Source organism: Sphingomonas sp. Leaf33, assembly GCF_001421785.1.
GTDB lineage: Bacteria > Pseudomonadota > Alphaproteobacteria > Sphingomonadales > Sphingomonadaceae > Sphingomonas.
This window is the reverse complement of sequence record NZ_LMLB01000001.1, coordinates 325,022-380,001: the sequence shown is the minus strand read 5'-3', so window position 1 is coordinate 380,001 and position 54,980 is coordinate 325,022. Positions and strand designations below refer to the sequence as shown.

At 67.3% G+C, this 54,980-nt stretch carries 59 protein-coding genes, 1 tRNA gene and 1 riboswitch (2 of these 61 running past the window's edge); of the genes, 34 read left to right on the top strand and 26 right to left on the bottom strand.

What is annotated here, in order from left to right; all coding sequences use genetic code 11:
• The 4 genes from ASE86_RS01945 to recQ form a co-directional block, all read right to left on the bottom strand.
• On the bottom strand, positions 1-385 hold the 5' end (the start) of the coding sequence (locus ASE86_RS01945) for a sterol desaturase family protein (protein ID WP_082441818.1). Its footprint begins 515 nt before the window's first position; the window shows 385 of its 900 coding nt (coding positions 1-385); the start codon lies at positions 383-385; the stop codon falls past the left edge of the window.
• A 160-nt stretch (positions 386-545) separates the two neighbouring features.
• The gene (locus ASE86_RS01940) at positions 546-953 is read right to left on the bottom strand and encodes a hypothetical protein (RefSeq protein WP_056421821.1); all 408 of its coding nucleotides are present in this window, start codon (positions 951-953) and stop codon (positions 546-548) included.
• A 4-nt stretch (positions 954-957) separates the two neighbouring features.
• Positions 958-1,389 carry a TIGR01244 family sulfur transferase gene (locus tag ASE86_RS01935; RefSeq protein WP_056421820.1) on the bottom strand — a complete coding sequence of 144 codons (432 nt, stop codon included), beginning with the start codon at positions 1,387-1,389 and terminating at the stop codon, positions 958-960.
• Positions 1,386-3,155 (bottom strand): DNA helicase RecQ, encoded by a 1,770-nt coding sequence (recQ, locus tag ASE86_RS01930; protein WP_056421819.1) that lies wholly within the window; start codon positions 3,153-3,155, stop codon positions 1,386-1,388. The genes ASE86_RS01935 and recQ overlap by 4 nt, the downstream gene beginning before the upstream one ends.
• A 109-nt stretch (positions 3,156-3,264) precedes the next feature.
• Here recQ and ASE86_RS01925 point away from each other — a divergent pair, with 109 nt between their 5' ends.
• Both ASE86_RS01925 and ASE86_RS01920 read left to right on the top strand, forming a co-directional pair.
• Positions 3,265-4,188, top strand: a complete 924-nt coding sequence (locus ASE86_RS01925; protein ID WP_056421818.1) for a hypothetical protein — start codon at positions 3,265-3,267, stop codon at positions 4,186-4,188.
• A 25-nt stretch (positions 4,189-4,213) separates the two neighbouring features.
• Positions 4,214-5,110, top strand: a complete 897-nt coding sequence (locus ASE86_RS01920; RefSeq protein WP_156347000.1) for a hypothetical protein — start codon at positions 4,214-4,216, stop codon at positions 5,108-5,110.
• 78 nt (positions 5,111-5,188) lie between these two features.
• Here the strand turns inward: ASE86_RS01920 and ASE86_RS01915 are convergent, their stop codons facing one another.
• Positions 5,189-7,000 carry an ABCB family ABC transporter ATP-binding protein/permease gene (locus ASE86_RS01915; protein WP_056421816.1) on the bottom strand — a complete coding sequence of 604 codons (1,812 nt, stop codon included), beginning with the start codon at positions 6,998-7,000 and terminating at the stop codon, positions 5,189-5,191.
• A gap of 108 nt (positions 7,001-7,108) precedes the next feature.
• Between ASE86_RS01915 and ASE86_RS01910 the strand changes: the two genes are divergently transcribed.
• Together ASE86_RS01910 and ASE86_RS01905 are read left to right on the top strand one after the other, a co-directional pair.
• Entirely contained in the window at positions 7,109-7,336 is a 228-nt protein-coding gene (locus ASE86_RS01910) for a hypothetical protein (RefSeq protein ID WP_056421815.1), read from the top strand.
• 49 nt (positions 7,337-7,385) lie between these two features.
• Positions 7,386-7,778: a hypothetical protein gene (locus ASE86_RS01905; RefSeq protein ID WP_056421814.1), complete on the top strand. Its 393-nt coding sequence runs from the start codon at positions 7,386-7,388 to the stop codon at positions 7,776-7,778.
• Between the two features lie 95 nt (positions 7,779-7,873).
• Here the strand turns inward: ASE86_RS01905 and ASE86_RS01900 are convergent, their stop codons facing one another.
• The 7 genes from ASE86_RS01900 to paoA all read right to left on the bottom strand — a co-directional run bounded on the left by ASE86_RS01900 (position 7,874) and on the right by paoA (position 16,156).
• On the bottom strand, positions 7,874-8,821 hold the full coding sequence (locus ASE86_RS01900; RefSeq protein WP_056421813.1) for a phytoene/squalene synthase family protein: 948 nt from the start codon (positions 8,819-8,821) through the stop codon (positions 7,874-7,876).
• Positions 8,822-8,912: 91 nt separating this feature from the next.
• On the bottom strand, positions 8,913-9,494 hold the full coding sequence (locus tag ASE86_RS01895; protein ID WP_056421812.1) for a TIGR00730 family Rossman fold protein: 582 nt from the start codon (positions 9,492-9,494) through the stop codon (positions 8,913-8,915).
• Positions 9,495-9,547: 53 nt separating this feature from the next.
• Entirely contained in the window at positions 9,548-11,020 is a 1,473-nt protein-coding gene (locus ASE86_RS01890) for a phytoene desaturase (protein WP_056421811.1), read from the bottom strand.
• Positions 11,017-12,180 carry a lycopene beta-cyclase CrtY gene (gene crtY, locus ASE86_RS01885; RefSeq protein ID WP_056421810.1) on the bottom strand — a complete coding sequence of 388 codons (1,164 nt, stop codon included), beginning with the start codon at positions 12,178-12,180 and terminating at the stop codon, positions 11,017-11,019. Before crtY ends, ASE86_RS01890 begins: the two co-directional genes overlap by 4 nt.
• A 192-nt stretch (positions 12,181-12,372) precedes the next feature.
• Positions 12,373-14,571, bottom strand: coding sequence for an aldehyde oxidoreductase molybdenum-binding subunit PaoC (gene paoC / locus ASE86_RS01880; protein WP_056421809.1), 2,199 nt, complete (start codon positions 14,569-14,571; stop codon positions 12,373-12,375).
• Positions 14,568-15,515: an FAD binding domain-containing protein gene (locus ASE86_RS01875; protein WP_056421808.1), complete on the bottom strand. Its 948-nt coding sequence runs from the start codon at positions 15,513-15,515 to the stop codon at positions 14,568-14,570. The genes paoC and ASE86_RS01875 overlap by 4 nt, the downstream gene beginning before the upstream one ends.
• Positions 15,512-16,156: an aldehyde dehydrogenase iron-sulfur subunit PaoA gene (gene paoA / locus ASE86_RS01870; RefSeq protein ID WP_056426459.1), complete on the bottom strand. Its 645-nt coding sequence runs from the start codon at positions 16,154-16,156 to the stop codon at positions 15,512-15,514. Before paoA ends, ASE86_RS01875 begins: the two co-directional genes overlap by 4 nt.
• 200 nt (positions 16,157-16,356) lie before the next feature.
• On the opposite strand from paoA, the gene ASE86_RS01865 reads away from it, so the two are divergent.
• Complete coding sequence (locus tag ASE86_RS01865) at positions 16,357-17,502, top strand: aspartyl protease family protein (RefSeq protein WP_056421807.1); 1,146 nt, start codon at positions 16,357-16,359, stop codon at positions 17,500-17,502.
• A 38-nt stretch (positions 17,503-17,540) separates the two neighbouring features.
• On the opposite strand, the gene ASE86_RS01860 is transcribed toward ASE86_RS01865, so the two are convergent.
• Positions 17,541-18,119, bottom strand: a complete 579-nt coding sequence (locus ASE86_RS01860; RefSeq protein ID WP_056421806.1) for a DUF4142 domain-containing protein — start codon at positions 18,117-18,119, stop codon at positions 17,541-17,543.
• Between the two features lie 149 nt (positions 18,120-18,268).
• Between ASE86_RS01860 and ASE86_RS01855 the strand changes: the two genes are divergently transcribed.
• From ASE86_RS01855 to ASE86_RS01825, 9 genes are all read left to right on the top strand, one after another.
• On the top strand, positions 18,269-18,682 hold the full coding sequence (locus ASE86_RS01855; protein WP_056421805.1) for a DUF3597 family protein: 414 nt from the start codon (positions 18,269-18,271) through the stop codon (positions 18,680-18,682).
• A gap of 47 nt (positions 18,683-18,729) precedes the next feature.
• Complete coding sequence (locus tag ASE86_RS01850) at positions 18,730-19,515, top strand: sterol desaturase family protein (RefSeq protein WP_056421804.1); 786 nt, start codon at positions 18,730-18,732, stop codon at positions 19,513-19,515.
• Entirely contained in the window at positions 19,433-19,870 is a 438-nt protein-coding gene (locus ASE86_RS01845; protein ID WP_235523957.1) for a DUF2141 domain-containing protein, read from the top strand. The genes ASE86_RS01850 and ASE86_RS01845 overlap by 83 nt, the downstream gene beginning before the upstream one ends.
• 65 nt (positions 19,871-19,935) lie before the next feature.
• Entirely contained in the window at positions 19,936-20,799 is an 864-nt protein-coding gene (locus tag ASE86_RS01840; protein WP_056421803.1) for a MipA/OmpV family protein, read from the top strand.
• Positions 20,800-20,993: 194 nt separating this feature from the next.
• A riboswitch (TPP riboswitch) is annotated at positions 20,994-21,084 on the top strand.
• Positions 21,085-21,134: 50 nt separating this feature from the next.
• Positions 21,135-23,030 (top strand): phosphomethylpyrimidine synthase ThiC, encoded by a 1,896-nt coding sequence (gene thiC / locus ASE86_RS01835; RefSeq protein ID WP_056421802.1) that lies wholly within the window; start codon positions 21,135-21,137, stop codon positions 23,028-23,030.
• Between the two features lie 173 nt (positions 23,031-23,203).
• On the top strand, positions 23,204-23,458 hold the full coding sequence (locus ASE86_RS01830) for a hypothetical protein (RefSeq protein ID WP_056421801.1): 255 nt from the start codon (positions 23,204-23,206) through the stop codon (positions 23,456-23,458).
• Positions 23,459-23,794: 336 nt separating this feature from the next.
• Positions 23,795-24,394: a hypothetical protein gene (locus ASE86_RS15860; RefSeq protein ID WP_156346998.1), complete on the top strand. Its 600-nt coding sequence runs from the start codon at positions 23,795-23,797 to the stop codon at positions 24,392-24,394.
• A complete protein-coding gene (locus ASE86_RS15855; RefSeq protein WP_156346997.1) occupies positions 24,366-25,175 on the top strand; it encodes a hypothetical protein in 810 nt (269 codons plus the stop codon). The genes ASE86_RS15860 and ASE86_RS15855 overlap by 29 nt, the downstream gene beginning before the upstream one ends.
• A 15-nt stretch (positions 25,176-25,190) precedes the next feature.
• Positions 25,191-25,595: a VOC family protein gene (locus ASE86_RS01825; RefSeq protein ID WP_056421800.1), complete on the top strand. Its 405-nt coding sequence runs from the start codon at positions 25,191-25,193 to the stop codon at positions 25,593-25,595.
• A 2-nt stretch (positions 25,596-25,597) separates the two neighbouring features.
• On the opposite strand, the gene ASE86_RS01820 is transcribed toward ASE86_RS01825, so the two are convergent.
• Complete coding sequence (locus tag ASE86_RS01820; RefSeq protein ID WP_156346996.1) at positions 25,598-25,837, bottom strand: hypothetical protein; 240 nt, start codon at positions 25,835-25,837, stop codon at positions 25,598-25,600.
• A 111-nt stretch (positions 25,838-25,948) separates the two neighbouring features.
• On the opposite strand from ASE86_RS01820, the gene ASE86_RS01815 reads away from it, so the two are divergent.
• Positions 25,949-26,767 (top strand): hypothetical protein, encoded by an 819-nt coding sequence (locus tag ASE86_RS01815; protein WP_056421798.1) that lies wholly within the window; start codon positions 25,949-25,951, stop codon positions 26,765-26,767.
• 37 nt (positions 26,768-26,804) lie between these two features.
• Here the strand turns inward: ASE86_RS01815 and ASE86_RS01810 are convergent, their stop codons facing one another.
• The 6 genes from ASE86_RS01810 to ASE86_RS01785 all read right to left on the bottom strand — a co-directional run bounded on the left by ASE86_RS01810 (position 26,805) and on the right by ASE86_RS01785 (position 29,183).
• Positions 26,805-27,044, bottom strand: coding sequence for a DUF3253 domain-containing protein (locus tag ASE86_RS01810; protein ID WP_056421797.1), 240 nt, complete (start codon positions 27,042-27,044; stop codon positions 26,805-26,807).
• Between the two features lie 27 nt (positions 27,045-27,071).
• Positions 27,072-27,536: a MarR family transcriptional regulator gene (locus ASE86_RS01805; protein WP_056421796.1), complete on the bottom strand. Its 465-nt coding sequence runs from the start codon at positions 27,534-27,536 to the stop codon at positions 27,072-27,074.
• 1 nt (position 27,537) lies between these two features.
• Positions 27,538-27,990 (bottom strand): hypothetical protein, encoded by a 453-nt coding sequence (locus tag ASE86_RS01800; RefSeq protein WP_056421795.1) that lies wholly within the window; start codon positions 27,988-27,990, stop codon positions 27,538-27,540.
• A 45-nt stretch (positions 27,991-28,035) separates the two neighbouring features.
• Positions 28,036-28,383 carry a hypothetical protein gene (locus ASE86_RS01795; RefSeq protein WP_056421794.1) on the bottom strand — a complete coding sequence of 116 codons (348 nt, stop codon included), beginning with the start codon at positions 28,381-28,383 and terminating at the stop codon, positions 28,036-28,038.
• A gap of 62 nt (positions 28,384-28,445) precedes the next feature.
• On the bottom strand, positions 28,446-28,958 hold the full coding sequence (locus ASE86_RS01790; RefSeq protein WP_056421793.1) for a helix-turn-helix domain-containing protein: 513 nt from the start codon (positions 28,956-28,958) through the stop codon (positions 28,446-28,448).
• 151 nt (positions 28,959-29,109) lie between these two features.
• Positions 29,110-29,183, bottom strand: a tRNA-Gln gene (locus ASE86_RS01785).
• A 158-nt stretch (positions 29,184-29,341) separates the two neighbouring features.
• Between ASE86_RS01785 and ASE86_RS01780 the strand changes: the two genes are divergently transcribed.
• Entirely contained in the window at positions 29,342-30,358 is a 1,017-nt protein-coding gene (locus ASE86_RS01780; RefSeq protein ID WP_235523956.1) for a Ppx/GppA phosphatase family protein, read from the top strand.
• Positions 30,359-30,368: 10 nt separating this feature from the next.
• Positions 30,369-31,040 (top strand): RlmE family RNA methyltransferase, encoded by a 672-nt coding sequence (locus tag ASE86_RS01775; RefSeq protein ID WP_056421792.1) that lies wholly within the window; start codon positions 30,369-30,371, stop codon positions 31,038-31,040.
• Between the two features lie 316 nt (positions 31,041-31,356).
• Here the strand turns inward: ASE86_RS01775 and ASE86_RS01770 are convergent, their stop codons facing one another.
• Positions 31,357-32,505 carry a PQQ-dependent sugar dehydrogenase gene (locus ASE86_RS01770; protein ID WP_056421791.1) on the bottom strand — a complete coding sequence of 383 codons (1,149 nt, stop codon included), beginning with the start codon at positions 32,503-32,505 and terminating at the stop codon, positions 31,357-31,359.
• Between the two features lie 137 nt (positions 32,506-32,642).
• Between ASE86_RS01770 and ASE86_RS01765 the strand changes: the two genes are divergently transcribed.
• From ASE86_RS01765 to ASE86_RS01690, 16 genes are all read left to right on the top strand, one after another.
• Positions 32,643-33,650 (top strand): glycosyltransferase family 2 protein, encoded by a 1,008-nt coding sequence (locus ASE86_RS01765; protein ID WP_082441602.1) that lies wholly within the window; start codon positions 32,643-32,645, stop codon positions 33,648-33,650.
• Between the two features lie 124 nt (positions 33,651-33,774).
• Positions 33,775-34,317, top strand: a complete 543-nt coding sequence (gene rimP, locus ASE86_RS01760) for a ribosome maturation protein RimP (RefSeq protein ID WP_056426447.1) — start codon at positions 33,775-33,777, stop codon at positions 34,315-34,317.
• A gap of 4 nt (positions 34,318-34,321) precedes the next feature.
• Complete coding sequence (gene nusA / locus ASE86_RS01755; protein WP_056421790.1) at positions 34,322-35,971, top strand: transcription termination factor NusA; 1,650 nt, start codon at positions 34,322-34,324, stop codon at positions 35,969-35,971.
• Positions 35,952-36,689, top strand: coding sequence for a DUF448 domain-containing protein (locus ASE86_RS01750; RefSeq protein ID WP_200911472.1), 738 nt, complete (start codon positions 35,952-35,954; stop codon positions 36,687-36,689). The genes nusA and ASE86_RS01750 overlap by 20 nt, the downstream gene beginning before the upstream one ends.
• An 8-nt stretch (positions 36,690-36,697) precedes the next feature.
• On the top strand, positions 36,698-39,448 hold the full coding sequence (gene infB / locus ASE86_RS01745; RefSeq protein ID WP_056421789.1) for a translation initiation factor IF-2: 2,751 nt from the start codon (positions 36,698-36,700) through the stop codon (positions 39,446-39,448).
• A gap of 51 nt (positions 39,449-39,499) precedes the next feature.
• On the top strand, positions 39,500-39,892 hold the full coding sequence (rbfA, locus tag ASE86_RS01740) for a 30S ribosome-binding factor RbfA (RefSeq protein ID WP_056421788.1): 393 nt from the start codon (positions 39,500-39,502) through the stop codon (positions 39,890-39,892).
• Positions 39,893-39,913: 21 nt separating this feature from the next.
• The gene (locus ASE86_RS01735) at positions 39,914-40,192 is read left to right on the top strand and encodes an AbrB/MazE/SpoVT family DNA-binding domain-containing protein (RefSeq protein WP_056421787.1); all 279 of its coding nucleotides are present in this window, start codon (positions 39,914-39,916) and stop codon (positions 40,190-40,192) included.
• Positions 40,189-40,581, top strand: coding sequence for a type II toxin-antitoxin system VapC family toxin (locus ASE86_RS01730; RefSeq protein WP_056421786.1), 393 nt, complete (start codon positions 40,189-40,191; stop codon positions 40,579-40,581). The genes ASE86_RS01735 and ASE86_RS01730 overlap by 4 nt, the downstream gene beginning before the upstream one ends.
• Complete coding sequence (locus tag ASE86_RS01725) at positions 40,581-41,186, top strand: thymidine kinase (RefSeq protein WP_056421785.1); 606 nt, start codon at positions 40,581-40,583, stop codon at positions 41,184-41,186. Before ASE86_RS01730 ends, ASE86_RS01725 begins: the two co-directional genes overlap by 1 nt.
• The gene (locus ASE86_RS01720; RefSeq protein WP_056421784.1) at positions 41,183-41,863 is read left to right on the top strand and encodes a site-2 protease family protein; all 681 of its coding nucleotides are present in this window, start codon (positions 41,183-41,185) and stop codon (positions 41,861-41,863) included. Before ASE86_RS01725 ends, ASE86_RS01720 begins: the two co-directional genes overlap by 4 nt.
• A 6-nt stretch (positions 41,864-41,869) precedes the next feature.
• Positions 41,870-42,862, top strand: a complete 993-nt coding sequence (truB, locus tag ASE86_RS01715; RefSeq protein ID WP_056421783.1) for a tRNA pseudouridine(55) synthase TruB — start codon at positions 41,870-41,872, stop codon at positions 42,860-42,862.
• 22 nt (positions 42,863-42,884) lie between these two features.
• Positions 42,885-43,154 (top strand): 30S ribosomal protein S15, encoded by a 270-nt coding sequence (rpsO, locus tag ASE86_RS01710; RefSeq protein WP_056421782.1) that lies wholly within the window; start codon positions 42,885-42,887, stop codon positions 43,152-43,154.
• A 250-nt stretch (positions 43,155-43,404) separates the two neighbouring features.
• Complete coding sequence (gene pnp / locus ASE86_RS01705; protein ID WP_056421781.1) at positions 43,405-45,780, top strand: polyribonucleotide nucleotidyltransferase; 2,376 nt, start codon at positions 43,405-43,407, stop codon at positions 45,778-45,780.
• 155 nt (positions 45,781-45,935) lie between these two features.
• Positions 45,936-47,003 carry a serine hydrolase gene (locus ASE86_RS01700; protein ID WP_056421780.1) on the top strand — a complete coding sequence of 356 codons (1,068 nt, stop codon included), beginning with the start codon at positions 45,936-45,938 and terminating at the stop codon, positions 47,001-47,003.
• Positions 47,004-47,005: 2 nt separating this feature from the next.
• The gene (locus ASE86_RS01695; protein ID WP_056426441.1) at positions 47,006-48,148 is read left to right on the top strand and encodes a serine hydrolase domain-containing protein; all 1,143 of its coding nucleotides are present in this window, start codon (positions 47,006-47,008) and stop codon (positions 48,146-48,148) included.
• Between the two features lie 6 nt (positions 48,149-48,154).
• Positions 48,155-48,421 carry a UvrB/UvrC motif-containing protein gene (locus tag ASE86_RS01690; RefSeq protein WP_056421779.1) on the top strand — a complete coding sequence of 89 codons (267 nt, stop codon included), beginning with the start codon at positions 48,155-48,157 and terminating at the stop codon, positions 48,419-48,421.
• A 17-nt stretch (positions 48,422-48,438) separates the two neighbouring features.
• Here ASE86_RS01690 and ASE86_RS01685 read toward each other — a convergent pair whose 3' ends face one another.
• Entirely contained in the window at positions 48,439-49,221 is a 783-nt protein-coding gene (locus ASE86_RS01685) for a class II aldolase/adducin family protein (RefSeq protein WP_056421778.1), read from the bottom strand.
• A gap of 119 nt (positions 49,222-49,340) precedes the next feature.
• Here ASE86_RS01685 and ASE86_RS01680 point away from each other — a divergent pair, with 119 nt between their 5' ends.
• Entirely contained in the window at positions 49,341-49,703 is a 363-nt protein-coding gene (locus ASE86_RS01680; protein WP_056421777.1) for a DUF4440 domain-containing protein, read from the top strand.
• A gap of 23 nt (positions 49,704-49,726) precedes the next feature.
• Here the strand turns inward: ASE86_RS01680 and ASE86_RS01675 are convergent, their stop codons facing one another.
• The 4 genes from ASE86_RS01675 to ASE86_RS01660 all read right to left on the bottom strand — a co-directional run.
• Positions 49,727-50,290, bottom strand: coding sequence for an alpha/beta hydrolase (locus ASE86_RS01675; RefSeq protein ID WP_056421776.1), 564 nt, complete (start codon positions 50,288-50,290; stop codon positions 49,727-49,729).
• 111 nt (positions 50,291-50,401) lie between these two features.
• A complete protein-coding gene (locus ASE86_RS01670) occupies positions 50,402-51,898 on the bottom strand; it encodes an MFS transporter (RefSeq protein WP_056426437.1) in 1,497 nt (498 codons plus the stop codon).
• A complete protein-coding gene (locus ASE86_RS01665; RefSeq protein WP_056421775.1) occupies positions 51,898-53,388 on the bottom strand; it encodes a tryptophan halogenase family protein in 1,491 nt (496 codons plus the stop codon). The genes ASE86_RS01670 and ASE86_RS01665 overlap by 1 nt, the downstream gene beginning before the upstream one ends.
• A gap of 108 nt (positions 53,389-53,496) precedes the next feature.
• Positions 53,497-54,980 carry the 3' portion of a glycoside hydrolase family 97 protein gene (locus ASE86_RS01660; RefSeq protein ID WP_414881273.1) on the bottom strand. 553 nt of this gene lie beyond the right edge of the window, so the window shows 1,484 of its 2,037 coding nt (coding positions 554-2,037); the start codon falls outside the window, past its right edge; the stop codon is at positions 53,497-53,499.

The following is a 54,980-nucleotide window of genomic DNA, read 5'->3' as shown; positions in this document are numbered from 1 at the left end:
ACGTCTGCCTGAGCGCGGTCGACAGGTTGTAGTGCTGGCTGGAATGGTGGACGACATGGCTCGCCCAGAACCAGCGCACGCGGTGCGCGGTGCGGTGGAACCAGTAATAGGCCAGGTCATCGAGGACGAAGGCGACCACGAACGCCCACCACGCATAGCCGATGTCGAACAGCCGGAATTGCCAGACCCAGGTCGCGAGCGCGAAGACGAGGCCGGCGGAGAGCACGCCCGCGACCGTACTGCCCAGCCCCAGCAGCATCGAGGTGCGCGTGTCGTCGGGGCAGTAACGGCTGCGATCCCGGAACCGCGCGACGACCATTTCCGCCAGCACCAGCAGGACGAAGCCGGGGATTGCCAGGGTTACGGGATTGGGCAGGTCGGGCACGGCCATGTGTTAACACGCGGGTCCGCCGACGAAAATCCTCCCCTGCAAGGGGAGGTGGCAGGCCGCAGGCCTGACGGAGGGGTGTCCAGTTATCCGGAGAGGGTTTTACCTCTCCGTCGCGCTGACGCGCGCCACCTCCCCTTGCAGGGGAGGATTTTGCTCAGTGCAGCGTCACCACCGTCGTCCGCCCGGCCTCCGCCTCCAGCGCGCGGACTTCGATCTCGGTCACGCCGAACAGCGTCACCGCACCGAACAGCCGCTCGCCCGTCTCGACCGTCACGCCTTCCACGGACACGCGCAGATGCAGCGGCGGGATCAGTCGGCGCACCGCGACCTTCGCGCCGTGGCGCTTCACGACGGCAATGCCCGTATCGCCCGCGACCAGCGCCGCGGCGCCATCGGTACCGACCACCGCGCGCCCGGCGCGAAAGCCGGCCAGCGAACTTTCCGCGAACTCCGCCGCGGTCGTCGGGTCGGTGATCCTGCTCTCGCCCAGCCGCAGCCAGCGCGCGATCCACGCCAGCACCAGCACGGCGACCAGCGATCCGCCGAGCTGGGTCAGCGTCATCGGCTCAGCGTGCCTCGGCCGCGAGCGTGTCGAGCATCGCGCGCAGGCCTGAGATATCGTAGCCCGCGTCCGCCGCCTTTGCGACCAGCATCGCCGGCTCGTCGCCCATCCTCGCGCGCGCCAGCGCCCACAGATGCGTCGATCGCGTGCCCGATCGGCAGAACGCCAGCACCGGGCCGGCAGCAGCCGTCAGCGCCTGCGCCATCGCCTCGACCTGGTTGCTCGACATGCCGGCGTGGCCGACCGGTATCGCGCGGTACGCAATGCCGGCCTCGCGCGCGGCGGCGGCGATCGCTGCACCCGAGGGCTGGCCGCCCTCCTCGTCATCGGGGCGGTTGTTGACGATTTCGGTAAAACCCGCCGCGGCGATCGCATCGACTTCGGCCGGGGTGATCTGGGGGGCAACGCTGACGTGGTCGTCAATCTGGCGGATCATTCATACTCTCGTATCGTCGACAGGAACGCCTCTCCATACGCATCGAGCTTGCGCGCGCCAACGCCGGAGATTCGCGACAGCGCATCCAGCGTCCCCGGCCGGACGCTCGCCATCTCGCGCAGCACCGAATCGTGGAAGATGACATAGGGCGGCACCCCGCCTTCCTTGGCCAGCGCGCGGCGGCGTTCGCGAAGCGCCTCGAACAACGGATCGCCGACCGGATTGGCCTCGGCGGCCCCTCCACGTTCGTTGCGCCGCCGCTCGCGCTTGGGCGGCAGGACCAACGTCACATCGACCTCGCCCTTCAGGATCGCTTTCGCCGCGGGACCGAATTCGAGCCCACCGTGCGGGTTGGCGCGCAACGCGTCACGCGCCTGGAGCGCGCGCGCGACCGGGCGGATCAGCGCCGCCTCCTCGCCCTCGACGATACCGAACACGCTCAGCTTCTCGTGCCCGTTCATCAGGCTCCGCTCGCTCGACTTGCCGAGAAGGATATCCTCGACATAGCCGACGCCGAACATCTGTCCGGTGCGAAACACCGCCGACAGGAACTTGCGCGCGATCTCGGTCGCCGGCGTGCCGACCGGCGGGTTCAGGCAATTGTCGCAATTGCCGCAAGCCTCGGCCGGCTGTTCGCCGAAGTGGCGCAGCAGCACCGCGCGGCGGCACCCGGTCGTCTCGACGAGGCCGGCGAGCGCCGTCAGCCGCTGGCGTTCGCCCGCCTGCCGCGCGGGCTCGACTTCGCCGACGCGTTGGCGCGCCTTGGCGAAATCCTCCGCGCCCCAGAACAGATGCGCGACCGACGGGTCGCCGTCGCGGCCCGCGCGGCCGGTTTCCTGATAATAGGCCTCGATCGATTTCGGCAGGCCGGCGTGGGCGACGAACCGCACGTCGGGCTTGTCGATCCCCATCCCGAACGCGACCGTCGCGCAGATCACCATGTCCTCGGACGCGACGAAATCGGCCTGGTTGCGCGCGCGGACTTCGGGATCGAGCCCGGCGTGATAGGCCCGCGTCGGTCGTCCGGTCTTGGCCAGCGCCTCGGCCAGCTTCTCGGTCCCGGCCCGCGTCTGGGCATAGACGATGCCGGGGCCCGGCGTCTCGGCGATCAGGTCGGCGATCTGCCGCGTGGTGTTGTCGCGCGGGGAAATCGCATAGCGGATATTCGGCCGGTCGAACCCGGCGACGATCAGCCCGTCCTGCGGAATGCCGAGCTGGTCGAGGATGTCGGCCCGCGTATGCGCGTCGGCGGTCGCGGTCAGCGCGAGACGCGGCACATCCGGATAGCGATCGAGCAGCGGCCGCAGCAGGCGGTAGTCGGGGCGGAAATCATGTCCCCATTCCGAAACGCAGTGGGCTTCGTCGATCGCGAACAGCGCGACCCGCCCACGCTCCAGCAGATCGCGGAAATCGCTCGTGGAGGCGCGCTCGGGCGCGATGTACAGCAGGTCGAGCTCGCCATCCAGGAACCGCCCGCGCGTCTCCGCCCGGTTCTGGTCGACGGATGTCAGCGTGGCGGCGCGGATGCCGACCGCCTCGGCTGCGCGCAACTGGTCGTGCATCAGCGCGATCAGCGGCGACACGACGACGCACGTGCCCTCCAGCATTGTGGCCGGCAGCTGGTACGTCAGCGACTTGCCCGCGCCGGTCGGCATGACGGCGAGTGTCGACCGGCCCGCCAGCACGCGATCCACGACGCGCCCCTGCACCCCGCGGAAATCGTTGAAACCAAAGATACGATGCAGGGTGTCGAGCGCGGCAGTCACTGGCGGGCACTTAGGGCGCGCCGGCTGACGCGGCAACCGGCCGCAATCGCGCCATCATCGTGCGCCAGCGTATAGGCCACTGCCGATACGGATCGTAAGGGACCAGACCATGACGACAATCGGATCGAGGATCGCGCCGTTGGCCGCGATCATGGCGACGCTGACCGGTGCGGCCGACGATCGCAACACGCTGACCATTCGCGGCGACGGCACGATGACCATGCAGGTGAACGGCGTCGACGGGCGCATCCGCGTCGATCCGTCGGGGTTGCCGCGCATGATCTGCAACCCCGACTTCGCGGTAAAGGCACAGATCATCGCGCAGGGCCGCGCCGTCCTGCTGACCGACCCGGCCGAGGCCTATGGGTCGTTCGGCGCGGTGACGCTGCGCCTGGCCGGACGCACGCAGCAGGTCCGCGCGAACTGGCTTAGCAGCCGCTATGTCGAGGGCGCGGACTGCGTGATCGCGCCCGGCATGATCGGCGTCGATGCCGCACGCTTCGTCCTGCGGTCGTCGGTGCGGGCTGAGCGGACGGTCGCGATGCCGCTCAATCCCGGTGGTGAATCCTCGCCCGACTGGAACGGCGCCGCCGCCACCGCGGTGCGGATCGGCGACCGCGACGTCAGCGTCGGCTTTACCCTGGCCCAGCCGAACACCCTCGTCACTGCACGCACCGCGCTGCGTATCTCGGGGGCGTACGGCGGGCGCTATGCCGGCGAGGCGGTGCGGACCGAAGCGGCGTCGGGTCGCGAACGGCTGCTGCGCCGCATGGTGCTCGCCAAGCCGATGCCGATCGGCCCGGTGAGCATCAGCGAGATGCAGGTGCGCGTCACCGACTGGGGATCGGCCCGGCAGATCAAGCGGGTCGGCGATGTCGAGGCGCCCGCCGATCCGAACGAGGTCAACGTGACCGCCCGCGCCGAGCATGAGGATACGTTCGAGCGGCTGATGATCGGCACGGACGCGCTCAGGCGCTGCTCGGCGATCGTCGTCGATTTCCGCGCGCAGGAAATCCGCCTGACCTGCGCCTGATCCCGTTCCCCATCAGAGGATGCCGATGACCCCGACCCTGCTTCCCGTGCTCGCCCTGCCACTAGCCGTCGCGCTTGCCGCCCCCGCCGACCGCGTCGTTACCGATACCACACTCGTGACCAAGGCGAACGAGGCGGCGGTCCGCCTGCTGGTCGACCCCGGCGCACCGGCGATGCCGATCCTGACGGAAGAGGCTGCGGCGCGGGCAGGGTTGAAGGCCGGGCCGTTCGGCATCGGCTACCGCGTCGGCCCGGTGATGGTCGCCGGGCGCAGCGCGGTCGGGCGGATCGGCCTGGGCGATGCGCCGGCCAAGCGGCGGATCGGCTGGACCGCCAACCCCTATGCGCCGGGCTATGACGGCGTGGTCGGCCCCGGCGGCCTGCCCGACCCGGTCGTGCGCTTCCAGCTGCGCGCCGCCCGGCCGGACGAGCGGACGATCGACATCCCGATGGCCGACGACGGCGGGCTGTTCGGCAACTGGGGCGCCAGCAACGGCGTGCTGACCATCGACGGCCAGCCGCTCCAAGTCCGCTTCAGCTTGCAGCAGGACGCGACGATCGCGACGGCGGGCGCCGCGCTGACGCTGGCCAAGGCGTTCGGCGGCACGCTGGACGACGACCGGGCGGAGGCCGAGATCGTGTTCGGCGTGAAGCGCCCGGTCCGCACGCTGCGCCTCGCCCGGCCGTTCACGATCGGCCCGATCGCGCTGACCACGCTGCTGGCGCGCACCACGGACTTCGGCAACGCCGACGGCATCGCGGCATCCGGCACGACGCCCGACCCGGACGAAGTCGTAGTGACCGCCAAGGGCAAACGCGACCACAAGCGCGACCGCGTGATACTCGGTCGCAGCGCACTCAGCGGCTGTTCGAGCGTCGCGTTCGACAAGCCGGCAAAGCTGATCCGCCTGACCTGCCTGTAACACGCTCACGGCGCGGCAAAGCGGCGCCGTCGGTCGTCGCGTATGCGACGCCGGCCGAGCAGCGGTTCGAGGCGCGGATCAGCTCTGCTGTTCCGCTAACCGCTGCTGTGCTTGGCGCGCCCACATCTCGGCGTACAGACCGCCTGCCGTCAGCAGGTCGCCGTGCGTGCCCTGTTCGGCGACCCGCCCGCCGTCCAGCACGACGATGCGGTCGGCGTGGACGATCGTCGACAGGCGGTGCGCGATGACGATGGTGGTGCGGCCCTGTTCGATCGCCTCCAGCGTGGCGAGAATTTCGGCTTCCGTCCGGCTGTCGAGCGCGCTGGTCGCTTCGTCCAGGATCAGGATCGGCGGGTCCTTCACCAATGTGCGCGCGATCGCGACGCGCTGTTTCTCGCCGCCGCTCAGCTTCAGCCCGCGTTCGCCGACGCGCGTGTCGAACCGGTCGGGCAGGCGGTCGATGAACGGCATGATCGCCGCCCCGCGCGCCGCGCGCTCGATATCGTCCGGCCCTGCGCCTTCGCGGCCATAGGCGATGTTGTAGCCGATCGTGTCGTTGAACAACACGGTGTCCTGCGGCACGATGCCGATCGCGGCGCGCAGGCTCGTTTGCTTCACCTGCGCGATATCCTGCCCGTCGATCGTGATCCGCCCGGCGGTCACGTCCCAGAAGCGATAGAGCAGCCGCGCCAGCGTCGATTTGCCCGCGCCCGACGGGCCTACCACCGCGACCGTCGCGCCGGCGGGAATATCGAGATCGAGACCCTGCAGAATCTCGCGCCCGTCACCATAGCCGAAGCGGACATCCTCGAACCGCACCGCGCCCCGCGCGATGCTGAGCGGCGGCGCGCCCGCCACGTCCTTCACGCTCGCTTCGGTATCGATCAGGTCGAACATCGCGCCCATGTCGATCACGCCCTGCCGCACGGTGCGATAGACCATGCCCAGCAGGTCGAGCGGGCGGAACAGCTGCGCCAGCAGCGTCGACACCAGCACGACATCGCCGGGGCTGAACCGCCCGCTCGCCCAGCCGACCGCGACCAGCGCCATGCCGCCGGCCATCATCATGTTCGTGATGACCGACTGGCCGATGTTGAGCCAGGCGAGCGAATTTTCCGACTTCACCGCGGCATCGGCATAGCTCGCGACCGCGTCCGCATAGCGCTTCGCCTCGCGCTCCTCGGCGTTGAAATATTTGACCGTCTCGAAATTCAGCAGCGAATCGACCGCATGCGCGACCGCGCCGGTGTCCAGGTCGTTCATCCGCACCCGCAGCGCCGCGCGCCAGTCGGTGATCCAGCGGGTGAAGATGATATAGAGGACCACCATCACCACGGTGCCCGCGACCAGCAGCCCGCCGAACCGCGTCCAGAAAATGCCGAGCACCAGGCCCAGTTCCAGCACCGTCGGGGCGATGTTGAAGAGGAGGAAGTACAGCATCGTGTCGATGCTCTTCGTCCCCCGCTCGACGACCTTGGTTACGGCGCCGGTCCGGCGCTCCAGGTGGAAGCTCAGTGACAGGTCGTGGAGGTGCCGAAACACCGTGGCGGCCAGCCGCTGCGTCGCATCCTGCCCGACGCGTTCGAATACGGTGTTGCGCAGATTGTCGAAGACGACCGTCGCCAGCCGCGCCGTGGCATAGCCGATGACCAACAGCACCACGAGCGTCGCGAGGCTGCGATCCCCGCTCGCCATCCGGTCGACCGCGCCCTGCAACGCAAAGGGCGCGCCATAGACCTGCACCAGCTTGGACGCGACGACCAGCGTCATCGCCGCCACGATCCGCACCTTCAGCGCAGGCGCGTCATGGGGCCAGAGATAGGGCAGGAACCGGCGCAGCGTCGCGACCAGCGGACGGTCGGCGCCCGGTGTCGAGGACATGGGGGGCATGGGGGCTCAGATAGGCGCGGGGGGGACGATCGCCAAGCGCGCATCGGGCACGCCTAGCCTGGAACCGATTCGCCGCGCTTTTGTTGAGCCTGGAGAAGGGGATAGCTGATGCAGTCGCTCTATTATGTCATGGCGATCCTGGGTTGCGGCGACGACGGCACAGCCTGTCAGCAGGTGCGGACGGAAACCGTTCGCTACGAATCCGTCGCGGCGTGTCAAGCGGCGATGGCGGGCGCGCTTCAGCGCAGCACCGACGTGTCCTTCCCGGTCGTCCAGGCCGCGTGCCAGCGCAGCGGCGTAATGACTGCCGACAGCACGCCCCGTCGCCGAGGCTGATTTCGCTATCGAAACGGTCTAGTATCGCGCCCGGATGAGGGAGAGGGCGATGCGCAAGCTGATCGGTGTTCTGACGGGGGCGGTCGTCGCGATGATGACGGTCGCGATCGCCGAGATGATCGGCCACCGTCTGTACCCGCCCCCCGCCGGCCTCGACATGCGTAGTCCCGCCGGCATCGCCAGCTACATCACCGCTGCCCCGACCGGCGCGCTTGTCGCGGTGGCCGTCGCGTGGTTGCTGGGCGCGGGGCTGGGCGGTTGGACCGCCGCACGGATCGGTCGCTGGCCGGCAGCGGCATGGATCGTCGCTGCGCTGATCGCTATCGGCGGGGTGTACAATGCGACGCGAATCCCCGCGCCGCTCTGGATGCAGATCGCGACGGTGCTGGCGCCTGCACTCGGCGGGCTGATCGCGCACACGCTGGAACGGCGCCGCACCTAATCCCTCGTCCCCGCGACAGCGGGGACCCATCTCCCGGACGTGCCAGGAGGTAAACGCGGGAGATGGATTCCCGCCTTCTCGGGAATGACGGTCGCCTATCCCCGCGGACGCGTCCACAATTCCGCATCGCGCGCCGCCGGCGGATAGAGCTTCACCCGGCCCGCCGCCTGCGCGCCCGCCCGCGCGATCGCCGCCAGTTTCTCGGCCTTCGTCGTCGTCACGCGGTGGTCCCATGCATGATCGCCGGCCGCCGCGACCTTGCGCGCGATGCCGCCGTAGATGTCGGCCGCCGCCAGCACCGCCCAGGCCGATCGATAGCTGAGCGCCGGCGTGCCCAGCCGCGCGCTCGCTTCATAGCCCTCCGCCATGTCCGCCAGCCGCCGCGACAGGACGGTCAGCCGCTTGCGGAACGGCGGCTTCATGTGCTGCCCGGGCGGAAAGTCCATCTCGACCAGCCATTCCTCGGGCAGGTAGCAGCGGCCCGAGCGGTCGTCCTCCTCGATATCGCGCGCGATATTGGCGAGCTGGAAAGCAAGCCCCAGGTCGCACGCGCGGTCGAGCGTCGCGTCGTCCTGCGGCGGCACGCCCATCACCACCGCCATCATGCAGCCAACGACGCCCGCGACATGGTAGCAATATCGCAGCAGGTCGTTTTCCGACCGCGGCCGCCATTCGTCGGCGTCGAGCGCGAAGCCCGCGATATGATCGTCGATGAACCGCCGCGGCATGGCCGTCTCCGCAACGACGACCGCCAGCCCGTCGAACGCCGCATCGCCGGTCGGCTTGCCGGCGAGCGCCATCGCGGTATTGTCGCGAATGCGCGCGATGCGGGCCTGCGGATCGGTTACCTTCTGTTGGTCGTGGCCGAGGTCCTGCGCATCGGCGATATCGTCGCACGCGCGGCACCAGGCATAGAGCAGCCAGGCCCGCTCGCGCGTCTCACGGTCGAACAGCTTGCTGGCGGCGGCGAAGCTTTTGGAGCCGCGCGCGATCGTCGCGCCGGCGGCAGCGACGAGGGCGGCGCGATCCTGCACGATCTCCATTACCGTTCGCCCTGAGCTTGTCGAAGGGCTACCCTTCTTCTGCGCAGAAGAACGGGCAGGGCTTCGACACGCTCAGGGCGAACGGCGGGAGTCATAAATCCTTCGCGCCGATCTGGCCGACCGTCGTCGCCGGCGTGAACGCCGCCATCTTCGCCAGCAGCCCATCCAGCGTATCGTCGACGATCAGCAGTCCCTGGTGCTGCGGGCGCAGGAAGCCGACATCGCCCATCGTCTTCACGAAGTTGATGAGGCCATCGTAGAAGCCTGCGACGTTCAGCAGCCCGACGGGCTTGGCGTGATAGCCGATCTGCGCCCAGCTCATCGCTTCCCACAATTCGTCCATCGTGCCTGTGCCGCCGGGCAGCGTGACGAAGCCGTCGCTGAGATCAGTGAACGCCTGCTTGCGCTGGTGCATGGTGTCGACGACGTGCAGTTCGGTGCAACCGCGGTGCGCCACCTCGGCATCGACCAGCGCCTGCGGAATGACGCCGATCACCTCGCCCCCCGCCTCGAGCGCCGCATCGGCGATCGCCCCCATCAGCCCCAGCCGCCCGCCGCCATAGACGACACCGATGCCCCGTTCGGCGAGCGTTCGGCCGACGTGGCGGGCATTATCAACATAGATGGGATCGCTCGGGGTGGCCGAGCCGCAATAGATGGCGAGACGTTTCATGGCCGGGCTCGTATCGCGAATTGCGCGAAAGAAGAAGGGGGGCGGAACGCCCCTTATCCCTCCAGCATCAGCTTGGCCGTCGCCTTGGCACTCCCGACCACGCCCGGAATCCCCGCCCCCGGATGCGTCCCCGCACCGACGAAATACAGATTCGGGATCGCATCGTCGCGGTTGTGCGCGCGGAAGTAGGCGCTCTGCGTCAGCACCGGCTCTAGGCTGAACGCGCTGCCCAGATGCGCCGACAGGTCGCGGCCGAAGTCGCTGGGTGCATAGCTGAACTTGGTCACGATCCGTTCGTGGATGTCGGGGATCAGCCGCTTGCCGACTTCGTCCAGGATGCGCTTTTCGATCACCGGCTTCAGCGCGTCCCAGTCGCCGACGAACTTGCCCATGTGCGGCACGGGCGCCAGCGCATAGAAGGTCGAATGCCCCTCCGGCGCCATCGTCGGGTCGGTGACCGTCGGGTGGTGCAGGTACAGCGAGAAGTCCTCGCTCAGCATCCCCGTGTCATAGATATCGCTCAGCAGGCCCTTATAGCGCGGACCGAACAGGATCATGTGGTGCGGGATGCCCGGCCACGTGCCCTTGATGCCGAAATGCACGACGAACAGCGACGGCGAGAAACGCTTGCGCTCCAGCCGCGCGGCGGTGCGCTTGGCCGACCGCGAGGTGCGCAGCAGTTCACGGTAGGTGTGCATCAGGTCGCCGTTCGACGCGACCATGTCCGCCGCCAGCGTCTCGCCGCTCTTCAGCGTGACACCCGTCGCGCGGTCGCCCAGCGTGTCGATCGTGTCGACCGGCGCGTTCAACCGCACGGTGCCGCCCAGCCGCTCGAAATGGCGCACCATCCCTGCGACCAGCCGGTTGGTCCCGCCTTGCGCGAACCACACGCCGCCGTCGCGCTCCAGCTTGTGGATCAGGGCGTAGATGGCGCTGGTCGTCATCGGGTTGCCGCCGACCAGCAACGTGTGGAAGCTCAGCGCCTCGCGCAGCTTCTCGTTCTTCACGAAGCTGGAGACCATCGAATACACCGATCGCCAGGCCTGGTACTTCGCCAGCGCCGGCGCCGCCGTCAGCATCGACTTGAAGTCGAGGAAGGCGACGTGCCCCAGCTTCTCATAACCTTCGCGGTACACGCCGGCCGAATATTCGAGGAAGCGGCCGTACCCTTCGATATCGCCGGGATCGAGCTTGGCGATCTCGGCCTTCAGCACGGTGTCGTCGTTGGTGTAGTCGAAATTCGTCCCGTCCGGCCAGTTCAGGCGGTAGAACGGATTGACCGGCAGCAGCGTCACATCCTCGGCCATGTCGCGGCCCGACAGCGCCCACAGTTCCTGCAACGTGTCGGGCGCGGTGATGACGGTCGGGCCGGCGTCAAAGGTGAAGCCGTCCTTTTCCCAGACGTAGGCACGCCCGCCGGGCTTGTCGCGCGCCTCGACGATGGTGGTCGTAACGCCCGCCGACTGCAGGCGGATGGCCAGCGCCAGCCCGCCGAAGCCTGCGCCGATGACGATCGCGGTCCTCATGCACGGCCTCCCAGGATGGCGCGGACGGCGCGGCCGACCGGCACCGGCGGCTTGCCCGACAGCACGCGCGCCTTGTCGGCGAACGTCGACCGCGCGGAATAGAAACGCGCGATGAGCGCGGGGTTCAGCCCATAGAAGCGTTCGAGCACGCGGTAGCGTTCACTCGGCTCGGCGGCACGAAACAGCATGGCATCCAGCATCCGGTAAAAGCCGCGGCCCTTCCAGGCGGCGCGGGCATGGTCATGGGTCAGCGTCGCAAGGTGCCCACCCGTCAGGTCGCGCGATGCGGCGATCCGGCTGGCGAGGCGTACCGCGTCGGGCAGCGAATAGCCGGTGGTCGGCTGGCACAGCCCGGCGCGCACGCCCGCCTTCGCCACGTCCTTGCCGGTGCTCGCCCAATAGCGTTCGAAATCGCCGCCGATGATGACGGGCAACGCGCCGCCCTCCTCGCGCACGACCGACTTCGCTTTCCAGCCCTTGGCCAGCGCATAGGTGTCGATCCGCGCGGCGAGTGCGGCGCGGTCGATGTCGGGGGTGTCGCTGTAATAGGTGTCCTCGATGAACATCCGGTCGTCGGCGAACGGCAGCGTGTAGACGAAGCGGTAACCGTCGATCTGCTCGACGGTCGCGTCCATCACCATCGGGCGCGCGGCGCCGTGCGGGCGCTTCAGCACGAATTCGCGGCCGATGAACTTCTGCCAGCCCGCATCCAGCGTCGACAGGTCGCCGACCCCGCGACAGTCGATGACGCCGCCCGCCTCGATCCGCGTGCCGTCGGCCAGCACCACCGCGGTCGCGCTGACCCCCAGCACCTTGCGATCGGTCAGGATATGCTCGGCCGGCACCACGGCGCGGACCGCGGCGTCGAGCTTTTCCGATGTCGTCGAATAATAATTGACCGGCAGCGTGCGGCGACGCGCCGGGAAGGCGACGTCATAGCCCTGCCAGACATGCGCGATCAGCGGGATCACCAAGTCGCGGGCGGCGGTCGCGACATCGGGGCCGAAGAACGACCAGATGTGGTTGCCGCCCAGCGTCATGCCGCGTTCGACGATGACGACGCGCGCCTCCGGATGGCTGCGCGCCAATGCCAGCGCGATCAACCCGCCCGAAAGCCCGCCGCCGACGATCGCGACGTCGCATGTGATGGTGTCTGACACGTGGGTTTGCCTAGACGATGCGGCGGGGGCGGGGAAGCGGGGGATTGGTACCACGCCGCGCCCAACTGAGCGTCATCCCCGCGAAGGCGGGAATCAATAGTCGCTGAGGTTCGTGGGTCTCACGTCGATCAGCCAGAATTGATTCCCGCCTGCGCGGGGATGACGGAATTGAGGTGCGCGCCCCAAATCCCCTCACGCCACCGCCGGCAGCTTGTCGATCAGCTTGTCGAGCGTGATCGGATACTCGCGCACCCGGACGCCCGTCGCATTATAGACCGCGTTCGCCACCGCCGCGCCGACGCCGCAGATGCCGAGCTCACCCACGCCCTTCGCCTTCATCGGCGTCGAATACGGGTCCTGCGTGTCGAGGAAGATGACCTCCTGGTGCGGGATGTCGGCGTGGACCGGCACTTCATAGCCCGCCAGATCGTGGTTGACGAAGAAGCCGAAGCGCGTGTCGACCGCCAGTTCCTCCATCAGCGCCGATCCGACCGCCATCGTCATGCCGCCGATCACCTGGCTGCGCGCCGATTTGGGGTTGAGGATGCGGCCCGCGTCGCAGCAGGCGAGCATCCGCCGCACGCGGATCTCGCCGGTATAGGCATCGACGCCGACCTCGACGAAATGGCCCGCGAACGTCGACTGGACGACACGTTCGCCGATGTCGCCGTACTCGATGCCGTCCTCGGCGCTAAGACTCCCGGCATCGGTCAGCGCGACGCTGCGGTTGCCGGCGATGACGCGGCCGTCGGCAAAGGTCGCGGTCGCCGGGTCGAGCCCGAGCTTGGTCGCCACAGCCTCGCGCAGCTTGACGCAGGCGGCATAGACGCCCGCGGTCGAATTCGCCGCACCCCATTGTCCGCCCGAGCCCGCCGACGACGGAAAGTCCGAATCGCCGAGCTTCACCGTCACCTGGTCGAGCGGCAGGCCCAGCATCTCGGCCGCGGTCTGGCCGATGATCGTGTAGGTGCCGGTGCCGATGTCGGTCATGTCGGTTTCGACCGTGGCGCGCCCGCCGTCGAGCTTCACGCGCGCGGCCGATTTCATCAGCATGTTGTTGCGGAAGCCGCCCGCCACGCCCATCCCGACCAGCCACTTGCCGTCGCGCATCTGGCCCGGCTTGGCATTGCGCCGCGACCAGCCGAACTTCTCGGCCCCGGTGCGCAGGCACTGGACATAGTTGCGGTCCGAATATTTGCGCTCGGGCTTTTCCGGATCGACCTGGGTGTCGTTCACGATGCGGAACTCGACCGGGTCCATGCCCAGCTTTTCCGCCATCTCGTCCATCGCCACTTCCAGCGCCATCAGGCCCGGACCCTCGCCTGGCGCGCGCATCGCGTTCCCTTCGGGCAGGTCGAGTACCGCGAGCTTCATGAACGTCTCGCGATTGGGCGCGGCATAGAACAGCTTGGTCTGCGCGATCGCGGTTTCGGGATCGCCGCCCTTCAGATTGCCGCTGGTGCTGTTGTGCGCGATCGCGGTCAGCTTGCCGTCGCGCGTCGCCGCCAGCCGCAGCCGCTGGATCGTCGCGGGGCGGTGGGTCGTGTTGTTGGCCATCATCGGCCGCGTCAGCGCGACCTTGACCGGACGCCCCGCCGCCTTCGCGCCGATCGCCGCCAGCACGACGTCCGAGCGCAGGAACAGCTTGCCGCCGAAGCCGCCGCCGACATACGGCGAATCGACCCGCACCTTGTCGGCCGGGATCTCCAGCGTCTTGGCCAGTTCCTTCTTGGCCCAGGTGATCATCTGGTTCGATGTCCACACGGTCAGCTTGTCGCCGTCCCACGCCGCGATCGTCGCGTGCGGCTCCATCATGGAATGGCTTTCGTTCGCGGTGGTGAAGGCCGAATCGATCTTTACCGGCGCATCGGCATAGGCCTTGGCGAAGTCACCGACGCGCTTGACCGGCGCCTTGTCGGGCCCGTCACCGGGAACGTAGTCGGCACCTCCGGCCTCGGCGGCCAGGTCGTACTTGCCCGGGGTACGGTCGTAGGTCATGCGAACCAGCGCGGCCGCCGCGCGCGCCTGTTCGAACGTCTCGGCGACGACGATGCCGATCGCCTGGTGGTAATGCTCGATCTCCGGCCCGCCGAACAGGCGCGCGGTGTTCATCGGACCGGGCTTCAGCGGCTTGTGCTCGGTCGCGAGCACGATCTTGATGACGCCCGGCGCCCGCCGCGCCTCGTCGGCGTCCATCGCGGTGATCCGCCCCTTGGCGATGCCGGCACCCAGGATATAGCCGTAAGCCTGGTTCGCCACCACGTCGTGGCGTTCATAGGCATAGGGCGCGGTGCCGGTGGTCTTCAGCGGACCGTCGATGCGATCCGTGGCGCGGCCGATGACCTTGCCGTTGTCGATCGGGTTCTGCCCGGCGGGTTCGTTGAATTTCATGCCCGCGCCTCCGCAATCACCGCGGCCAGCGTTCGCTCGGCCAACGGTACCTTGAATTCATTGTCCTTGGTCGGTCGGGCGTCTGCGAAGACCTGAGCGGTGACCGCCTTCGCGCCCTGCCGCATCGCACCTTCGGCCGCCTCGACCCGCCAGGGCCTCGGCGCCACGCCGCCGAACGCCGCGCGGCCCGACCCGTCCTTGCCGATCACCGCCGCGACGCTGACCAGCGCATAGGCATAGGACGCACGGTCGCGGACCTTGCGATAGATGTGCGTGCCGGGGATGGGCTTGGGCAAAGTCACTGCGGTGATCAGCTCGCCGGGCTCCAGCGCCGTTTCGATGTGCGGCGTATCACCCCACAGCCGGTGGAAATCGGCGAACGGGATCGTCCGCGTCGCGCCATCGGCCTTGACCGTCTCGACGCTGGCGTCGAGCACGCGCATCGCCACCGCCATGTCGCCGGGATAGGTGGCGATGCAGTGGTCCGACGTGCCGATGATGCCCAGCTGGCGCGAATAGCCGCCGATCGCCGCGCAGCCCGATCCCGGCGTGCGCTTGTTGCACGCCTGGTTGGTGTCGTAGAAATAGGGACAGCGCGTCCGCTGGAGCAGGTTGCCCGCGGTCGTCGCCTTGTTGCGCAGCTGGCCGCTGGCGCCCGCGACGATCGCGCGGGTCAGCACGCCGTAATCCTTGCGGATGCGGGCATCGGCGGCGAGCGCGGTGTTGGTGACCAGTGCACCGATGCGCACCCCGTCGCCCGCCTTCTCGATCCGGTCGAGCTTCAGGTCCTGCACGTCGACCAGATGCGTCGGCGTCTCGATCTGCAGCTTCATCAGGTCGAGCAGGTTCGTGCCGCCGGCGATGAACTTCGCGCCCGGCGTGCGGGCGACAGCCGCCGCCGCCTCGGCCGGAGTCTTCGCACGTTCGTAGGTAAAGGCCTTCATGCCCGCTTGCTCCCCGCCACGTCGGCCATGGCCTCGGCGATGTTCGAATAGGCGCCGCAGCGGCAGATGTTGCCGCTCATCCGCTCGCGCATTTCCATCTCGGTCACGCCGGGCTTGCCCGCGACATCGCGCGAAACATGGCTCGGGATACCGCGCTTGATCTCGTCGAGCACGCCGACCGCCGAACAGATTTGGCCGGGCGTGCAGTATCCGCACTGGTACCCGTCATGCTTGATGAAGGCCGCCTGCATCGGGTGGAGCTTGTCCGGCGTCCCCAGCCCCTCGATCGTCGTCACCTTGTCGCCGGCGTGCTGGACCGCCAGGCTCAGGCAGCTGTTGATCCGCTCCCCGTTCACCAGCACGGTGCATGCACCGCACTGGCCATGGTCGCAGCCCTTCTTGGTGCCGGTCAGCTGCAGGTTCTCGCGCAGCAGGTCGAGCAGCGTGGTACGCGTGTCGACCTGAAGCTCACGCGGCTTGCCGTTCACCTCGATCGACAGCGGCATCGTCGCCGGCCGCTCGGACACGGCAGCGGACGAACCTTCCGCACTAGCGGGCACCGCGGTCAGCGCGGCGGAAGCAGCGGTCCCGGCCATCAGGCCACGCCGCGACAGGGGAAAGGAAGGAATTTGGTCAAGCATGTAGACTCCGGCGCACGGGTGCATCCCGGTAACGCGCGGTTCCGGGATGCGTTGCATGATGCAACGGGGAAGAATCGCAACGCCCGGCCGTTCGCGACAACCGGTTCGTCGTCCCGCGGTTCCACCGGTCGCGGTTACGGTCTTTCGACCCACGCCGTTTGTGATTACGCACGGCAGACCGTTTCGACGCGAGGACCATCATGCTCGATCGCCGCACGTTGCTCGGCGCTGCTCTCGCCGCACCGCTCCTGCCGGCCGCGGTGACGGCGCAGACACGCCGCAAGCTGGTCAATTCCATCGCGGTCGAGGATTCGCGGGTCTGGATCGCGGCGCAGATCGGCAGCGATCCCAAGCCGCGCTATTTCGTGATCGATACCGGCGCCAACGTCAGCCTGATCGACGATGCGCTGGCCAAGCGGCTGGCGATGAAGGTGATCGGCCAGTCCGACCTGCTGGGCGTCGGCGGGGTCAGTCGGTTTCCCTATTACGGCGGCGGGAAACTGACCTTCGCCAGCGGCCTGCGCGTGCCGAACATGCTGTTCGCCGGGACCGACGCCCGGCTGGGCCGCGATGCCGCTGGGGCGCTGTCGGCCGGACTGTTCACCAGCTACGACAGCGATCTCGATTTCGTGAAGGGTGAATGGCGCGCCTATCCCGATGGCCGCGGCGACTTCACCGGGCTGAACCGCATCCCGTCGCGCTTCATCAGCGACCGCATGTACGGCGTCCGCATCCTGGCCGACGCGGTCCTGGGCGGCATGTCGGGCGAATTCCTGCTGGACACCGGCGCCCCCGGACAGGTCGTGGTCGAAGGGCGCGCGGCACTGCGCAGCGGGCTGTGGTCGGCCGACCGTCCCTATGCCCCGGCGCAGGGCAGCGGGATCGGCCGTGCGCGGGTCAAGCGGCGGATCGTGCGCGGCGGTCCGCTGGTGATCGGCGATGTCACCTTTCCGCGCCCGCTGGTCGCGGTATCGGCCCCCGGCACGCCCGGCCACGACGGCGACGGCTTCATCGGCCTCGGCATCCTCGAACGGCTGCACCTGACGACGCAGATCAAGCCCGGCACGCTGTGGATCGCGGCCAACACCCGACCGGCGCCTGCCGAACGCTACAGCTTCTCCGGCCTGTGGTTCGACCGCGAAGGCGACGACATCGTCGTCGGCGACGTCGGCACGGGCAGCCCGGCGGCGGCGGCCGGGATCGAGGTCGGCGACCGGGTGAGCAGCATCCTCTGGGAAGAACTGCTCCGCCGCAACGGCCAGGCCGCCGGCAGCGATATGGCGCTGCGCATCGTCAGCGGCGGCAAGGGCCGCGACGTGACGCTGAAACTGACGCCCTATCTGTAAGGGCGCCGCTGCCCGACGCCATCGCCGCTGCCCGGCACCTAGACCTTCAGGGCGTTCGCCATGTTCAGGTGCGCCGCGACCTTCGGCGACAGATCGGTCGCAAAGGCCTTCAGGCTCGCCACGTCGCCCGATGCGGCATAGGCGCGCAGTGCCGCCAGCGCGTCGGTGTGCGCCGCCTTCTGCGCCTCGACATACAGGCGGTCGAAGTCGGCCCCCGTCGCCGTCCGCATCGCCGCCAGCTTCGCCTGCTGGTCCGCGGTCATCGTCGCGACCGGTGTGATCGCCGGCGACGCCGCAGCGGCGGCCGTCTTCAGCTGCGCGGTCGATTCCTCATGCGCGGCGATCATCTTGCCGGCATAGGTCTTGATCCCCGTCGAGGCCGCATTCTGTTGCGCCAGGCGCGAGCTTTCGATCTCGAACGCGTCGCTTGTCGCGACGGTATCGGCAAACGCCTGGCCCGCGCTCTTCGCCGGTGCGACGCTGACATCCGCGGTCGTGTTCGCGATCGTCGTATCGGTGACGGCCGCATTGGTCGCGGCCGTCTCGTCGCTACGGCCGCAGCCGCCCAGTGCAAGTGCGGCGACGGCCGCCGCGGTAGTCAGGATATGCCGGGTCATCGCTGTCTCCCATGCGCCGCGCGTCTCGCGTGGCGGTCCGGCGCATAAACCGATCAGCACGGCCTTTTGTGCCACGGCCCACCCGGACCTTTTGCCCGCCCGCTCCGTTTCGCGCTGTTCGGGATCAATCATCGTCAGGAGACACGGGCGTGGGTATCTTCAGCAGCATTCGGGACAAGATCTTCGGTCACAAGCCAGCCGCCGCGGCCCCCGCCCCGACACCACAGGCGACCGCGCCGGCCGCAACACCGGCCCCCGCCCCCGCTCCGGCAGCTCCCCAGGCACCGGCGCCTGCGCCGACCGCCCAGGTCGACGTCGGCGCGGTCCTCACCGAAATGGCGGAGATGAAGGGCGGCGGCGGCAATTACCGCAGCTCGATCGTCGACCTGCTGAAACTGCTCGACCTCGATTCGAGCCTGTCGGCGCGCAAGGAACTGGCGCAGGAACTGGGCGTCCACGCCGGCGACGACGGCACAGCCGAACAGAATATCGCGCTCCACAAGGCGGTCATGGCGAAGCTCGCCGAAAATGGCGGGATCGTGCCGGACAGCCTGCGCGACTGACACGCGGGCATTTCCCTCAACCGCTCAAACCGTTAGGGAGGGCGGCGATGACCGCCGCCCTCGCCATTATCCTCTCCGCGCTCGCGATGTCGGTCATCGTCGCCGTCCGCTATCTGATCGCCAGCGGCGGCTTTGCGCTGGTGACGCGGGTGAAGCATCCGGGGCACTACCGCGGGCTCGATGCGCAGATCCGGCGGGAGATCGGCTGGAGCCTTGCCTCCGCCGTCGTCTACGGCGCGCCGGCGGGCATCGTCGCCTGGGGGTGGCAGAACCGCGGGTGGACGCGGATCTACGACGACTGGCACGCCTATCCCCTGTGGTGGCTGCCGGTGTCGGTGCTGCTCTACCTGATCGTGCAGGACACCTGGTTCTACTGGACGCACCGCTGGATGCATCGCCCGGCGGTGTTCAAGCGGGTCCATGCCGTCCACCACGCCAGCCGTCCGCCGACCGCCTGGGCGGCGATGGCGTTCCACCCGTTCGAGGCGGTGACGCTGGCTGTGGTAATTCCGCTACTGGTCTTCGTCATTCCCATCCATGTCGCGATGCTGGGATTGGTCCTGACCGTGATGACGGTTATGGGGGTGACCAATCATATGGGTTGGGAGATGTTCCCGCGGTTCCTGTGGGGGGGGCGTGTGGGGGCGTGGCTGATCACCGCTAGCCATCATCAGCGGCACCACGACGCGTACAGGTGTAACTATGGACTCTATTTCCGTTTCTGGGACCGACTCTGTGGCACGGACCAGGGTGTGGGCGGTTTCCGTCCGGCTCGCGCTCGCAGCGGCGGCGTGGACGCTGCTGGGGGGGGCGAGCCCCGTCGCGCGGCTTGATATCGACATCGAGAAGCTGCGATCGACCAAGGGCGTTGTCCTGCTGTGCCTGACGTCGGACCCGGTCAACTTCCCTAATTGCGTCGATGACGCCCGCGCGGTGCGCCGCACGGTGCCCGCGACGACGACCGACATCCGCTTCGACGCGCTGCCGGTCGGGACCTATGCCGCAGCGGTCATCCACGACGAGAATGCGAACGCAAAGCTCGACACGATGATGGGCATCCCGCGCGAAGGGTTCGGCTTCTCGCGCAACCCGGCGATCGGCTTCGGCCCGCCCAAGTTCGGCGCGGCGCGCTTCGCGCTTGATGCAGCGGGGACACAGCAGGACATCCGAATGCGCTACCTGCTCTGATACAAAGGAACCCGGCGGCAGCTTCCCCGTTTCGCGGCTGCAACAAAATCGAAAGACTGCCGCCCGTGAAGTTCCTGCTCCCACTCGTCGCCGCCGCTGCCGGCCTGACCCTGTCCGCACCCGCGCTGGCACAGGATGCGTCGCCAGCCCCCGATCCCGCGACCATCGAGACGGGCGGCGATTCGATCACCGTCGGCGGCGGGCTGGCGTATCTGCCCGATTACGAAGGTTCGGACGATTACCGCTTCGTCCCCGCGCCCGGCGCGATCGGCCAGTACAAGGGCTTTGCCTTTCTGCTCGCGGGCAACCGCCTGTCGGTCGACCTGATCCCGAACCGCCCGGGTCCTGTCTGGGACGTGCAGGCCGGACCGATCGGCGTCGTCAACTTCAACCGCAATTCGCTGAAAAGCATCGACGACCCGCGTATCCGGGCGCTCGGCGAACTCGACACCGCGATCGAGCTCGGCGGCTATGTCGGCATCGGCAAGACCGGCGTCGTCACCAGCCCGTACGACAAGTTGAGCGTCTCTCTCAGCTACCGCAAGGACGTGGCGGGCGCGCACAAGGCGGGCATCCTGCAACCGACGATCAACTACCTGACCCCGCTCAGCCTGAAGGCCGCGGTAGGCCTGTTCGCCAGCGCCGAGCGCGCGGAAGCGGGCTATGCCACCTATTATTACTCGATCAGCCCGACCCAGCGGCTGGCGAGCGGCCTGCCGACCTACACCGCGCGCGGCGGGTGGAAGAACTACAGCCTGGGCGCGCTCGGCACCTACGCGATCACCGGCGACCTGCTGAAGGGCTTCAAGGCGGTCGGCGGCATCAACTATCGCCGGATGCTGAACGACTTCGGCGAATCCCCCGTGACGCGGATCGCTGGGAGCCGCAACCAGTGGCTGGCGGCGCTTGGGGTCGCGTATACTTTCTAACCGCTTGAAGGCGCGCACTTCCTTATTTCCGTTCGTGCTGAGCCTGTCGAAGCACCGTTCTTCGTGCCGCAAGGGTCTTGCTCGCGTGTAAAAGAGCGGTGCTTCGACAAGCTCAGCACGAACGGATGGAGGGCAGGCGCGCCACCACCGGATTCAGTAGACCTCCCCCCCACAACGCCCTACAACCGCCGCCATCCCCGGGGGAGCGCCGACCCGCGCTTGAGAGGAGGGCAGGAGCCTTCGACCCGCTGAACCTGATCCGGCTGACACCGGCGTAGGGAGGGAAGCGGTCGCCCCATAAGCCCCGTTCCCTCCAAACTAGGAGCGAACGACCCATGGCCGATATCCCCGCCCGCACCGAACTGAAGGTGACCACCGGCCCGATCCGCGGCAGCCGCAAGATCCACGTCGGTCCCCTCAACGTCGCGATGCGCGCGATCGACCTGGAGCCGTCGTCCGGCGAACCCCCGCTCAACGTCTACGACACGTCGGGGCCCTATTCCGATCCCAACGCCCGCATCGACATCATGACCGGCCTGCCGCAACTGCGCCGCGACTGGATCCTGGCTCGCGGCGATGTCGAGAGCTACGACGCGCGCGAAGTCCGCCCCGAGGACAACGGCCAGCTCGGCCCCGATCGCTCGGGCGGCGTGCCGCAATTCCCCAACGTCGTCCGCCGCCCCCTCCGAGCCAAGCCCGGCGCCAACGTCAGCCAGATGCATTACGCCCGCCGCGGCATCATCACGCCCGAGATGGAATATGTCGCCACCCGCGAGAATCTCGGCCGCGAGATGCTGCGTGAATACGTCCGCGACGGCGAGAGCTTCGGCGCCGCCATTCCCGACTATGTCACCCCCGAGTTCGTCCGCGACGAAGTCGCCCGCGGCCGCGCGATCATCCCCAACAACATCAACCACCCCGAAACCGAACCGATGGCGATCGGCCGCAACTTCCTGGTCAAGATCAACGCCAACATCGGCAACAGCGCGGTCGCCAGCAACGTCGCGACGGAGGTCGACAAGCTCGTCTGGTCGATCCGCTGGGGCGCCGACACGGTCATGGACCTGTCGACGGGGCGCAACATCCACGACACGCGCGAATGGATCATCCGCAACAGCCCCGTGCCGATCGGCACCGTCCCCATCTATCAGGCGCTGGAAAAGGTCGGCGGCATCGCCGAGGAACTGACGTGGGAGATCTTCCGCGACACGCTGATCGAACAGGCCGAACAGGGCGTCGATTACTTCACGATTCACGCCGGCGTCCGCCTGCCCTACGTCCCGCTGACCGCCAAGCGCGTCACCGGCATCGTCAGCCGCGGCGGCAGCATCATGGCGAAATGGTGCCTGGCGCATCACAAGGAATCGTTCCTCTACGAACGCTTCGACGAGATCACCGAGATCATGAAGGCGTACGACATCGCCTATTCGCTGGGTGACGGCCTGCGCCCCGGCAGCATCGCCGACGCCAACGACGAAGCGCAGTTCGCCGAGCTCTACACATTGGGCGAGCTCACCCACCGCGCCTGGGCGCAGGACGTCCAGGTGATGATCGAGGGCCCCGGCCACGTGCCGATGCACAAGATCAAGGAGAACATGGACAAGCAGCTGCAGGTTTGCGGCGAGGCGCCCTTCTACACTCTCGGGCCGCTGACCACCGACATCGCACCCGGCTACGACCACATCACCAGCGGCATCGGTGCCGCGATGATCGGGTGGTACGGCACCGCGATGCTCTGTTACGTCACGCCCAAGGAGCATCTGGGCCTGCCCGACCGTGACGACGTGAAGGTCGGCGTGGTGACCTACAAGCTCGCCGCCCACGCCGCCGACCTGGCCAAGGGCCACCCGGCGGCCAAGATGCGCGACGACGCGCTGAGCCGCGCCCGCTTCGAATTCCGCTGGCGCGACCAGTTCAACCTCAGTCTCGATCCCGAGACAGCCGAGCAATACCACGACCAGACGCTCCCCGCGGAAGGCGCCAAGACCGCGCACTTCTGCTCGATGTGCGGGCCGAAATTCTGCTCGATGAAGATCACCGCCGAAGTCCGCGAATTCGCCGCCAAGCAAAACCAGGGCGCCGAAGGCTTCCTCGCCGCCGGTCCGAGCGCCCAGGAAACCGCCGAGGCCAGCAAGGCAGCGGCCCTCAAGGGCATGGAAGAGATGAGCGCGCTCTACAACGCGACCGGGCGCGAACTGTACATCGGCGCGGGCGGGCGCGAACACGACTGATCGCGCCTAAGCGGACGCGCCGGTCGCTATAGAGCATCGCCGCGTCCGCCCGCGCCGTCCACGCGCGCCGATCAAAAATATCCGTTCTGGTTCAATCACTTGTGACGTCGCCGCGTCACGACTAGCCTGCGGCTGCCGGACGCAGAATGCCGGCAGTCCACAGGAGAGTGACCATGCGAGCGATTACGAAGCGCGCCATCCTATCGACGATCACCGCCGCCGGCTTGGCCGCGGTCCTGACGACCTCGGTCCAGGCGCGACCGACATACTGTATGCGCGAAGGCTATTATTACGCCGACCGCAAGACCGGCGGCGACCGCACCAGTTCGCAGTGGGACTATTATGTCGGGCTGTGGTTCGACACGAACGACTGCAACGGCGAATACGCCTGCAACGACACGACGATCGCCTGCGTCATTCCGGAATAGCGGGACCGACCGCCGTTGCCTTGGGGTGACGGCGGTGGCTTGTCGCTGGACTATGATAACTCCGCAGCTACGCCGAAGATCACCGCGGAAGTCGGCGAAGCGCCACCGAGAAAAAAAGCGCTGCTAAAGGCTTCCTCGCCGCCGGCCCGAGCGCACAGGAAACCGCCGAGGCCAGCAAGGCGGCAGCGCTGAAGGGCATGGAAAAGATGAGCGCGCTCTACAAAGCGACCGGCCGCGAGTTGTATATCGGTGCGGGTGATAGGGAGCGGGATTAAACAGGTTTGCAGCTACCGTCGCGTTGTGGAGTAAAACGGTCTTATCTGCTAAAGCAAGACAATGACAAACGTCGTTATCGATAACTCGACCTTGACGGCCGTGGAGCGTGTGCTGGGTCACATTCCAGTCGACAAAAATTATGACCTGTCCGGAGACTTGTCAGCGTTCGAGGGGTATCTTGCAGGGCTTATCTTTTACGATCAGCCCGTTCGGATCAATGATTATAAGCCAGAGTTCTCGCAATCGCGTGCTCAACATTTTCCGGAGTTGGGTATCGTAACTTTTGAGAAAGATTCCTACGATAATCTGCTATTACAGGCCCGAGAACTTACGTCAAAAACTTATTTGAAGATACATGGCGGTGATCTCGGAAGTGATCCTATCGGAGAATTTCTTAAAGACCTTGATCTTCATGTTTGCCCGGCTTGGCACATGCAGTCGAGCGACTATTATTTGCGTATTCGACTTCTTGCCAATGAAACTGGGTCTAGTTTTGAGAAATATTCACCGCTTATGTCGGCTATTTTTGACCAACTGACCGAGACGAAGAGCGCTGGTCAAAAGCCAATATGGAATAAGGAGCTAATCGGATCAGACGGGAAGCCGGTTCGAGACGTGATGGGCAAAGGCCATGATGGAAGCCGAAAAAGTTGGACGTGATCTTCATGCGTTTTCGGCGGGATTGAATTGGCTCGCCTTAAGGTCCGTATTTTACGCCGTAGTTTCAGAACACCTCGAAGCTGTGTCTATTTGTCATCCCATTAGAAATGACTTTATCGCTCGCTACTATGCGAATGATCTTGGGGCGATCCGTCCGGATCAGCGTGAAGCGGTGCTCTCTTACTTTCGGGCTACGGCATCCGAGCTTGTCGACCAGTCGAATGAACTGCTGGGTGGCGGGGCATTCAAACTTCGTACGCCCTTGATCTCGGCATGGGCTACGATGGTTGCTGGCTCGCCCCGAAAAGCACGCGCACACGTGCTCGAAATCAGTGGCTCTCCTGAGGCGATCGCACTAAGGGCAAGAATGAGAGACATAGAAAATTTACAAGCCGAAGAGGACTTCGCCAAAGCTAGAGCAGCGGCAGCAACCCTATTCCGAGACTTTCAATACGCTACAGAGTCGCTCTTCCGAAAATATGGAAAGAAGGGAGAGGACCCATTTAGGGTATCCGCAAATATAATTGGGATGTCAGGTTCCTTTAAACTGGTTCCATTGATGCAGAAGGTAGCGAGTATGCTGCCTAAACGCGCAAGGTCGGTAGCACTTCTCCGAAATATTACTCTGGATTTGGTGACGAGTCCGACGCTTGGGCAAGTTGCTGATATGCTACGGGCTGACGCCACGATTGGATCGGACGAGTACGAAAGAGTATACCGACCCAAATTCGAGAAGCCCAGATTTCGTTATGCGCGTTCTCATTGGAAGGAGCCCATGTGAGCTTACAGGTGTGGGATGCCACACCTCGCCCACATCACCCTCGTCGTCCGCGACTATGACGAAGCCCTCGCCTTCTACGTCGGCAAGCTCGGCTTCGACCTTGTCGAGGACAGTTACCAGCCCGAGCAGGACAAGCGTTGGGTCACCATCCGCCCGCCGGGCGCCGTACCCCACGCGACCACCATCCTCCTTGCCCGCGCCACGACGCCCGAGCAGACCTGTCGCATCGGCGACCAGACCGGCGGGCGCGTCGCCTTCTTTCTCGCCACCGACGATTTTGACCGCGACCATGCGGGCTTCACCGCCGCCGGCGTGACGTGGGTGCGCCCGCCCGCCGACCAGCCCTATGGCCAGGTTGCGGTGTTTGCCGACCTGTACGGCAATCTGTGGGACCTCATCCAGTATACCGACAGGCGCTGACGCTATTTGCGCAAGCACTTCGAAACGGGATCGGCGATCCGCTGCTTGCCGTCCTTCAGCCCGTCCCACGCCGCCGATCCCTTGGCATAGCGGCTGACCGGCACGGCATCGCCATCGCCGGTCTGCGCCAGGATCTGGTGCACCGATCGCCGGACGCGGCGGGCGTCCTGCTGCTTCCGGGGCTTGTCGCTCGGCGCGGTCGTGTGGCCGACGAACGGGGCATGGCGACGGCTGCGGCTCATCGCGTCCGCATAGCTGAAACGCCGGCTCGCGTCACCGCGCAGCCCGGCGCTGCAGCGCGCCAAATCCAACAGTTGGTGCAAAGTTGGAATTAATTTGCTCCACACTGTCGGATGATCGACTCATCCTCTCCCGCCGCGGCCACCGCGCTTGCCACCGCCGACCTGTCCGACACCGCGCTCGACGAGGTCGCCCCTGACACCGACTATGATCCGGCCGACTATCGCTGGGTCCCGGTCCGCCGCCGCCCGCGGCTCGATGGGTGGACCGAGGAGAAGCAGCGGCGCTTTATCGAGGTGCTGGCCGACACCGGCCTCGTCGGGGCCGCGGCCAAGGCTGTCGGGATGTCGCGGGAAACCGCGTACCGGCTGCGGCGATCGGCGCATGGCGCGGCGTTCGCACGCGCCTGGGACGCAGCGCGTCACCATGCCGGCGGCCTGATCGAGGACATTGCGTTCGAACGCGCGATCGAAGGGGTCGAGCAGGATGTCTACGACGGCCACGGCGAGGTCGTCGCCGCGCGGCTGGTATACGACAACCGGCTGCTCAAATATCTGCTCAGCCACCTGAAGCCCGATCGCTATGGCCCGCGCGGCGCCGGTGCGCTGCCGCCCGCACCTGCGGTCGAGGACAGCCTGCGCGCGATGGAGCCGGCGCTGCCCGCGCCCCCGGACCAGCTGATGACGCCCGACGATCTGTCGGCCGCGCTCGACTTGGCCGAGGTCGCCGACGGCGTCCTGCCGCATTTCCTGAACGAACAGCGTGCGGTCAGGAGCGACCGCGCAGTGATGCTGGCAGAGCGCGATGCGCGGGGCGCCGCCGCGATGGCCCGGCAGGATGCGGGCGAGACGCTGACCGACGCGGAGCGCGCCGACCTGTACTATCATCTCGATCCGGCCAGCAATTCCGCCCGGCGGCGGCGACCGCGATAGTGTGACCCGAGTGTGACCTTTCACCCCCCGGGGGGCGTCACGCGCGGCGGATGCGGTACGGTCCGGCGCGGGTGGCCATGTCCACGCCCTTCCAGCTGAGCGCGACCGATCCGTCGGCGACCAGTGCGTCGACGGCGGCGTGGACGCCAAGCATCTCGGCGCGCCAGTCGACGTGCCCGCCGGCCGCGGCCAGCGCGCGGGCGGCTTCGCTCGGACAGAGCGTGGCAGCGGGCGCGCGGGTCGCGAGCAGGGTCAGGACGGCGTCGGTCGGAGACATGGGTCGGTCGGGGTCACGCCGCCCCTCTTACGCGGCTTCGACCGTCTCCGACACCTTGTCGAGCCACGCATCGATCAGCAGGATCGCGCGGTCGCTCGCCCGGACGAAGGATCGGCGGCCGTCCTGCGGGTCGCGGCGACGCTCGATCAGCCCGCGGTCCTCCAGCTCGCGCATCCGCCGCAGCGCGGTCGAGGTCGCGGCATTGGCGCCGATGCAGACGCTGGACACCGCCAGCACCCGCCCCTCGCGCTCCGCCTGGTACAGGTCGAGCAGCATGTCCCAGGCGGGCTCGCCGAAAACGTCGGCCTGGTCGCCGAACAACTGGTCGCGGGCGCGGCGCAGGCGATAGATCTTGCCGGCCAGGTCCGGGTGGCGCGCACAGCTCGACCGCAGCAGCCGCTGGCGTGCGGACGCGAGCATCTCCTCGATCTCGCCGAGCGTGCCGAGCGCCTCCTGCGCCGCCGCCGCCTTCGGGTGCGACGGCGCGTTCATGTCAGGCTCCCGCGGGCAGGCCGCGGCTCCACGGCGGATCCTCGCCATAGCGCTTCACCCGCGCCCGGTGCCGCCAGGCCGCGACCGCCAGGATGATCGGGTTGGGGTAGCTCCAGGCCGCATAGGCGAGGAAATAGGACGTGGGCCACAGCGTCGGGGTGAGCTTCAGCAGATGGGTGACGACGGTGTTGAGCAACACCGCCGCCATCCACATCGGCCAGTACCGCTGGGCGAAGAGCGACAGGATGACGATGCCGACCAGCATCGCGAAGTCGATGGCCAGAATGCCGACCTCGACCGCCTGGAACCCGGTGAACCGCACCAGCGGCATCAATGCCGAGGCCAGCACCGCTGCAAGCAGGATGGCGACCCCGATCCGCTCCGGCAGCCCGCCGCGCACCGCCGCATACAGCGAGCAACACACGAGCAGGGCCAGATAGACTTGTACGTGCATCGTCCACGTTCGAACCTTTATCGTTCACGACTGTCAATGCCGGCGTCAGGCCGCGGCGGCGAGCTGCGGCAGCGCGCCGTTCGGCGTGTCGCCGTCCTTGGGCGTGTCGTACAGGTCGCCCTGGCCCAGCACGTCGTGGCGGATGGCCGCGGCGCGCAGTTCACCGTGCGCGCTCTTGATGTCCTTCATCGCGGCAAAGACCTTGGCCGTCGCATCGCCGATGTAATCGACCGCGCGCTGCGCCTCGAGCGGGTGGAAGGTGCCGTCGGCCCGCGCGGTGAGCACGGCGGTGCCCATTGCCAGCACCTTGATCGCGGCCTGGTTGGCGGCAAGCTCGGCGGGCTGCAGCGAGCGGGCGATGCGGACGGCGGCGATCGTCTTTGAAGAAGGCATACGGGTCTCCTTCGCGGCTCGCCGGGTGCGGCCGCGTCAACGGGTTGGCGTTGTCGGAAAGGTCAGGTGATCAGGTCGTGAAGGACGCTCAGGCCCGTCAGGAAGTTCGCCGCCGCAAGCAACATCGCGACCGCCAGGGCCACGATCCACACAAGGCGGGCGACAGGCTCCAGATCATTGTACTGCCTCCCTTGCCGGAGGAACGGCACCCGCCAACGGAGGCGGAGGTCGTGTCCGGCTGGGACCGATATGGCTGCAATACCCGGGGGTCCGGCAATCCCGCGCGGCTGGGTATCCAATGGCTGGGTATGCTCTGCGGGTACCGCCGCAGGGGAGGGCGTCGTGACGGCGGGGGGATCGGGTACGAACGCGCTGTCGATCGCCTCCAGCCGACGCGCGGCATCCCGCCGGCTGACCGTGCCCATGGCGCGGATCGCCCGCTTCAGATGGAGGTCGACGGTATGATGCGAGATGCCGAGCGCGACGGCGATCTCCTTCGACGACAACCCCTGCCCCACCAGGCGCAGGCAATCGCGTTGCCGGTCGGTCAGTCGTTGGGCGTCATCGGCGGACATCGTGTGCACCTTGCGCACAACCGCGACGCAATCTCAACCAAAGTGGGGCCTACCACCGCTTCGGATGCAAATTTTACGTGGATTGTCCGCAAACTGCGATGCGGCTCGGCAGGCCCGGTGCGGGCCGCGGCGGCGGCGTCAGCTAGGAAAATGGATGCCCGACAAGGACTCGAACCTTGATTGACGGAGTCAGAGTCCGCTCTCTTACCATTAGAGGATCGGGCAATGGTGGCGGGCCTCTAGTCCGCGGTTGCGGGCGCTGTCAACCGGTTATCCGGACACGCCTTGTCGTTTGTGCGATGAACCGTTACCGTCGTGTCCAAGCACCGAACGACCGGCTCGCGGTCGCGACGGACGAGAACGATAAGAAGAAAGTTACGGCCGTGGGGGACATATCCGCCCGAGGGCCGTACGGACCGCGTGCCCACGCGCCCCGTCCGGCCCCACGATCGCCAGCGCATGGTCGCTGGCCGCAGGCGCGCCATTATGCCGCGCTCGATCTTGGCACCAACAACTGCCGCCTGCTGATCGCGCGACCGCAAGGATCGGGCTTTGCGGTCGTCGATGCGTTCAGCCGGATCGTCCGGCTGGGCGAAGGGCTCGCTGCGACCGGCCGCCTCAGCGACGAAGCGATCGAGCGCACCATCGCGGCATTGCGCGTCTGCGCCGACAAGCTGAAGCGCCGCGACGTGGCGCTCGCCCGCTCCGTCGCGACCGAGGCCTGCCGCCGCGCGACGAACGGCCCCGATTTCATCCAGCGCGCCTACCGCGAGACGGGCATCATGCTCGACATCATCTCGGCGGAAGAGGAGGCGCGGCTGGCCGTGCTCGGTTGCCACGCGTTGATCGAACCGGGCGAAGGGGCGGCGCTGGTGTTCGACATCGGCGGTGGATCGACCGAGCTGGTGCTGGTCGATACCTATAGCCAAGTGCCCAAGGTGCTCGACTGGCACAGCGCGCCCTGGGGCGTGGTGTCGCTGACCGAAAGTGCGGGCAACGACGGATACCAGGCGATGCGCGCGCTGGTCCGCGCCAGCTTCGCCCCGTTCGCCGCGCGCTTGCCGCGTGACGTCGGGCGACGGCGGCTGCTCGGTACGTCGGGGACCGTCACGACGCTGGCGAGCGTCCACCTGGGGCTCGACAGCTACGATCGCTCGGCAGTCGACGGACTCATCATGCCCACCGGCGCCATGCGCGACGTCAGCCGGCGGATCGCCGGGCTGGATGTCGCGGGGCGTGCCAAGGTACCCTGCATCGGCCCCGAACGCGCCGACCTGGTCGTCGCGGGCTGTGCGATATTGGAGGAAATTCTGGACATCTGGCCCGCCGAACAGCTCGGCATCGCCGACCGCGGCATCCGCGAAGGGATTCTGCGCCGTCTGATGGGATCGCGCCAGTGAGGGCCGGGGCATGAGCCGGGACGGCGGTGGCCTGCACACCCGCGTCAAGACCTCCCGCGGACGCACGCCCCAGTCGACGCGCTGGCTAGAGCGGCAGCTGAACGACCCCTACGTCAAGCGGGCGAAGGCGGAAGGGTATCGCAGCCGCGCGGCCTACAAGCTCATCGAGCTCGACGAACGCTTCACCATCCTGCGCGGCGCGCGGCGCGTCGTCGATCTGGGCATCGCGCCTGGTGGCTGGGCGCAGGTGGTGCGCAAGAAAGTCCCGAAGGCCGCGGTGGTCGGGATCGACCTGCTGCCCGTCGATCCGATCGACGGCGTCACCATCTTCCAGATGGACTTCATGGACGACCGCGCGCCCGACGTGCTGATCGAGGCGCTGGGCGGCGCGCCGGACCTGGTGATCTCCGACATGGCGGCGAACACCGTCGGCCATCCGCAGACCGATGCGCTGCGCACGATGGCGCTGGTCGAAACCGCGGTCGCCTTCGCGGTCGACGTGCTGGAAAAGGGCGGGGCCTTCGTCGGCAAGGTCTTCGCGGGCGGTGCCGATTCGGCGCTGGTGGCGGAGCTGAAGCGCAATTTCACCAACGTGAAGCACGCCAAGCCCCCGGCCAGCCGGAAGGGGTCGAGCGAATGGTATGTCGTAGCGCAGGGGTTCAAGGGGAGGGCAGCGGAATAGAGGGAGGGCAGCGGATTAGCCAAGCTAATCCGCGTCGCGGCCCGACCCCGGCCGGCGGGGCAACGCCCCGACCGACGACGCGGCTTCGCCGCGACGGCGCCCCGCGTTCCCTATCTCGTCCTCGACGCCCCGCACCGGGTGCCAGGAAGAACGGTGCTTCGACAAGCTCAGCACGACCGGATTTAGTAGACCCTCGTGCTCCCGCGGAGGCGGGAGCCCAGTGTGGCAGGCCGATTTTGCTGGAAGCTCTGGGCACCCGCCTGCGCGGGAGCACAGACGCTACCTTAATATTCTATGATATTCACGAACCGACCCATCACCGCTTCGTCAGCTTCAGAACCTTCCCGTTCGACCCGCGTCCGCCGTCCTCCAGCAGCCAGATCGCGCCGTCCGGCCCCTGGTCGACATCGCGAATGCGCGTCCCCATCGGCCACTGGTCGCCCTTCGTCGCGCTCGTGCCGTTCACATCGACGCGGATCAGAGCCTTTGACGACAGCCCGCCGATGAACAGGTCGCCCTGCCACTCGGGGAACATGCGGCCGGTGTAGAGCAGCAGCCCGCCCGGCGAGATGACCGGGTTCCACCACACCTTCGGCGCCTCGAACCCGTCGCCCGGCGCGTGATCGGGGATGTCGTCGGTCGCCGAGCCGTAGTTGCGGCCGTTCGACACCTTTGGATAGCCATAGTTGCGCGCCGGCAGGATCAGGTTGACCTCGTCACCGCCCTCCGGCCCCATCTCCTGCTCCCACAGGTTGCCCGCACGATCGAAGGCGATGCCCAGAAGATTGCGGTGGCCGTAGGACCAGACCGCGGGGTGGAAGCCCTTGGCAGTCAGCGCCGGGTCACCCGCGGGCTTGCCGTCCAGGGTCAGGCGCAGCACCTTGCCCAGCGTCGCCTTGGGGTCCTGCGCCGGCGTGAACTTCTGCCGCTCGCCGTTGGTGAAGAACAGGTGCTTGCCGTCCGGCGCGAACGCGATCCGGCCCGAATAATGGCCATTGCCCTCCACGAACGGTGTCGCGCGGAACAGTTCGGTGATGCCGGTCATCTGCTCGGCACCCGCGGCTCCCGACAGCACGCCCCGCGCCAGCACGACGCCCTTCCCGCCCGCACCGGCCGTCGAATAGCTGAAATAGACCTGGCGGTTCTGGGCGAAGCCGGGCGCCGCGACGACATCCATCAGTCCGCCCTGGCCCGCCGTATCGACCGGGATCGTCGCGACCGTGCGCGACTGCTTACCATCGGCCGACAGCAGCAGCATCTGGCCCGCCTTTTCGGTCACCAGCATCCGCCCGTCTGGCAGGAACGTCATCGCCCACGGCGCGGTCAGGTCGGCGACCTCCGTCACCTGGAACGGCAGCCCCGCCTGCGATGTGGCAGGCGCCGGTGCGGCATCCTGGGCATTGCCGGGGGCGGCTTCGGTACAGGCGATCAGCGTGGTGGCGAGCAGAAGGGCGGTGAGGCGCATGGACGGGTTCCTGTGATGATGCCGTTTGGCAACGCCTCACCCGCGGTCCGGTTGCGCCCCGTCCGGCAGCGCGCGCGTTGGCATTTCGTTAACCACAACCGCCCTACGCCTCAGGACGAAGAGGTAACCAGGCGCGCATGTCGTATATCGAACCCGACCGTCAGGCATTCGCCGCCGCGCAGCCCGCGGCGGTCTGGCCGACGTCGCGCCCGCTCCTGTCGCTGATCGTGCCGGTGAAGGACGAGGAAGCGGCGATCGCGCCGTTCGTCGCGCGCGTCGTGCCGATCCTCGACGCGCTGACGCCGGGCGAAGGCTGGGAAATCCTGTTCGTCGACGACGGCAGCACCGATGCGACGCTGCCCGCGATCCTGGCCGCGCGCCATCGCCATCCCGCGATCCGCTGTCTCACGCTGTCGCGCAATTTCGGCAAGGAAGCAGCCCTCTCGGCGGGACTCGATCATGTCCGCGGGGCGGCGGTCGTGCCGATCGATGTCGATCTGCAAGACCCGCCAGAGGTGCTCGACGCGATGCTCGACGCCTGGCGCGCGGGCAACGAGGTCGTGCTGGGCATCCGCCGATCGCGCGCGCGCGATCATTGGCTGAAGCGCGGGACCGCCGACCTGTTCTACCGCGCGCACAATCGCCTGTCGCGCGACAAGATCCCGGCCCACGCCGGCGACTTCCGCCTGCTCGATGCGCGCGTCGTCGATGTCATCCGCGCGATGCCCGAGCGCAACCGCTTCATGAAGGGCTTGTTCGCCTGGGGCGGCTTCCGCCAGGCGAGCGTCGAATACGACCGCGCCGAGCGTACGCACGGGGTCACGAAGTTCAACTACTGGCGGCTGTGGACGCTGGCCCTCGACGGCATCACATCGTCCTCGACCATGCCGCTCCGGGTCTGGAGCTATGTCGGCGGCGTCGTCGCGCTGGCGGCCCTCGCCTATGCCGCGGTCATCGCCGTCCAGACGATGCTGTTCGGCAATGCGGTCGCGGGCTACCCGTCGCTGTTCGTCGCGGTCACCTTCCTGGGCGGCGTCCAGCTGCTGTCGTTGGGCGTCCTCGGCGAATATGTCGGCCGCATCCTGATCGAGGCGAAGGGCCGCCCGCTCTACGTCGTGCGCGACCGACTGGGATTCGACGACTAGCCGCCTTGCGCGGCCGGGCGCTTCGCTCTATATCGCGCTTGCCTTCTCGACATCGTGATACATGCCGAGGCTGGTCCCACCGGGGCCGGCAGCGAGGCTGCATGTTCGTTTGGAGAAGACCCTGTTGGCCGACATCGCGCACCTGACCGCGCTCATCGAACCCGAAGCGAAGGCGCTCGGGCTGGACCTCGTGCGCGTGAAGATGTTCGGCGGCCAGTCCGATCCGACGCTACAGGTGATGGCCGAGCGGCCCGACACGCGCCAGCTGACGATCGACGATTGCGCCGACCTGTCGCGCCGCATCTCCGACGTGTTCGACGCGCTGGAGGAGGCGGGCAAGGACCCGATCGACTACGCCTATCGCCTGGAAGTATCGTCGCCCGGCATCGACCGCCCGCTGACGCGCCTCAACGACTTTGCCGACTGGGCGGGCCATGAAGCGCGCGTGACGCTGACCGAGAAGGTCGACGGCCGCAAACAGCTGAACGGTACGCTGGCCGGCATCGATGGCGAAACCGTCACCGTCGACGTGCGCGGACATCAGCCGATGACCGTCCGTTTCGACCAGATTTCCGACGCGAAGCTCGTCATCACTGACAAGCTGATCGCCGCAACCGCACCATTGTCGACGCAGGGCGCCGACAAGATCATCGAAACTGAGGAATAAGCGCATGGCCTCGTCCCCGTCCGGCGGCATCACCGCAAACCGCGCCGAACTGATCGCGATCGCCGATTCGGTCGCGAAGGAAAAGCTGATCGACAAGGCCATCGTCATCGAGGCGATGGAGGACGCGATCCAGCGCGCGGCCAAGAACCGCTACGGCAGCGAGAACGACATCCGCGCGAAGCTCGACCCGAACACCGGCGACCTGCGCTTGTGGCGCGTCGTCGAGGTGGTCGAAGCGGTCGACGATTATTTCAAGCAGGTCGACCTGAAGGGCGCGCAGAAGCTCCAGAAGGACGCGGCCGTCGGCGACTTCATCGTCGATCCGCTGCCCCCGATCGAATTCGGCCGCATCCAGGCGCAGGCGTCCAAGCAGATCATCTTCCAGAAGGTCCGCGACGCCGAGCGCGAGCGCCAGTATGAAGAGTTCAAGGATCGCCAGGGCGAGATCATCATCGGCGTCGCCAAGCGCGTCGAATTCGGTCACATCGTCGTCGATCTCGGCCGCGCCGAAGGCGTCATCCGCCGCGACCAGCAGATTCCGCGCGAGCTGGTCCGCGTCGGCGACCGCGTCCGCAGCCTCATCAAGGAAGTGCGCCGCGAGAACCGCGGGCCGCAGATCATGCTCAGCCGCGCGCACCCCGACTTCATGAAGAAGCTGTTCGCGCAGGAAGTGCCGGAAATCTACGACGGCATCATCGAGATCAAGGCCGCCGCCCGCGATCCCGGCTCACGCGCAAAGATCGGCGTCATCAGCCATGATTCGGGCATCGATCCGGTCGGCGCCTGCGTCGGCATGAAGGGCAGCCGCGTGCAGGCGGTCGTCCAGGAAATGCAGGGCGAGAAGATCGACATCATCCCCTGGTCGCCCGACACCGCGACCTTCGTCGTCAACGCATTGCAGCCGGCCAACGTCGCGCGCGTCGTGATCGACGAGGAGGAAGACCGCATCGAAGTCGTCGTTCCCGACGATCAGCTGTCCCTCGCCATCGGCCGCCGCGGCCAGAACGTGCGTCTCGCGTCGCAGCTGACCGGCAAGGCGATCGACATCCTGACCGAGACGGATTCGAGCGAGAAGCGGCAGCAGGAATTCGTTCAGAACAGCGAGATGTTCCAGAACGAGCTCGACGTCGACGAGACGCTGGCCCAGTTGCTGGTCGCCGAAGGCTTCGGCGCGCTGGAAGAGGTCGCTTATGTCGAGATCGACGAGCTGGCGGGCATCGAGGGCTTCGACGAGGATCTGGCGCAGGAGCTCCAGAGCCGTGCCGCCGAAGCGCTGGAGCGTCGCGAGACCGCACAGCGTGAGGAGCGCCGCGCGCTGGGCGTCGAGGACGCGCTGGCCGAGCTGCCGTACCTGACCGAAGCGATGCTGGTAACGCTCGGCAAGGCAGGGATCAAGACGCTCGACGACCTGGCCGATCTCGCGACCGACGAACTGATCGCCAAGAAGCGCCAGGAACCGCGCCGCCGTGCCGATTCGGACAAGCCGGCGCCGCAGCGCGAAGGTGACAAGGGCGGCGTGCTCGGTACCTACGGCCTGTCGGAAGAACAGGGCAACGAAATCATCATGGCCGCCCGCGCCCACTGGTTCGCGGACGAAGACGAAACGGGCGCAGAGCCTGCTCAGGAGGACGCACATGCGGACTCCGGACAATGACACCCCTGAGCTGACCGACAGCCCGGAGCGGACCTGCATCCTCTCGCGCGACATAGGTCCGCGCGAGGGGCTGGTCCGGCTCGCCCTGTCGCCCGATGGCGACGTAGCCCCCGACGTGCGCGCCAAGGCTCCTGGCCGTGGCGCGTGGATCGGCGTGTCGCGCGCCGAGCTAAAAACCGCCGTCGCCAAGGGCAAATTGAAGGGCGCGCTCGCACGCGCCTTCAAGGGTGCGAAAATCTCCGTCCCCGACGATCTGGCGCAGCGAATCGAGCAGCAGCTGGAACGCCACGCACTCGACCGGCTGGGTCTGGAGGCGAAGGCGGGCAACCTGCTGATCGGTGCCGAACGTATCGAAACGGCGGCACGCAGCGGGCAATTGCACCTGCTGCTCCACGCAAGCGACGCGCGTCCCGATGGCGCGTCCAAGCTGGCCCAGGCCTGGCGCGTGGGGTCGGACCGCGAGGGTACCGACCTCAAGGGCTTGGTTTTGCCGGTCACGCGCACCACATTGTCCGTGGCGTTGGGCCGCGAAAATGTGGTACACGCTGGCCTGACGGACGCCCAGGCGGCCAGGCGGGTGCGCGAGGCGCTGACCCGCTGGCTGCATTTTATCGGACCCGAACGTGCCGCTGACCCTCGCGCCGACGACGCGCAGGGGCCATCGGCACCAGACATTACGGCCGACCCGACCGCGGGTTCGGCGAGCACAGGACTTTGAGCGAGCGCATGAGCGACACCGACAACGACAAGCCGAAACTCGGGATGCGCCAGCCATTGGGGCTGAAGCGCACGGTCGAGACCGGCAAGGTGAAGCAGAGCTTCAGCCACGGCCGTTCGAACACGGTGGTGGTCGAAGTGAAGCGCCGCCGCGTGCTCGGCCCCCAGGGCGGTCAGGGAAGCGAACCTCAGGTGCAGGATGCGCCCGAGGCAGTGCCCGCGCCCGCTCCGGTCGCTACCCCCACGCCCGCCCCGCGCCCTGCGCCTGCCGACAACCTGTCGCCGCAGGAGCGCCAGACCAAGCTGCTGCGCGAGGCCGAGGAGCAGCGGATGTCCGCGCTCGAGGACGCGCGCCGTCGCGAGGAACAGGCCCGCACCCAGGCCGCCGAGGACGAGAAACGCCGCGCTGCCGAGCGTACCGCCGCGACGGAAGCCGAAGCGACCAAGCCGGCGCCTGAGCCGGCCCCGGCGCCTGAGCCCACCCCGGCTCCTGCGCCCGAGCCGACTCCAACGCCGGAAGCCGCCGCCGCACCGACGCCTGCGCCGGTCGCCGCCGCTCCGGCGGCGCCCGCAAAGCCGGCCGCTCGCGCAGCCGCGCCGACGCCGGCCCCGGCGCCCGAGCCGATCGTGCTGACCCCGGACGCCTCGCGCCCGGCGCCGCGCCGCTTTACGCCGGTGCCGCGTCCCGAAATTCCCAAGCCCGTCGCAAAGCCCGCGCCGGCCCCGACTCCGGCGCCCGCAGCGGCGGCCCCTGCCGCATCGTCGGGTGGCAACGCGCCGCAGCGCGCCCTGCCCTCGGGCGTCGCGACGCCACGCAACACCGCGGCCCCCGCGCGGCCGCAGCAGCGCGACCGCAAGGGCGACGAGCGTCGCGGCGGCAAGCTGACCGTCAATCGCGCGCTGAACGAGGACGGCGCCCGCGCGCGGTCGCTCGCGGCGCTCAAGCGTGCCCGTGAAAAGGAAAAGCGTGGCTTCGGCGGCCCGCGCGAGCCGCAGGTCAAGCAGGTCCGCGACGTGCAGGTTCCGGAAGCGATCACCGTCCAGGAACTCGCCAACCGCATGGCGGAACGTGGCGCCGACCTGGTGAAGGCGCTGTTCAAGATGGGCTCGCCCGTCACCATGACCCAGACGATCGATCAGGACACCGCCGAGTTGCTGGTGACCGAATTCGGCCACAACATCGTTCGCGTGTCCGATAGCGACGTCGACCTCGCGCTCGACACCGTGCCCGATGCCGATGGCGAGCTGAAGCCGCGCCCGCCGGTCGTGACCATCATGGGCCACGTCGATCACGGCAAGACTTCACTGCTCGACGCTCTCCGCGGCACCGACGTGGTGCGCGGCGAAGCCGGCGGCATCACCCAGCACATCGGTGCGTATCAGGTGACGCTGAAGGACAAGTCGAAGATCACCTTCCTCGACACGCCGGGCCACGAGGCGTTCACCGCCATGCGCGCGCGCGGTGCCGACGTCACCGACATCGTCGTGCTGGTGGTGGCCGCCGACGACGGGCTGATGCCGCAGACGATCGAGGCGATCAACCACACCAAGGCGGCCGGCAAGCCGATGATCGTGGCGATCAACAAGATCGACAAGCCCGAAGCCAACGCCCAGCGCGTGCGCGAGCGCCTGCTCGAGCATGACGTGCAGGTCGAAGCCATGGGCGGCGAGACGCAGGACGTCGAAGTGTCGGCCAAGAACCGCACCGGCCTGGACGAGCTGATCGAGAAGATCCAGCTCCAGGCCGAACTGATGGAGCTGACCGCAAACCCCGACCGCGCCGCCGAAGGCAGCGTGATCGAAGCGAAGCTCGACAAGGGCCGTGGTCCGGTCGCGACGGTGCTGGTCACCCGCGGTACGCTGAAGGTCGGCGACGTGTTCGTCGTCGGCGCCGAAAGCGGCAAGGTCCGCGCGATCGTCGACGACAAGGGTCGCCAGATGAAGTCGGCCGATCCGTCGATGCCGGTCGAAGTGCTGGGCATCACCGGCACGCCGTCGGCGGGCGACACGCTGAGCGTCGTCGAGAACGAGGCGCGTGCGCGTGAGGTCGCCGAATACCGCCAGAGCGTCCTGACGCAGAAGCGCACGACGTCGGCCCCGGCCAGCCTGGAATCGATGTTCTCGGCGCTGAAGGCCAAGCAGGCGATCGAATATCCGCTGGTCGTGAAGGCGGATACGCAAGGGACGGTCGAGGCGATCGTCGCTGCGATCAACAAGATCTCGACCGACGACATCCGCGCCCGCATCCTGCATTCGGGCGTAGGCGGCATCACCGAGAGCGACGTGAACGTGGCCGCCGCCAGCGGCGCTCCGATCATCGGCTTCAACGTGCGTCCGAATGCGAACGCGCGCCAGATCGCCGAGCGTCACAAGGTCGCGTTGAAGTACTACGACGTGATCTACGACCTGACCGACGAGATCCGCGCCGGCATGGCCGGGCAGCTGGGTCCGGAAGCGTTCGAAACGGTCGTCGGCCGCGCCGAAATCCGCGAGGTCTTCTCGGCGGGCAAGCACGGCCGCGCCGCCGGTCTGCTGGTCACCGACGGCGTCATCCGCAAGGCGCTCAAGGCGCGCATCACCCGGGCGGATGTCATCATCTACCAAGGCGAGATCGCCTCGCTGCGCCGGTTCAAGGACGACGTCGCCGAAGTGCGCGCAGGCCTGGAATGCGGTGTTACGTTCACCCAGAACTTCACCGACATCAAGGCGGGCGACTATCTGGAAACGTACGAAGTCGAGCTGCGCGAGCGGACGCTTTAAGCAACTCCAGGTCCCCTCCCCGAGCCGGGGAGGGGGCTAAGCGAAGGCTAGATGGTCCAGAAATCCGAAACCGGCGAGAAATCCGTCCGTACGCTGCGTGTCGGCGAACAGGTCCGCCATATCCTGAGCGAGATTTTCGCGCGCGGCGATGTGCATGACGATGTGCTGACCAGTCACATGGTCAGCGTCACCGAAGTGCGCATGTCCCCCGACCTGCGCCACGCGACCGTGTTCGTGAAGCCGCTGCTCGGCAAGGACGAGGCCGTCGTCATCAAGGCGCTTCGCACCAACACCGCCTATCTCCAGCGCGAAGTCGCCACCCGCGTGAAGATGAAATACGCGGCCAAGCTCAAATTCCTGGCCGATGAAAGCTTCGACGAAGGCACGCACATCGACACGATCCTGCGATCGGAGCAGGTGGCGCGCGACCTTGACGGCGCGTGAGGTAAGACGCATCTTACCTGGATGAACGCGTTCACGAAACTTTCGGAAAAGGGGCAAGTCGTCGTTCCGGTCGCCACGCGGCATCGGCTTGGTTGGACGGCTGGCCTCGATCTCGAAGTGATCGAGCATGAGGACGGCGTCACCTTCCGTCGAAAGCGATCGGCCAAGACGCTGACGCCCGACCAGGCAGTGGCCGGATTCAAAAAACTCTATCGACACGAAGGCCCGCCGGCATCGCTAGACGATATGAAGGATGCCGCGCGTCGAATGGCGTCAGGCGAAGATATGTTTCGTTCGTGAAGGCTGTCGACACAAATATCCTCGTCCGCTGGATCACGCGCGACGATCCGGTCCAATCGCCGATCGCCGACTCGGTCGTAGCCGAACAGATCTTCGTGACGCTGACGGTGCTTCTCGAACTGGCATGGACACTCGGCGGCAATCCGTATCGTCTCGATCGGACAGCGATCGTCGCCGCCCTTAGGCTCGTGCTCGCGACGCAAACGATTACCGTTCAGCGCGAAGCCGGCGTGCTATGGGCTATCGAACGTTTCGCTGCAGGCGCCGATATCGCCGACATGCTGCATATCGTGGCGGCAGGGGGTAACGATAGCTTTGTCAGCTTCGAAAGGAGGCTGGCGCAGCGCGCAGGACCCGACGCGCCTTTGCCGATCGAGGTTCCTACCTGATGGCCAAGCTCTACTTCTACTACGCCAGCATGAATGCGGGGAAGTCGACGACCCTGTTGCAGGCCGACTTCAATTACCGCGAGCGCGGTATGCGGACGATGCTGTTCACCGCAGGCATCGACGATCGGTTCGAAGCGCGGACGATCACGTCGCGGATCGGCTTGGCCATGCCGGCGATCGCCTTCGACGGCGACACCGATATCGGCGCGTGCGTGGCACAAGAACAGGCGCGCGCGAAGATCGATTGCGTGCTGGTCGACGAGGCGCAGTTCCTGACGCCCGAGCAGGTCACGCAGCTGGCATGGGTCTGCGACGTCGTCGGCATCCCCGTGCTGGCATACGGCCTGCGCACCGATTTCCAGGGCGCGTTGTTCCCGGGCTCGGCGCGGCTGCTGGCGGTCGCCGACGCCCTCATCGAGATCAAGTCGGTGTGCCTGTGCGGGCGCAAGGCGACGATGAACGCACGGATCGGCGCCGACGGGCGCGCGGCGAGCGAAGGCGCGCAGACCGAGATCGGCGGCAACGACCGCTATGTGGCGCTGTGTCGAAAGCATTTCGCAGAGGCGCTGGCCGGCGAGCTGGTCCTAGCGACCGCGGCGGCATGAGCGACACGATCTACACTATCGCGACGTGGCTGATCCCACTGGTCATCGCCATCGTCTTTCACGAAGTCGCGCATGGCTGGGTCGCGCGCGCGTTCGGCGATCCGACCGCGGCGCGGCTCGGGCGGCTGACGCTCAACCCGATCCGCCACGTCGATCCGATCGGGACGGTCGCGCTGCCGCTGCTGCTGGCGGTCACCGGCGCGCCGGTGTTCGGCTGGGCCAAGCCGGTGCCGGTCGTCGCTGCCCGCCTGCGCCATCCGCGCTGGCAGATGATGCTGGTCGCGCTGGCGGGGCCGGGCATCAACCTGCTGCTCGCCCTCCTGGCTGCGATCGGCCTGGCCATCATCGCCGGCAGCGGCGCGGCACCGGCGGATGCGACGACCGCGTTCATCGGTCGCAACCTGCTCAACTTCCTGCTGATCAACGTCTTCCTGGCCATCTTCAACCTGATCCCGCTGCCGCCGTTCGACGGCGGGCATGTCGTCGAGGGGCTGTTGCCGCGCAGCGCGGTGCCGGGGTGGCAGAAACTGGCACGGTTCGGCTTTCCCCTGCTCATCATCCTGCTGCTCGTGCTGCCCGCGATCCTGCCGCAGGCCGACATCGTCGCGCGCGCGGTGGTGCCGATCGTCCGCGCGGTCGCGGGCGGCTTCCTGAGCCTGGCCGGCGTCGCTATCTGACCGCCGATGCATGGCTGGGTGATTCTCGACAAGCCGCTGGGCTTGGGCTCGACGCAAGGCGTGTCCGCGGTGAAGCGGGCACTCCGGCAGGGTGGCTATGGCAAGGCCAAGGTCGGGCATGGCGGCACGCTCGACCCGCTGGCGACCGGCGTGCTGCCGATCGCGCTGGGCGAAGCGACGAAGCTGGCGGGCCGGATGCTCGACAGCGACAAGGTATATGATTTCACGATCCGGTTCGGCGTGCAGACCGATACGCTGGATGCCGAGGGATCGGTGAACGCTGAGAGCGACGTGCGGCCGACGCTTGCCGCGGTGGAAGCGGTGTTGCCGCGCTTCACCGGACCGATCGCGCAGGTGCCGCCGAAATATTCGGCACTGAAGGTCGATGGCGCGCGAGCGTATGACTTGGCGCGCGCGGGCGAAGACGTGGTGCTCGCGAGCCGGGACGTGGTGGTGCATTCGCTGACAATCCTCCCCGGCACGGGAAGGGGGACCGCCGAAGGCGGTGGAGGGGGCGGGCCGCGAAGTCCGTCGCCCGTGGAGCCCCCCCTCCACCAGCCTGCGGCTGGTCCCCCTCCCCGTGCCGGGGAGGATTTAGAAGAGGCGACCTTCACCGCCCATGTTTCAAAGGGCACGTACATCCGCTCCCTCGCCCGCGACATCGCAGGCGCGCTCGGCACGGTCGGCCATGTCACCATGCTTCGCCGCACCAAGGCCGGCCCGTTCACCCTGGCTCAAGCGATATCGCTGGACAAATTGGACGAAGTCGCTAAGGGCCGCACCCTTGAACAGATACTCCTGCCGCTGAGGGCGGGGCTGGACGACATCCCGGCTCTACCCCTCTCCCCCGACCAGGCAGGAGCGCTCCGACAGGGGCGTGTGCTGGCCGGGATCGCCGCAGACGATGGCCAGTATTTCGCGCTTCTCGGGGATACTCCGGTCGCGCTGGTCGAGGTCACTCACGGGGAAGCCCGTGTCGTCCGCGGGTTCAATATCTGACGATGTCGAGGACAAGAATTTTATGACGATTACCGCAGAGCGCCGCCAGGAAGTCATCAAGGACCACGCCCGCGCCGAAGGCGACACCGGGTCGACCGAGGTCCAGGTCGCGATCCTGACCGAGCGCATCCGCAACCTGACCGAGCATTTCAAGGGCCACGCGAAGGACAACCACTCGCGCCGCGGCCTGCTGATGATGGTCAACAAGCGTCGTTCGCTGCTGGATTATCTCCGCAAGTCGGATGGCGATCGCTATCTGGCCCTCATCGCGAAGCTCGGCCTTCGCAAGTAATCCCAAGGGCGCCTCCGGGCGCCCTTGTCGTATTCGGGCACGAGGCATTTCGGCCAAGCGCCCGACACACCTCCTCCCGTTCGCCCTGAGCTTGTCGAAGGGCTGCCCTTCTTTCGAGGATCGGAAGAGGTAAGAAGGACAGGGCTTCGACAGGCTCAGCCCGAACGGGTTGGGAGGGCAAGCAAAGAGCCACGACTGGCTCGAAAATAGGCCCCGGCCGGCATCTGGCCGCCGGAGTGAAGGAAACCAAATGTTCGACAAGAAGACTGTATCGATCGAGTGGGGCGGCAAGACGCTGACCCTCGAAACGGGTAAGGTTGCCCGCCAGGCCGACGGCGCGGTGATCGCGACGCTCGGCGAGACCGTGGTCCTGTGCGCCGTCACCGCCGCGAAGTCGGTCAAGGAGGGGCAGGACTTCTTCCCGCTGACCGTCCACTATCAGGAAAAATTCTCGGCCGCCGGGCGTATCCCGGGCGGCTTCTTCAAGCGTGAGCGTGGCGCGACCGAAAAGGAAACGCTGGTCAGCCGCCTGATCGACCGTCCGATCCGCCCGCTGTTCCCGGAAGGCTTCTACAACGAGATCAACGCCATCGCTCAGGTGCTGAGCTATGACGGCGAGAACGAGCCCGACATCCTGGCGATGGTCGCCGCTTCGGCTGCGCTGACCATCTCGGGCGTGCCCTTCATGGGCCCGATCGGCGCCGCGCGCGTCGGTTACGTGAACGGCGAATACGTCCTGAACCCGACCGACGATCAGGTCGCCGAGGGTGACCTCGACCTCGTCGTCGCCGCGACGTACGACGCCGTCATGATGGTCGAATCCGAAGCCAACGAGCTGTCGGAAGAGATCATGCTGGGCGCCGTGCTGTTCGCGCACGACGCGTGCCGCGAGATCGTCAAGGCGATCGTCAAGCTGGCCGAGCAGGCCGCCAAGGACCCGTGGGAACTGGCGCCGGTCGACGACAAGAAGGCGACGCTCAAGAAGCTCGATTCGGTCATCGGCAAGGACATTGCCGCCGCCTACAAGCTGACCGACAAGCAGCAGCGCCAGGTCGCGCTGAACGATGCGCGTGCGAAGGCGCGCGAGGCGTTCGCGGACCTGAAGGAAAGCGATCCGGCGCAGTATCTCGGCACGCTGAAGCTGGTGAAGAAGCTGGAAGCGAACATCGTCCGCGGCGCCATCCTGAAGGACGGCAAGCGCATCGACGGCCGCACCACCACGCAGATTCGCCAGATCGAGGCGGAAACGCACTTCCTGCCGCGTGCGCACGGCTCGGCGCTGTTCACCCGCGGCGAGACGCAGACGATCGCCACCGCGACGCTGGGAACGCGCGATGCGGAGCAGATGATCGACGGTCTGGGTGGCCTGTCGTACCAGCACTTCATGCTGCACTATAACTTCCCGCCCTATTCGGTCGGTGAAGTCGGCCGCTTCGGCGCGCCGGGTCGTCGCGAAGTCGGTCACGGCAAGCTCGCCTGGCGCGCGCTGCACCCGGTGCTGCCGACCAAGGAGGAGTTTCCCTACACGATCCGCCTGACCAGCGACATCACCGAGTCGAACGGCTCGTCGTCGATGGCGTCGGTCTGCGGCGGCAGCCTCGCGCTGATGGATGCCGGCGTGCCGATCAAGCGTCCGGTGTCGGGCATCGCGATGGGCCTGATCCTTGAGGGCAAGGACTTCGCGATCCTGTCGGACATTCTGGGGGACGAAGATCACCTGGGCGACATGGACTTCAAGGTTGCGGGCACGTCCGAAGGCATCACCACGATGCAGATGGACATCAAGATCGCCGGCATCACCAAGGAGATCTTCGAGGCCGCGCTGCACCAGGCCAAGGACGGCCGTGCGCACATCCTGAACGAGATGAACAAGGCACTGGGCGAAACCCGCTCGGAGCTGTCGGCGCACGCCCCGCGCATCGAGACCTTCTCGATCGACAAGTCGAAGATCCGCGAAGTCATCGGCACCGGCGGCAAGGTCATCCGCGAGATCGTCGCGACGACCGGCGCCAAGGTCGACATCGACGACGAGGGCGTCATCAAGGTCTCGTCGAGCGATCCGGCGCAGATCGATGCCGCGATCAAGTGGATCAAGGGCCTGGTCGAAGAGGCCGAGGTCGGCAAGGTCTATGACGGCAAGGTCGTCAACATCGTCGATTTCGGCGCGTTCGTGAACTTCATGGGTGGCAAGGACGGTCTCGTCCACGTCAGCGAAATGAAGAACGAGCGGGTCGAGAAGCCGACCGACGTCGTGTCGGAAGGCCAGGAAGTGAAGGTCAAGGTCCTCGAGATCGACCCGCGCGGCAAGGTTCGCCTGTCGATGCGCGTCGTCGATCAGGAAACCGGCGAAGAGCTGGAGGACACGCGGCCCGCGCGTGAACCGCGTGCCGATCGTGGTGACCGCGGCGACCGTGGCCCGCGTCGTGACGGCGGCGGTGATCGTGGCGGCGACCGTGGTGGTCGTGGCGGCGGCGATCGCGGTGGTGACCGCGGTCCGCGCCGTGACCGTGGCGACCGTGGTCCCCGCAGCGATGGCGGCGATCGTGGCCCGCGGCGGGACGGCGGCAAGGATGAAGGCCCAGAGCCGTCGTTCGCGCCCGCCTTCCTGACGGGCGACAAGGACTAAGTCCTTCGACAAGATACCGTGCCGGAAAGGTATGGGGAGGATGGGGCCTCGGAGAGCGATCTCCGGGGCCCTTTCCGTTGGACGGCGGTTCGGCAACCGACCACGCCCGAAAATACCGTTTTCCTACACGCCCCGCTTTGGTGCAGCGTAGAGGAATGACCCGGCCCAACCGCTCGACCGACACTCGCCCGACGAATCTTCACACGAAATTTTCACGCGCCATACGCGTAAACTTCGTCAACTTCGCCGCCGCCGTCGCGCTGCTCGCGGGCGCGCCGCTCGCGGGGGCGGGGGCATCGGCGCAGACGCTGCCGCCCGGCCTGACGGAGCGCGTCGCGCAGATCGCGAAGACCGATGCGGGCAAGGTCGGGGCCTATGCTATCGACATCGACACCGGCGCGATGCTCGCCATCAACGCCGACAATCGCTTCCCGATGGCGAGCGCAGTGAAGCTGGCGATCGCGGCGACCTATCTGGACGGCGTCGACAAGGGCCGCTGGAACCTCGCGACGATGCATATGCTGGACGAGGGGATGCGCGTCCGTTCCGACGGCATCACCGACACGCTGCCGCACGCAGGCGTTGCGCTGTCGGGCGCCAACCTGATCGAACTGTCGCTGACCGTCAGCGACAACACTGCGACCGACATGTTGCTGAAGGCGGTCGGCGGGCCCGCCGCGGTCACCCGCTGGCTGCAATCCAAGGGCATCGACGGCCAGCGCGTCGACCGCACGATCGCCCGGCTGCTGATCGATGTCAGCGGTCACACCACCGACCCGAAGCAGGCGGATGGACCGGCGCTTGCCACCTTCATGCCGGTCGAACCGTGGAAGTCGGACGACGAGCGCTGGCCGGTCAACGCCGCGTTCGATGCCGATCCGCGCGACAGCACGACGCCGCGGGCGATGGGCGAGCTGATCGCACGTCTGCGCAAGGGCGAGTTGCTGAAACCCGCCACCACGACCTTCCTGTTCGACGTGCTCGCGCGGTGCAAGACCGGTACGAAGCGCGTGAAGGCGCTGCTGCCGATGGGTACGCGCTGGGCGCACAAGACCGGTACGCTGCCGGGTATCTCCAATGACGTCGGCGTGCTGACGCTGCCGAACGGCCACCGTGTCGCGATCGCGCTGCTGTCCTACGGTATCGCCGATCCGACCACGCGCGATGCCCGCCTGGCGGAGATCGGCCGCACCGTGTTCGACGCGTTCCAGCTCCAGCGATGAAGATGCGTGTCGCCCTCCTTGCGCTTATGCTCGGCGGCTGTGCGATGCGACCGGCCGAAGTGCGCGTCAGCTTCGATACGGAGCGCGAGACTTCGGTCACGGCGCGCGGTCTCGCCGATCGCGCGACACGGCGGCGGGTGACCGCGAACGACCCTGTCCGCGTCGCCAGCATCTCGAAGCTGGTCGTGGCGCTCGGCGTCATGCGTCTCGTCGAGGCCGGGAAGCTCGACCTCGATCGAGACGTGTCGGACTGGCTCGGGTGGCGCCTGCGCAATCCTGCGCATCCGCAAGCGCCGATCACCGTGCGCCTGCTGCTGTCGCATCGTTCCAGCCTGACCGACGGCATCGACTACATCGTGCCGCTCGGCGTACGGATGCAGGACGCGCTGGCCGATCCGAAGGCATGGGACGCCGCCCACGCGCCGGGCGACTATTTCCGCTACACCAACCTCAATTTCGGCGTGATCGCGACCGTGATGGAGCGGGCGACCGGCGATCGCTTCGACCGCGTGATGGCGCGCGAGGTGCTCGCCCCGCTGAAGCTCGACGCCTGCTACAATTGGGGTGCGGGGTGCAGCGACGCCGCGGTCGCGCGGGCGGTCGTGCTCTACCGCGCCAACGGCAACGTGGCGCGCGACGACCTGCATGGCCGCCGGCCTGACTGCCCGGTAGTGGCGGCGCAGGGCTGCGACCTCGCCGTCTATCGGGCGGGCGATAACGGTGCGATCTTCTCGCCGCAGGGCGGCCTGCGGATCTCGATGCGTGACCTGGCCAGGATCGGGCGAATGCTGCTGCGAAACGGCGACGGCTTTCTGACGCCGGCCTCCGTCACCGCGATCGAAGCGGCGGAATGGACCTTCGACGACAGCAACGGCGACACCTCGCAAGGCTTCTATTGCCGCTACGGCCTGGCTACCCAGACGATCCCGACCGCTGTCGCGGGGTGCGAGGACGACCTGTTCGGCGACGGCCGGACATGGGTGGGCCACGCCGGAGATGCCTATGGCTTGCGCTCCGGCCTGTGGATCGACCGCGCGTCGGGCCGCGGCGTCGCGTTCTTCGCCACCGCCGTGCCGGACGGGAGCAAAGGCAGACGCTCGCGGTTCAGCGCCGAGGAGGAGCGACTGGCGCTGCCTGCGCGTTGATCCGCCATGACCGACCGCCTCGCCGACCTTCAGGCCCGTATGGACGCTGCCGCCGCCGCGCTCGATTTCGAGAGGGCGCGGGCCCTGCGCGACGAGATCAGCCTGCTGCGCGGCGGCGGCGATGCGCCGGACGCCGACACCAGCGGCCTGACGCGCCAGCAACCGGGTGCGATGGGCCTCGGCACCAGCCAGGCCCGCTACTCGCCGCCCGAAGGCTGGGTGAAGCCCAGGAAGCCCGACCCGATGACCAAGGGGCGCGGGCGACGGCAGTAATTTTCTGTCGAAAAGACTCAGTCCCGGAAGCTCGCATCGATCCGGTCGAGCTTTCTGAGCAGCGCCGGCCATGCGAGCGCCTTCGCCAGCATACCGAGGCCGGCCGGAGCCGACTGACCCGCGACCTTTTCCGGCGTACCCTGCGGCGGCGTGTTCAGGTTCTCGCGCCCCGCCGACAGCATCTTCACCTGCGCCTCGCACGCCCGCTCCAGGAAATAGAGCCGCAGGAAACAGGACGCGACCGAATCGCCGACCGCCAGCGTCCCGTGGTTGCGCAGGATCATCGCGTTCTTGTGGCCGAGATCGGCGACCAGCCGCTCGCGCTCCTCCAGGTCGGTCGCGATGCCTTCATAGTCGTGGTACGCCACGTCGCCGCCGGCGATCATCGAGGTCTGGGTGTGCGGCAGCAGCCCGAACTCCATCGCCGACACCGCCTGCCCATCGGGCGTGTGCAAGTGCATGACGGCGGCGGCATCCTCTCGCGCCATGTGGATCGCGGAGTGGATGACGAAGCCTGCCGGATTGACCGGATTGGACGACGCGCCGACCGGCTTGCCCTCGACGTCGATCTTCACCAGCGACGATGCCGTGATCTCCTCGAACATCATGGTGTACGGGTTGATCAGGAAATGATGCTCGGGGCCGGGCACGCGGACCGACAGATGGGTGAAGATCAGGTCGTCCCAGCCGTACAGCGCGACCAGGCGATAGGCGGCGGCGAGATCGACCCGCGCCTCCCATTCGCCCGGAACCATTCCATCACGCGCCATCGTCTCCGTTTCGCGGGCAAGCGTCGCCATCGGCTCTCTCCTGATCTTGTTTGATGACACGATAAGCGCAGGTCGCAGCGTCCGCAATCGCGCCGGAACATCGTGTCATCCCAGCCGCTTGGACGGGTTCACGTGCAGGGAGACGGACGATGGAAGACGATCGGGTATGGGCGTTCGAGGAAAGCCTGTGGACCGGCGACGCGGACAATTACCACGAGAAGATGGATGCCAACTGCCTGGTCGTCGTGCCGGCCGAGCCATACGTCCTGTCGGACGATGATGCGGTGAAAGCGATGTCGAACACCCCGCGCTGGGAGTCGGCCGACTTCGCCGAGGGCCGGATCGCGCGCCCGCAGGAAGGGCTGATCGTCATCGCCTATCATGTCACGGCAAAGCGCGGCGACGAAGCCTATGAAGCGCATTGCAGTTCCACCTATCGGCGGATCGAGCATGAGGTGTGGACGGTGGTCCAGCACCAGCAGACGCCCAAGCTGGTCGCCGGCGGCGCCTGACCCGGCGCCGCACCGGCGCGGGCTCAGCGATCGCCGATCTGGTCCAGCAGACGCAGCGCCTGCTGGCGATCGTGTTCGACGATGGCGCCGGTGAAGCGCAGGATCAACGACTGGAACCGGCGCGTGGCACTGCGTTCGCGCGCCGGGACCGGTCCGTCGATCAACCGCCCGCCCCATTCGCGCGACAGCCGCTGCGCCGCATCGGTCGCGCCGAGCACCAGCGAGGGGAACGGCAGGGTCGATCGCGGTGAGGCGAACGCCGCGGCGTCCGGGGTCTGATCCGGTGTGACGAGCAGGGCGCCCGCCACCCGTTCGACATAGGCGCGCGGGGACAGTCGCGCCCACCACGCGGCCGCCGCGCAGCCGACGCCTTCGGCCACCAACAGCACCCGCCGGTCCGCCTCGATGATCGCGCGATCGATCCGCGCTGCGGTGGCGGTGCGCTGCGTCGCCGTATCTGCCTTCACCGCGACATGGGTGATGAACGGTGCCCCTAGCAGGTCGAGCAGGCCGGGCGGCGGCGTCAGCTGCGCGCTGCCCGACAGGGACACGACCGAAAGTCCACGGAACGGACCGATGGCAGACATGCAGGCTTGCCTTTCAGCCAAAGGGAAACACCGTACGCGTGACTGCAGTCTACGTACTTTCCGGCACGATGCGAGTCCCGCATTTTCGGACGGGCGCGGATGGGCCTCCCTTCAGCCCGCCTGATCCTCCCGCACGCGCAACGTCGCCAGCGCCGCCAGCGCCATGACCCCGGCAGCGAACGCCATCGTCCAGACGGGCTCGGTCGGGAAGAGGTGCCGCACGATCGTTCCCATCACGGTCGCGACCAGCAGCTGCGGTACGACGATGAAGACGTTGAACAGCCCCATGTAGATGCCGAGCTTCGCTTGCGGCAGGCTGGAGGCGAGGATGGCGTAGGGCATCGCCAGAATCGACGCCCAGGCGATGCCGATCGCGACTTCGCTCAGCAGCAGCAGGTTGGCGTCGCGGACGAACAGGAACGACAGATAGCCGAGCGCGCCGATGGCCAGGCACAGCGCGTGGGTCCGCACCTTGCCGATCGTGCGTGCCAACGGACGCAACAGGAACAGCGCGGCAAGCGCCGCCACCGCGTTATACGCCGCGAACAGGATGCCGACCCAGTTGCCGCCGGCGTTGTAGGCGGCGCTCGCCGGATCGGACGATCCGAAGACATACTGCGCCACCACCGGGGTCGTGTAGATCCACATGATGAACAGCGCCGACCAGGTAAAGAACTGGACCAGCGCCAGCCGCTTCATGATCGGCGGCATTCCTGCGAAATCGCCGACGATGTGCGTCAACAGATTGTCGCGGCGGCCGGCGGCGTGCAGCCGCGCGGCGACGATGCGCGCGACGCCATAGGCGGCGACCAGCCCGGCGAGCAGATACAGCTCCTTTTCAAGGCCGGTCGCAAGCACGAGCGCGGCAATGGCGAGGCCGCTGCCGACCCACGCCAGCGCACCCGCGATCGATTGTGGCGGGGCGGGCGTGTCGACGACCGTCGCGGCGACGCCGTCGAAGCGCGCGATCTGCTCGGGCGAGTATTCGCGCGTCGTCAGCACCGTCCACAAAACGGAGGCGAACAGCGCCGCGCCGCCGGCGTAGAAGCTGTAGCGCACCGTGTCCGGCACCCCGCCCCCGCTTGCGACATTGGCGACGCCCAGATGATCGAGCAGGTATGGCGTGACCGACCCGACGACCGCGCCTGCACCGATGAACGCGGTCTGGATGGCATAGCCCGCAGTGTGCTGGTCCTTGTCGAGCATGTCGCCGACGAAGGCGCGGAACGGCTCCATCGACACGTTGAGCGACGCATCGAGCATCCACAGCAACACCGCCGCCGCCCAGAGCGCGGGCGCATTCGGCATCCCGAACAAGGCGAGTGCGGCAAACACCGCACCGGCAAAGAAATACGGCCGCCGCCGTCCGAACCGGCCCCAGGTGCGGTCGGAATAATGGCCGATGATCGGCTGGACGATCAGGCCGGTCAGGGGGGCTGCGATCCACAGGAACGCCAGGTCGTCCAGGCTTTCGCCCAGCGACTGGAAGATGCGGCTCATGTTCGCATTCTGCAGCGCAAAGCCGATCTGGATGCCGAAGAAGCCGAAGCTGATGTTCCAGAGGCCGGCAAGACCCTGTTTCGGGCGTCGGCCCGTCATATCCGTCATCATCCCCTCCTGAGGGCCAGGACCGCGTCATGCGCGGGAAAGTTGCGGCCGCACGCCGTCAGGAAATGCGCGATGCGGCCGGTGTCGACGCTCGTGCCCGTCCGCAGGCGCGCGGCATCGGGATAGGTGCCGTAGCCGCCGAACAGGCAGCCCCACGACAGCGGCGCGTAGTATTTCGCGATATCCTGCCGCGCGACTTCCTCGACCAGATCACGGCCGGTGAACCACGCGGTGAACAGCGATTTCAGGCTGTCGCTGAGCGTATCCATCGTCGCCGCGTCGCGCCAATAGGGCGTGTCGGTGCGGCGGTTCAGGCGATAGTGACCGACGATATAGTCACGGATGCCGTCATAGCGCCGCGCGATGACGCGGTTGAATTCGTCGCGGCGGGCAGGCGTAAAGCCCGCGCTGTCCCACGCGGCGATAAAGCCCTCGACCGTCGCCTGCACGATATGCAGCGCCGTCGCCTCCAGCGGCTCGATGAACCCTTGCGAGAGTCCGACCGCCAGGCAGTTGCCGGTCCAGCTTGTCGCGACCCAGCCGACCTTCATCGTCAAATGCCGCGCGGTCCCCGCGTCGCCGACACCGAGATGCGCGCGAAATTCGGCCTCAGCATCGTGCGCGTCGAGATAGCGGCTGGAAAAGACATATCCGTTGCCGACACGGCTGGTCAGCGGGATCGCCCATGCCCAGCCCGCCGACAGCGCGGTCGCGGTGGTGTGGACGTCGGTGCCGGTCGGGTCGGACGGGGTGGGCATCACCACCGCGCGGTCGTTGAACAGGTTGCTCGCGAACGAGACGAACGGCACGCCCAGCGCCTCTTGCGCGATCACGCTGCGGAAGCCGCTGCAATCGACGAACAGGTCCGCGGTCAGCGTGTGACCGTCGTCGAACAAAAGGTGGCGAACATCGCCATCCGCGCCGACGACGACGTCCGTCACGGTGCGCGGCAGGTGCGCGACGCCACGCCCGACCGCATGGTCGCGCAGATAGGCGCCGACCAGATGTGCGTCGAAATGATAGCCATAGGCCGCATCGAACGGAAAATTGTCCGTCGGCAGCGGGGCACGGCGGTGCTCGATCAACCAGCTGTTGAGGAAGAACGCGTCGGGATGCGCGGGTACGTCGTGGCCGGTGCGCCGCGCGAGCGCAGCCGCGTGGAATGCCGGTTCGGTGTGCAGGTCCACGTCGCTGGCGAAGGGATGGATATAGCTGTCGAAGCCCGGGTCCTGCGACCAGCCGGCGAAGCGTATGCCCGCCTTGTACGTCGCGCTGCACGCCGGCATCCAGTCGGTCTCGGCAATGCCGAGATCGCGGAAGAAGGCGCGCAGTTGCGGGGTCGATCCCTCGCCCACCCCGACGATGCCGATGTCCGGGCTTTCGATGACCGTGATCGCTGCCGCGGGCCACGCCTGTGCCATCAGGCACGCGGTCATCCAGCCCGCGGTCCCGCCGCCAAGGATCACGATGGTCGGGGCTGGTTCAGTCATGACGAACCCACACACCGTTCGCCCTGAGCCTGTCGAAGGGCTGTCCTTCTTGCCCGAAGAAAGGACAGTGCTTCGACACGCTCAGCACGAACGGAATGAAGCGGTTGCTCACCGGCGCCGCGCGCGTCCGCCCGGCGCGACGAAGCGGATCGCCTGCCCGCCGCCGGGGGCCAGTGCCAGCGTCAGCGTGTCGCCGCGCTTCACCGGCTTGCTCTCGATCGTGATCGCGTGGCGGTTGGGCGTGCGGTAATCGGCGTTCGGCCCGTCGCGATAGATCTGCGCGGTGTAGGTCTTGGCGGGGTCGAGGAAGTCGAGCGTGATCGTGGTCGTCCGCGGCTGTTCGTCACCGACCGCACCCAGGAACCAGTCGTTCGATCCTCGCGCCTTGCGGGCGATCGTCACATAGTCGCCGACCTCGCCGTTCAGGACGCGCGTATCGGTCCAGTCGGTGGCTACGTCCTTGATGAACTGGAAGGCGCCGGGATAGCGTGCATAGGCCTCCGGCGTGTCGGCCAGCATGACGACGGGTGAATAGATCACGACATAGTTCGCCAGCTGCTTGGCGAGCGTCGAGGGGATGTCGCTGTTCTCGCTGCCCTTGAGGCTCACGATGCCGGGCGTGAAGTCCATCGGCCCGCCCAGCAGTTGCGTGAAGACCATGTTGGCTTCGTGCTCGGGCGGGTTCTTGCCAGCCCAGCTCATGTACTCGCCGCCGCGCCCGCCTTCGCGCGATACCCAGTTCGGATAGGTACGACGCAGCCCGGTATCCTTCACCGGCTCGTGGCTGTCGATCGACACCTTGTACTTGGCCGCCGTCTGCACGACGCGCAGATAGTGGTTCACCATCCACTGGCCTTCGTGCCATTCGCGGTGCTTCGAGCCATCGGCATCGACGCGCTCGATCTGGCCGGCGTCGGTGACGTAGCCGGTCTTCACGACCCGCTCGCCATGGTCCGCGGCGAACTTGAACGCGGTGTCGAGCTGAGCGTCGTAATGGCTGGCCGATCCGCCCGTCTCGTGATGCCCGATCAGGCGGACGCCCTTCGATCTGGCGTAGTCGCTCAGCGCCTTGATATCGAAATCCTCGGTCGGCTGGCTGAAGTTCATGTCGTTGCCGTTGCCGAACCAGTCGCCGTCCCAGCCGACGTTCCAGCCCTCGACCAGCACCGACTTCACGCCGCTTGCCGCCGCGAAGTCGATATACTGGCGGACGTTCGCGTTGGTCGCCCCGTGAATCGGCCCCCGCGCCCAGCTCCACTTGCCGGTGATCATGTTCCACCAGACGCCGGCGAACTTGCCGGGCTCGATCCAGGATACGTCGCCCAGCTTGTTCGGCTCGTTGAGGTTCAGCGTCATGCGGCTGGCGTAGTAGAGCCCGGGCGCATCGTCGGCGATCGCGATGGTGCGCCACGGCGTCGAGAAGCCGGCGTCGCGGCTGACCTTCGGCGCGCCCGAACCCGGCGTCAGGTTCGCCTTCAGCTTCGTGCCTTCGAACCGCTGGAGGTTCATCGCCGCATAATCGACCAGCGCGGCTTCATGGATCGCGATGTGCGTGCCGCTGGCCAGCTTGAAGGTCGCGACGGTCTGCGCGG

What these genes read in the sequence shown, in the direction of transcription:
- ASE86_RS01940 (WP_056421821.1), bottom strand. Translation starts at nt 953, where the DNA reads ATGACGCTGACCCAGCTCGGCGGATCGCTGGTCGCCGTGCTGGTGCTG.
- ASE86_RS01935 (WP_056421820.1), bottom strand. Translation starts at nt 1,389, where the DNA reads ATGATCCGCCAGATTGACGACCACGTCAGCGTTGCCCCCCAGATCACC.
- ASE86_RS01925 (WP_056421818.1), top strand. Translation starts at nt 3,265, where the DNA reads ATGACGACAATCGGATCGAGGATCGCGCCGTTGGCCGCGATCATGGCG.
- ASE86_RS01920 (WP_156347000.1), top strand. Translation starts at nt 4,214, where the DNA reads ATGACCCCGACCCTGCTTCCCGTGCTCGCCCTGCCACTAGCCGTCGCG.
- ASE86_RS01915 (WP_056421816.1), bottom strand. Translation starts at nt 7,000, where the DNA reads ATGCCCCCCATGTCCTCGACACCGGGCGCCGACCGTCCGCTGGTCGCG.
- ASE86_RS01910 (WP_056421815.1), top strand. Translation starts at nt 7,109, where the DNA reads ATGCAGTCGCTCTATTATGTCATGGCGATCCTGGGTTGCGGCGACGAC.
- ASE86_RS01905 (WP_056421814.1), top strand. Translation starts at nt 7,386, where the DNA reads ATGCGCAAGCTGATCGGTGTTCTGACGGGGGCGGTCGTCGCGATGATG.
- ASE86_RS01900 (WP_056421813.1), bottom strand. Translation starts at nt 8,821, where the DNA reads ATGGAGATCGTGCAGGATCGCGCCGCCCTCGTCGCTGCCGCCGGCGCG.
- ASE86_RS01895 (WP_056421812.1), bottom strand. Translation starts at nt 9,494, where the DNA reads ATGAAACGTCTCGCCATCTATTGCGGCTCGGCCACCCCGAGCGATCCC.
- ASE86_RS01890 (WP_056421811.1), bottom strand. Translation starts at nt 11,020, where the DNA reads ATGAGGACCGCGATCGTCATCGGCGCAGGCTTCGGCGGGCTGGCGCTG.
- paoC (WP_056421809.1), bottom strand. Translation starts at nt 14,571, where the DNA reads ATGAAATTCAACGAACCCGCCGGGCAGAACCCGATCGACAACGGCAAG.
- ASE86_RS01875 (WP_056421808.1), bottom strand. Translation starts at nt 15,515, where the DNA reads ATGAAGGCCTTTACCTACGAACGTGCGAAGACTCCGGCCGAGGCGGCG.
- paoA (WP_056426459.1), bottom strand. Translation starts at nt 16,156, where the DNA reads ATGCTTGACCAAATTCCTTCCTTTCCCCTGTCGCGGCGTGGCCTGATG.
- ASE86_RS01865 (WP_056421807.1), top strand. Translation starts at nt 16,357, where the DNA reads ATGCTCGATCGCCGCACGTTGCTCGGCGCTGCTCTCGCCGCACCGCTC.
- ASE86_RS01860 (WP_056421806.1), bottom strand. Translation starts at nt 18,119, where the DNA reads ATGACCCGGCATATCCTGACTACCGCGGCGGCCGTCGCCGCACTTGCA.
- ASE86_RS01850 (WP_056421804.1), top strand. Translation starts at nt 18,730, where the DNA reads ATGACCGCCGCCCTCGCCATTATCCTCTCCGCGCTCGCGATGTCGGTC.
- thiC (WP_056421802.1), top strand. Translation starts at nt 21,135, where the DNA reads ATGGCCGATATCCCCGCCCGCACCGAACTGAAGGTGACCACCGGCCCG.
- ASE86_RS01830 (WP_056421801.1), top strand. Translation starts at nt 23,204, where the DNA reads ATGCGAGCGATTACGAAGCGCGCCATCCTATCGACGATCACCGCCGCC.
- ASE86_RS15860 (WP_156346998.1), top strand. Translation starts at nt 23,795, where the DNA reads ATGACAAACGTCGTTATCGATAACTCGACCTTGACGGCCGTGGAGCGT.
- ASE86_RS15855 (WP_156346997.1), top strand. Translation starts at nt 24,366, where the DNA reads ATGATGGAAGCCGAAAAAGTTGGACGTGATCTTCATGCGTTTTCGGCG.
- ASE86_RS01825 (WP_056421800.1), top strand. Translation starts at nt 25,191, where the DNA reads ATGCCACACCTCGCCCACATCACCCTCGTCGTCCGCGACTATGACGAA.
- ASE86_RS01820 (WP_156346996.1), bottom strand. Translation starts at nt 25,837, where the DNA reads ATGAGCCGCAGCCGTCGCCATGCCCCGTTCGTCGGCCACACGACCGCG.
- ASE86_RS01815 (WP_056421798.1), top strand. Translation starts at nt 25,949, where the DNA reads ATGATCGACTCATCCTCTCCCGCCGCGGCCACCGCGCTTGCCACCGCC.
- ASE86_RS01810 (WP_056421797.1), bottom strand. Translation starts at nt 27,044, where the DNA reads ATGTCTCCGACCGACGCCGTCCTGACCCTGCTCGCGACCCGCGCGCCC.
- ASE86_RS01805 (WP_056421796.1), bottom strand. Translation starts at nt 27,536, where the DNA reads ATGAACGCGCCGTCGCACCCGAAGGCGGCGGCGGCGCAGGAGGCGCTC.
- ASE86_RS01800 (WP_056421795.1), bottom strand. Translation starts at nt 27,990, where the DNA reads ATGCACGTACAAGTCTATCTGGCCCTGCTCGTGTGTTGCTCGCTGTAT.
- ASE86_RS01795 (WP_056421794.1), bottom strand. Translation starts at nt 28,383, where the DNA reads ATGCCTTCTTCAAAGACGATCGCCGCCGTCCGCATCGCCCGCTCGCTG.
- ASE86_RS01790 (WP_056421793.1), bottom strand. Translation starts at nt 28,958, where the DNA reads ATGTCCGCCGATGACGCCCAACGACTGACCGACCGGCAACGCGATTGC.
- ASE86_RS01775 (WP_056421792.1), top strand. Translation starts at nt 30,369, where the DNA reads ATGAGCCGGGACGGCGGTGGCCTGCACACCCGCGTCAAGACCTCCCGC.
- ASE86_RS01770 (WP_056421791.1), bottom strand. Translation starts at nt 32,505, where the DNA reads ATGCGCCTCACCGCCCTTCTGCTCGCCACCACGCTGATCGCCTGTACC.
- ASE86_RS01765 (WP_082441602.1), top strand. Translation starts at nt 32,643, where the DNA reads ATGTCGTATATCGAACCCGACCGTCAGGCATTCGCCGCCGCGCAGCCC.
- nusA (WP_056421790.1), top strand. Translation starts at nt 34,322, where the DNA reads ATGGCCTCGTCCCCGTCCGGCGGCATCACCGCAAACCGCGCCGAACTG.
- ASE86_RS01750 (WP_200911472.1), top strand. Translation starts at nt 35,952, where the DNA reads ATGCGGACTCCGGACAATGACACCCCTGAGCTGACCGACAGCCCGGAG.
- infB (WP_056421789.1), top strand. Translation starts at nt 36,698, where the DNA reads ATGAGCGACACCGACAACGACAAGCCGAAACTCGGGATGCGCCAGCCA.
- rbfA (WP_056421788.1), top strand. Translation starts at nt 39,500, where the DNA reads ATGGTCCAGAAATCCGAAACCGGCGAGAAATCCGTCCGTACGCTGCGT.
- ASE86_RS01735 (WP_056421787.1), top strand. Translation starts at nt 39,914, where the DNA reads ATGAACGCGTTCACGAAACTTTCGGAAAAGGGGCAAGTCGTCGTTCCG.
- ASE86_RS01725 (WP_056421785.1), top strand. Translation starts at nt 40,581, where the DNA reads ATGGCCAAGCTCTACTTCTACTACGCCAGCATGAATGCGGGGAAGTCG.
- ASE86_RS01720 (WP_056421784.1), top strand. Translation starts at nt 41,183, where the DNA reads ATGAGCGACACGATCTACACTATCGCGACGTGGCTGATCCCACTGGTC.
- truB (WP_056421783.1), top strand. Translation starts at nt 41,870, where the DNA reads ATGCATGGCTGGGTGATTCTCGACAAGCCGCTGGGCTTGGGCTCGACG.
- rpsO (WP_056421782.1), top strand. Translation starts at nt 42,885, where the DNA reads ATGACGATTACCGCAGAGCGCCGCCAGGAAGTCATCAAGGACCACGCC.
- pnp (WP_056421781.1), top strand. Translation starts at nt 43,405, where the DNA reads ATGTTCGACAAGAAGACTGTATCGATCGAGTGGGGCGGCAAGACGCTG.
- ASE86_RS01700 (WP_056421780.1), top strand. Translation starts at nt 45,936, where the DNA reads ATGACCCGGCCCAACCGCTCGACCGACACTCGCCCGACGAATCTTCAC.
- ASE86_RS01695 (WP_056426441.1), top strand. Translation starts at nt 47,006, where the DNA reads ATGCGTGTCGCCCTCCTTGCGCTTATGCTCGGCGGCTGTGCGATGCGA.
- ASE86_RS01690 (WP_056421779.1), top strand. Translation starts at nt 48,155, where the DNA reads ATGACCGACCGCCTCGCCGACCTTCAGGCCCGTATGGACGCTGCCGCC.
- ASE86_RS01685 (WP_056421778.1), bottom strand. Translation starts at nt 49,221, where the DNA reads ATGGCGACGCTTGCCCGCGAAACGGAGACGATGGCGCGTGATGGAATG.
- ASE86_RS01680 (WP_056421777.1), top strand. Translation starts at nt 49,341, where the DNA reads ATGGAAGACGATCGGGTATGGGCGTTCGAGGAAAGCCTGTGGACCGGC.
- ASE86_RS01675 (WP_056421776.1), bottom strand. Translation starts at nt 50,290, where the DNA reads ATGTCTGCCATCGGTCCGTTCCGTGGACTTTCGGTCGTGTCCCTGTCG.
- ASE86_RS01670 (WP_056426437.1), bottom strand. Translation starts at nt 51,898, where the DNA reads ATGACGGATATGACGGGCCGACGCCCGAAACAGGGTCTTGCCGGCCTC.
- ASE86_RS01665 (WP_056421775.1), bottom strand. Translation starts at nt 53,388, where the DNA reads ATGACTGAACCAGCCCCGACCATCGTGATCCTTGGCGGCGGGACCGCG.